This is a genomic window from Frigoribacterium sp. CFBP 8751 (assembly GCF_014841545.1).
Taxonomy (GTDB): domain Bacteria; phylum Actinomycetota; class Actinomycetes; order Actinomycetales; family Microbacteriaceae; genus Frigoribacterium.
This window is the reverse complement of record NZ_JACYUB010000003.1, coordinates 1-56,617: the sequence shown is the minus strand read 5'-3', so window position 1 is coordinate 56,617 and position 56,617 is coordinate 1. Positions and strand designations below refer to the sequence as shown.

Annotated in this window: 55 protein-coding genes and 1 tRNA gene (1 of these 56 cut by a window edge); 31 read left to right on the top strand and 25 right to left on the bottom strand. The window is 67.6% G+C overall.

Annotation, left to right across the window (positions count from 1 at the left end):
• The 6 genes from IFT88_RS09520 to IFT88_RS17640 all read right to left on the bottom strand — a co-directional run.
• Positions 1–853, bottom strand: the 5' portion of a protein-coding gene (locus IFT88_RS09520; RefSeq protein WP_192120312.1) for a hypothetical protein. Its footprint begins 8 nt before the window's first position; 853 of the gene's 861 nt are visible here — the first part of the coding sequence; the start codon lies at positions 851–853; the stop codon falls past the left edge of the window.
• Between the two features lie 178 nt (positions 854–1,031).
• A complete protein-coding gene (locus tag IFT88_RS09515; RefSeq protein WP_192120305.1) occupies positions 1,032–2,237 on the bottom strand; it encodes a hypothetical protein in 1,206 nt (401 codons plus the stop codon).
• 89 nt (positions 2,238–2,326) lie between these two features.
• Positions 2,327–2,394 (bottom strand) — tRNA-Val (locus IFT88_RS09510).
• A gap of 229 nt (positions 2,395–2,623) precedes the next feature.
• A complete protein-coding gene (locus IFT88_RS09505) occupies positions 2,624–4,312 on the bottom strand; it encodes a hypothetical protein (protein ID WP_192120303.1) in 1,689 nt (562 codons plus the stop codon).
• A 978-nt stretch (positions 4,313–5,290) separates the two neighbouring features.
• A complete protein-coding gene (gene rmuC / locus IFT88_RS09500) occupies positions 5,291–6,970 on the bottom strand; it encodes a DNA recombination protein RmuC (RefSeq protein WP_249408953.1) in 1,680 nt (559 codons plus the stop codon).
• A gap of 115 nt (positions 6,971–7,085) precedes the next feature.
• Positions 7,086–8,276, bottom strand: a complete 1,191-nt coding sequence (locus IFT88_RS17640; RefSeq protein WP_199859131.1) for a TetR family transcriptional regulator — start codon at positions 8,274–8,276, stop codon at positions 7,086–7,088.
• A gap of 111 nt (positions 8,277–8,387) precedes the next feature.
• Here IFT88_RS17640 and IFT88_RS09490 point away from each other — a divergent pair, with 111 nt between their 5' ends.
• Genes IFT88_RS09490 through IFT88_RS09480 form a run of 3 tightly spaced genes read left to right on the top strand, consistent with a single transcriptional unit; the run spans position 8,388 to position 12,903 of the window.
• The gene (locus IFT88_RS09490) at positions 8,388–9,686 is read left to right on the top strand and encodes an MFS transporter (protein WP_192120298.1); all 1,299 of its coding nucleotides are present in this window, start codon (positions 8,388–8,390) and stop codon (positions 9,684–9,686) included.
• Positions 9,683–11,530, top strand: a complete 1,848-nt coding sequence (locus IFT88_RS09485) for a glycoside hydrolase family 3 protein (RefSeq protein ID WP_192120296.1) — start codon at positions 9,683–9,685, stop codon at positions 11,528–11,530. The genes IFT88_RS09490 and IFT88_RS09485 overlap by 4 nt, the downstream gene beginning before the upstream one ends.
• A gap of 32 nt (positions 11,531–11,562) precedes the next feature.
• Positions 11,563–12,903 (top strand): aspartate aminotransferase family protein, encoded by a 1,341-nt coding sequence (locus IFT88_RS09480; RefSeq protein ID WP_192120294.1) that lies wholly within the window; start codon positions 11,563–11,565, stop codon positions 12,901–12,903.
• Positions 12,904–12,946: 43 nt separating this feature from the next.
• Here IFT88_RS09480 and IFT88_RS09475 read toward each other — a convergent pair whose 3' ends face one another.
• The 7 genes from IFT88_RS09475 to IFT88_RS09445 all read right to left on the bottom strand — a co-directional run bounded on the left by IFT88_RS09475 (position 12,947) and on the right by IFT88_RS09445 (position 19,541).
• Positions 12,947–13,717: an ABC transporter ATP-binding protein gene (locus tag IFT88_RS09475; protein WP_192120292.1), complete on the bottom strand. Its 771-nt coding sequence runs from the start codon at positions 13,715–13,717 to the stop codon at positions 12,947–12,949.
• Complete coding sequence (locus IFT88_RS09470) at positions 13,714–14,754, bottom strand: FecCD family ABC transporter permease (protein ID WP_267658545.1); 1,041 nt, start codon at positions 14,752–14,754, stop codon at positions 13,714–13,716. The genes IFT88_RS09475 and IFT88_RS09470 overlap by 4 nt, the downstream gene beginning before the upstream one ends.
• Positions 14,755–14,767: 13 nt before the next feature.
• Entirely contained in the window at positions 14,768–15,862 is a 1,095-nt protein-coding gene (locus IFT88_RS09465; protein WP_192120290.1) for an ABC transporter substrate-binding protein, read from the bottom strand.
• Between the two features lie 118 nt (positions 15,863–15,980).
• On the bottom strand, positions 15,981–16,826 hold the full coding sequence (locus IFT88_RS09460) for a DJ-1/PfpI family protein (protein WP_192120288.1): 846 nt from the start codon (positions 16,824–16,826) through the stop codon (positions 15,981–15,983).
• A 47-nt stretch (positions 16,827–16,873) separates the two neighbouring features.
• Positions 16,874–17,653: an ABC transporter ATP-binding protein gene (locus IFT88_RS09455; RefSeq protein WP_192120286.1), complete on the bottom strand. Its 780-nt coding sequence runs from the start codon at positions 17,651–17,653 to the stop codon at positions 16,874–16,876.
• On the bottom strand, positions 17,650–18,693 hold the full coding sequence (locus IFT88_RS09450) for a FecCD family ABC transporter permease (RefSeq protein WP_267658547.1): 1,044 nt from the start codon (positions 18,691–18,693) through the stop codon (positions 17,650–17,652). The genes IFT88_RS09455 and IFT88_RS09450 overlap by 4 nt, the downstream gene beginning before the upstream one ends.
• A 14-nt stretch (positions 18,694–18,707) precedes the next feature.
• Positions 18,708–19,541 (bottom strand): ABC transporter substrate-binding protein, encoded by an 834-nt coding sequence (locus IFT88_RS09445; protein ID WP_192042483.1) that lies wholly within the window; start codon positions 19,539–19,541, stop codon positions 18,708–18,710.
• Here IFT88_RS09445 and IFT88_RS09440 point away from each other — a divergent pair.
• Both IFT88_RS09440 and IFT88_RS09435 read left to right on the top strand, forming a co-directional pair.
• Positions 19,519–20,121, top strand: a complete 603-nt coding sequence (locus IFT88_RS09440) for a hypothetical protein (protein ID WP_192120284.1) — start codon at positions 19,519–19,521, stop codon at positions 20,119–20,121. The genes IFT88_RS09445 and IFT88_RS09440 overlap by 23 nt on opposite strands.
• Positions 20,122–20,210: 89 nt before the next feature.
• Entirely contained in the window at positions 20,211–21,155 is a 945-nt protein-coding gene (locus tag IFT88_RS09435; RefSeq protein ID WP_192120282.1) for a 2Fe-2S iron-sulfur cluster-binding protein, read from the top strand.
• A gap of 49 nt (positions 21,156–21,204) precedes the next feature.
• Here IFT88_RS09435 and IFT88_RS09430 read toward each other — a convergent pair whose 3' ends face one another.
• Positions 21,205–21,816: a DUF5134 domain-containing protein gene (locus tag IFT88_RS09430; protein ID WP_192042480.1), complete on the bottom strand. Its 612-nt coding sequence runs from the start codon at positions 21,814–21,816 to the stop codon at positions 21,205–21,207.
• 77 nt (positions 21,817–21,893) lie between these two features.
• Between IFT88_RS09430 and IFT88_RS09425 the strand changes: the two genes are divergently transcribed.
• The 5 genes from IFT88_RS09425 (at position 21,894) to IFT88_RS09405 (ending at position 28,323) form a co-directional block, all read left to right on the top strand.
• On the top strand, positions 21,894–23,345 hold the full coding sequence (locus IFT88_RS09425; RefSeq protein ID WP_192120280.1) for a PepSY-associated TM helix domain-containing protein: 1,452 nt from the start codon (positions 21,894–21,896) through the stop codon (positions 23,343–23,345).
• Between the two features lie 91 nt (positions 23,346–23,436).
• Positions 23,437–23,655: a heavy-metal-associated domain-containing protein gene (locus tag IFT88_RS09420; protein WP_244637981.1), complete on the top strand. Its 219-nt coding sequence runs from the start codon at positions 23,437–23,439 to the stop codon at positions 23,653–23,655.
• A gap of 108 nt (positions 23,656–23,763) precedes the next feature.
• Complete coding sequence (locus IFT88_RS09415; protein WP_342212123.1) at positions 23,764–23,970, top strand: heavy-metal-associated domain-containing protein; 207 nt, start codon at positions 23,764–23,766, stop codon at positions 23,968–23,970.
• The gene (locus IFT88_RS09410) at positions 23,963–26,026 is read left to right on the top strand and encodes a cytochrome c oxidase assembly protein (protein WP_192120278.1); all 2,064 of its coding nucleotides are present in this window, start codon (positions 23,963–23,965) and stop codon (positions 26,024–26,026) included. The genes IFT88_RS09415 and IFT88_RS09410 overlap by 8 nt, the downstream gene beginning before the upstream one ends.
• Positions 26,023–28,323: a heavy metal translocating P-type ATPase gene (locus IFT88_RS09405; RefSeq protein ID WP_342212122.1), complete on the top strand. Its 2,301-nt coding sequence runs from the start codon at positions 26,023–26,025 to the stop codon at positions 28,321–28,323. Before IFT88_RS09410 ends, IFT88_RS09405 begins: the two co-directional genes overlap by 4 nt.
• A gap of 20 nt (positions 28,324–28,343) precedes the next feature.
• Here IFT88_RS09405 and IFT88_RS17635 read toward each other — a convergent pair whose 3' ends face one another.
• The 5 genes from IFT88_RS17635 to IFT88_RS09380 form a co-directional block, all read right to left on the bottom strand.
• Positions 28,344–29,186: a M48 family metalloprotease gene (locus IFT88_RS17635; RefSeq protein ID WP_192120277.1), complete on the bottom strand. Its 843-nt coding sequence runs from the start codon at positions 29,184–29,186 to the stop codon at positions 28,344–28,346.
• 35 nt (positions 29,187–29,221) lie between these two features.
• Entirely contained in the window at positions 29,222–29,602 is a 381-nt protein-coding gene (locus IFT88_RS09395) for a BlaI/MecI/CopY family transcriptional regulator (RefSeq protein WP_192120275.1), read from the bottom strand.
• A gap of 63 nt (positions 29,603–29,665) precedes the next feature.
• Entirely contained in the window at positions 29,666–30,547 is an 882-nt protein-coding gene (locus IFT88_RS09390; RefSeq protein ID WP_192120273.1) for a DsbA family protein, read from the bottom strand.
• A gap of 189 nt (positions 30,548–30,736) precedes the next feature.
• Positions 30,737–31,354, bottom strand: coding sequence for a hypothetical protein (locus tag IFT88_RS09385; protein ID WP_192120271.1), 618 nt, complete (start codon positions 31,352–31,354; stop codon positions 30,737–30,739).
• Between the two features lie 33 nt (positions 31,355–31,387).
• Positions 31,388–31,771 (bottom strand): winged helix-turn-helix transcriptional regulator, encoded by a 384-nt coding sequence (locus IFT88_RS09380; protein ID WP_192120270.1) that lies wholly within the window; start codon positions 31,769–31,771, stop codon positions 31,388–31,390.
• A gap of 65 nt (positions 31,772–31,836) precedes the next feature.
• On the opposite strand from IFT88_RS09380, the gene IFT88_RS09375 reads away from it, so the two are divergent.
• Together IFT88_RS09375 and IFT88_RS09370 are read left to right on the top strand one after the other, a co-directional pair.
• Complete coding sequence (locus IFT88_RS09375) at positions 31,837–32,685, top strand: SDR family oxidoreductase (protein WP_192120267.1); 849 nt, start codon at positions 31,837–31,839, stop codon at positions 32,683–32,685.
• Positions 32,686–32,731: 46 nt separating this feature from the next.
• On the top strand, positions 32,732–33,244 hold the full coding sequence (locus tag IFT88_RS09370; protein ID WP_244637980.1) for a GNAT family N-acetyltransferase: 513 nt from the start codon (positions 32,732–32,734) through the stop codon (positions 33,242–33,244).
• 78 nt (positions 33,245–33,322) lie between these two features.
• Here IFT88_RS09370 and IFT88_RS09365 read toward each other — a convergent pair whose 3' ends face one another.
• Both IFT88_RS09365 and IFT88_RS09360 read right to left on the bottom strand, forming a co-directional pair.
• Positions 33,323–33,991, bottom strand: a complete 669-nt coding sequence (locus IFT88_RS09365; protein ID WP_192120265.1) for an HAD hydrolase-like protein — start codon at positions 33,989–33,991, stop codon at positions 33,323–33,325.
• 69 nt (positions 33,992–34,060) lie between these two features.
• Positions 34,061–35,080, bottom strand: a complete 1,020-nt coding sequence (locus IFT88_RS09360; protein WP_342212121.1) for a GlxA family transcriptional regulator — start codon at positions 35,078–35,080, stop codon at positions 34,061–34,063.
• A 47-nt stretch (positions 35,081–35,127) separates the two neighbouring features.
• On the opposite strand from IFT88_RS09360, the gene IFT88_RS09355 reads away from it, so the two are divergent.
• Positions 35,128–35,763 carry an isochorismatase family protein gene (locus IFT88_RS09355; RefSeq protein ID WP_192120263.1) on the top strand — a complete coding sequence of 212 codons (636 nt, stop codon included), beginning with the start codon at positions 35,128–35,130 and terminating at the stop codon, positions 35,761–35,763.
• 225 nt (positions 35,764–35,988) lie between these two features.
• Complete coding sequence (locus IFT88_RS09350; protein WP_192120261.1) at positions 35,989–36,708, top strand: hypothetical protein; 720 nt, start codon at positions 35,989–35,991, stop codon at positions 36,706–36,708.
• Positions 36,709–36,842: 134 nt separating this feature from the next.
• Here the strand turns inward: IFT88_RS09350 and IFT88_RS17400 are convergent, their stop codons facing one another.
• A complete protein-coding gene (locus tag IFT88_RS17400) occupies positions 36,843–37,244 on the bottom strand; it encodes a MerR family transcriptional regulator (protein WP_192120259.1) in 402 nt (133 codons plus the stop codon).
• A 95-nt stretch (positions 37,245–37,339) separates the two neighbouring features.
• Here IFT88_RS17400 and IFT88_RS09340 point away from each other — a divergent pair, with 95 nt between their 5' ends.
• Entirely contained in the window at positions 37,340–38,473 is a 1,134-nt protein-coding gene (locus tag IFT88_RS09340) for an arsenic resistance protein (protein ID WP_192120257.1), read from the top strand.
• A gap of 2,412 nt (positions 38,474–40,885) precedes the next feature.
• Here IFT88_RS09340 and IFT88_RS09335 read toward each other — a convergent pair.
• A complete protein-coding gene (locus IFT88_RS09335) occupies positions 40,886–43,921 on the bottom strand; it encodes a hypothetical protein (RefSeq protein WP_192120255.1) in 3,036 nt (1,011 codons plus the stop codon).
• Between the two features lie 1,062 nt (positions 43,922–44,983).
• On the opposite strand from IFT88_RS09335, the gene IFT88_RS09330 reads away from it, so the two are divergent.
• Together IFT88_RS09330 and IFT88_RS09325 are read left to right on the top strand one after the other, a co-directional pair.
• Positions 44,984–45,535, top strand: a complete 552-nt coding sequence (locus IFT88_RS09330) for a Panacea domain-containing protein (protein ID WP_192120253.1) — start codon at positions 44,984–44,986, stop codon at positions 45,533–45,535.
• The gene (locus IFT88_RS09325; RefSeq protein WP_192120251.1) at positions 45,532–45,906 is read left to right on the top strand and encodes a type II toxin-antitoxin system death-on-curing family toxin; all 375 of its coding nucleotides are present in this window, start codon (positions 45,532–45,534) and stop codon (positions 45,904–45,906) included. Before IFT88_RS09330 ends, IFT88_RS09325 begins: the two co-directional genes overlap by 4 nt.
• A gap of 159 nt (positions 45,907–46,065) precedes the next feature.
• Here the strand turns inward: IFT88_RS09325 and IFT88_RS09320 are convergent, their stop codons facing one another.
• Positions 46,066–46,770 (bottom strand): hypothetical protein, encoded by a 705-nt coding sequence (locus IFT88_RS09320; protein ID WP_192120249.1) that lies wholly within the window; start codon positions 46,768–46,770, stop codon positions 46,066–46,068.
• A 251-nt stretch (positions 46,771–47,021) separates the two neighbouring features.
• Here IFT88_RS09320 and IFT88_RS09315 point away from each other — a divergent pair, with 251 nt between their 5' ends.
• The 7 genes from IFT88_RS09315 (at position 47,022) to IFT88_RS09285 (ending at position 49,393) form a co-directional block, all read left to right on the top strand.
• Positions 47,022–47,255, top strand: coding sequence for a hypothetical protein (locus IFT88_RS09315; protein ID WP_192120248.1), 234 nt, complete (start codon positions 47,022–47,024; stop codon positions 47,253–47,255).
• A 34-nt stretch (positions 47,256–47,289) separates the two neighbouring features.
• Positions 47,290–47,607: a hypothetical protein gene (locus IFT88_RS09310; RefSeq protein ID WP_192120246.1), complete on the top strand. Its 318-nt coding sequence runs from the start codon at positions 47,290–47,292 to the stop codon at positions 47,605–47,607.
• Positions 47,608–47,691: 84 nt separating this feature from the next.
• Positions 47,692–47,871 carry a hypothetical protein gene (locus IFT88_RS09305; protein ID WP_192120244.1) on the top strand — a complete coding sequence of 60 codons (180 nt, stop codon included), beginning with the start codon at positions 47,692–47,694 and terminating at the stop codon, positions 47,869–47,871.
• A 399-nt stretch (positions 47,872–48,270) separates the two neighbouring features.
• The gene (locus tag IFT88_RS09300; protein ID WP_192120242.1) at positions 48,271–48,441 is read left to right on the top strand and encodes a hypothetical protein; all 171 of its coding nucleotides are present in this window, start codon (positions 48,271–48,273) and stop codon (positions 48,439–48,441) included.
• A gap of 77 nt (positions 48,442–48,518) precedes the next feature.
• Positions 48,519–48,914, top strand: coding sequence for a hypothetical protein (locus IFT88_RS09295; RefSeq protein WP_192120240.1), 396 nt, complete (start codon positions 48,519–48,521; stop codon positions 48,912–48,914).
• 67 nt (positions 48,915–48,981) lie between these two features.
• Positions 48,982–49,182, top strand: a complete 201-nt coding sequence (locus tag IFT88_RS09290; protein ID WP_192120238.1) for a hypothetical protein — start codon at positions 48,982–48,984, stop codon at positions 49,180–49,182.
• Positions 49,183–49,210: 28 nt separating this feature from the next.
• On the top strand, positions 49,211–49,393 hold the full coding sequence (locus tag IFT88_RS09285) for a hypothetical protein (RefSeq protein ID WP_192120237.1): 183 nt from the start codon (positions 49,211–49,213) through the stop codon (positions 49,391–49,393).
• 18 nt (positions 49,394–49,411) lie between these two features.
• Here IFT88_RS09285 and IFT88_RS09280 read toward each other — a convergent pair whose 3' ends face one another.
• Positions 49,412–49,978, bottom strand: a complete 567-nt coding sequence (locus tag IFT88_RS09280; protein WP_192120235.1) for a hypothetical protein — start codon at positions 49,976–49,978, stop codon at positions 49,412–49,414.
• Positions 49,979–50,461: 483 nt separating this feature from the next.
• Between IFT88_RS09280 and IFT88_RS09275 the strand changes: the two genes are divergently transcribed.
• The 7 genes from IFT88_RS09275 to IFT88_RS09245 all read left to right on the top strand — a co-directional run bounded on the left by IFT88_RS09275 (position 50,462) and on the right by IFT88_RS09245 (position 56,118).
• Positions 50,462–50,662, top strand: coding sequence for a hypothetical protein (locus IFT88_RS09275; protein WP_192120233.1), 201 nt, complete (start codon positions 50,462–50,464; stop codon positions 50,660–50,662).
• Positions 50,663–50,902: 240 nt separating this feature from the next.
• Positions 50,903–51,466 (top strand): hypothetical protein, encoded by a 564-nt coding sequence (locus IFT88_RS09270; protein WP_192120231.1) that lies wholly within the window; start codon positions 50,903–50,905, stop codon positions 51,464–51,466.
• A complete protein-coding gene (locus IFT88_RS09265; protein WP_192120229.1) occupies positions 51,463–52,095 on the top strand; it encodes an RES domain-containing protein in 633 nt (210 codons plus the stop codon). Before IFT88_RS09270 ends, IFT88_RS09265 begins: the two co-directional genes overlap by 4 nt.
• A 24-nt stretch (positions 52,096–52,119) precedes the next feature.
• Positions 52,120–52,512, top strand: a complete 393-nt coding sequence (locus IFT88_RS09260; RefSeq protein ID WP_192120227.1) for a hypothetical protein — start codon at positions 52,120–52,122, stop codon at positions 52,510–52,512.
• 1,678 nt (positions 52,513–54,190) lie between these two features.
• Positions 54,191–54,418 (top strand): helix-turn-helix transcriptional regulator, encoded by a 228-nt coding sequence (locus tag IFT88_RS09255; RefSeq protein WP_199859130.1) that lies wholly within the window; start codon positions 54,191–54,193, stop codon positions 54,416–54,418.
• A complete protein-coding gene (locus IFT88_RS09250; protein WP_192120225.1) occupies positions 54,418–55,485 on the top strand; it encodes a tyrosine-type recombinase/integrase in 1,068 nt (355 codons plus the stop codon). The genes IFT88_RS09255 and IFT88_RS09250 overlap by 1 nt, the downstream gene beginning before the upstream one ends.
• A gap of 15 nt (positions 55,486–55,500) precedes the next feature.
• Positions 55,501–56,118, top strand: a complete 618-nt coding sequence (locus IFT88_RS09245; RefSeq protein WP_192120223.1) for a hypothetical protein — start codon at positions 55,501–55,503, stop codon at positions 56,116–56,118.
• Positions 56,119–56,617: the final 499 nt, after the last annotated feature.

Genomic DNA, 56,617 nt, shown 5'->3' with positions numbered 1-56,617 from the left:
CCAGGCAGATCGTCGTGATGTCGACCGTCGGCCCGGCCCGTACATACGACCACCGCTCGAGCCAGTCGGCTTCGGGGACGATCTGGTCGAAGTCGACCAGGTCCTGCTCGGCCCCGATCCCCTCGCTCGACCAGAGCTCGCGCACGCCGTCGAGGTCGGTGCGGGTGCCCGGCAGCACGTGGACCCCGTCGGGCAGCAGTGGTTCGCCGGACGCGTCGACGAGGCCGTCCGCGGAGTACGAGTAGCTCCACACGACCCCGGGATCGTCGTTGTCGAGGAGGCACTCCTCGCTGTACGCCCGGACGGTCGAGCCGTCGGCGCGCAAGCCCTCGGTCGGATCGCCGCCGAGGGCTCGGACGGTGTCGTCACCGAGCGCGCGTAGCTCGTCGCCGGCCTCCTCGCCCGTGTACCGCTGCTCGGCCACGGACGGCGGCTGCGCCGTCCGGTACCGGTCCGCCGCCACCGAGGAGAACTGCAGGACGACGGCGAGTCCACAGGTCACGAGTCCGACCACGAGCACGAGGGTGGCCACGACGAAGGCCACGCCCGAGAGCGACGGGTCGCGGCGCCGGGCGCGCACCTGCCCGACGAACGCGACCAGCGGCACGCCGACGCCGATCGCGGCACCGACGACGAGCCACCCGGTGAGGCCGAAGCCGCCCGTCGGATCGTCGGTCGGCTCGAGGAGGCGCGACAGGACGGCCGTCAGCTGCACGATCCAGCCCACGACGAGGGCCACCGGCAACGTCAGGGCGACCGCGACGCCGCTGCCCCGACCGGTCGTCGTCGTGTGCTCGGTCGCTGCGCCCTCGACCTGCGCCCCGTCGACCGGCTCCTGTGGTCGTCCGTCCATCCCAGCCCCCTGTCGACGTCCTCAGCCCATCCTGGTCCATCGAGACGAAGGACTGCGGGACACTCCTCCTGACCGGCGTGGGTCGCGACGACCACGTCGACGTGGCCCGGCGACAACCGGTCGGACACCCGGCGACCGCCGCGACGACGACCCCCGACAGGTCACCTGACGTGCGGTGTCACTCCTCGACGTCGACGCCGTCGGTGACGGACTCGACGTCGTGGCCGCTCCATTCCTGCAGCCGCGCGGCGACGATCTCCCGTCTCCCACGAAGGAACCGTGGGACATTCGCGTCCCACAGCTCGGGCCGGGGCAGGAGCACAGCAGGCCTCCGGCCGGTCCACCGGGTCGGGAACACGTGACGGCCGCGGAACGGCACCAGGTAGGCGACGCCGTCGCTCGCCTCGGCGATGGAGTAACCGACACCGATGTGGAGGTCTCTGTCGGCCCCGGGACGGGTGCCGGCCAGCCTCGGACGCGACGGCGGTACAGGCACCGGAAGCACGCCCGGGGAGACTTTCGCGTCGGGGTTCAGCGTCGGCCGGTCGGGTGCGTTGTCCACGCGCGGGTAGCCGTCTTCCCAGCGCCGGACGAACGGCGCCATGGGCAGGACGTGCTGGTAGATGGGGGTGCCTCGGATGGCGAGGCCCCACAGGATGGTCTCGTTCGACACGGTGCAGCGCAGGTACGTGATGATGGTGTACTTCGTGTCGCTGATCAGCAAGTCGACGATCTCGTCGACAGGGACGTCGGCGCGGATGACCTCGAACCGGCCATCGAACAGACGCTCTTCGATGGCACGTTGCGTCGGTCCGACTTCGAGGGCGACCTGCCCGGATGGGTACGTCTGCTCGACCGTCATGGCCTCCGCGTCGCAGCACGGGCATGGTTGCCGGGTGCCGCCGGTCTCCATGCCGACTAACTGCAGCGTCTCGTCGTACCAGGAGTCATCGTCGAACACGACCGTGTGACCCGAATGCTCGATGAGCCGGCTGGTGACGATGTCGTACCGGCCGCGAAGCCACGGCGGGACGACCGCGTCCCACACCTCGGGACGTGGGACACGGACTTCCGGAGGCGACACACCCCACGCCGCCAGCAGCGACCAGCGCCGGTCGCCCTCCGAGTAAACGATGGTCTCCCGCTCCGGATTCGACAGGGTGAACCCGTCACCGGTGAAGAACCGGTGCGCCGCCGGGACAGCCGTGTGACGGGAAGTCTCCAGCGAGACGGCCGGGACCGCTCCCTCGTCGCTCGTCTTCCTCCACCACATGAATCGACTATGCCAGGCCAGAAAGTCCTCGAGCTCCGCCCCGATTCGGCCGAGGTACTCGTCGAGAACACCACCGTGGCTGTGTGTGACGACGTCACGTTCGTCAGCCACTTCCTGAAGCGCGATGCCAGTGGCCGCTTCCCGAACGTGCTCACGGTCGTCTTGCTCAGAGGGTCATTGCTGACCAGCACGTCTCAGGGTGGGCCCTACCGGGCTCGAACCGATGACATCCACGGTGTAAACGTGGCGTGGGGCCCAGCTCCTTACCGCTAGTTGCGCACAACTGCCGGTTTTCTGGGGCGACGAGTGCAACTGAGTGCAAGAGAAAGCAGGGGCGCGCAGCCCGTCACCAACACCGCACCAACACGAAGACGAAGCTGAGACAGTGCGCGAAGCGTCCACCGAGTGGAGACACTGACCGGTCAACCGGTGGCACTGCTGAAGGCCCGACACACCGCTGCGACCTCCGCCTTGAGACGGGTCGAGCGATCAACAGCTCACAGGTCTGAGAATTGCACCGGCAGTACCAATGTCAGCAGTGCTGCCAGGGCAGCATCACCGGCAGTTCCCCAGACGGAGTTCGAGAGCTCACTGGCCTCTGAAGTGACGATCACTGCGTCACGCCCTCCAATTCTGGCAACCACGCGGTCGTAGAAGCGTCCAAGATCACGAGAAGCAGGAGCGATACCAATAAGAATGCACGATTCGCCGCAGCGCGCGGGTGGCTCGTCCTCGCCCAGTGCGAGCGCACGGCGGAAAATCACAGGATCGATTTCGTCGATCCTGGTTCGGATTGCCTCGATCATGTCGTGACGCTCTGGCAGGGCGTGAATACACCTATCCTGGCGATCGCGCAGAAACGCTACGGCCTGCTCCACATGCGCGATCGACGACACCATCGGATTGAGCCCGAGGATCTGGGAGAAGACGACGTTCGTGAGCGCGGACAGGGGGAGGTTCTTCTTGTCCTCCGCGTAGGGCTCGCGCAACTTGAACTCGCCGTCAATGAACTTCTGGAGCAAGCGCTCGAACTGCCGAACACCATAGGTCACAGCATCGGCCTTTGACTGATGCGAATGCTTCTGGTACGACGCCGCTGCGTCACGTGCCGCCATCCAGGCGGCCGTGTAGAGATGCCCGATTGAGTACCGAGCGGCACCGCGATCCGCAATGATTCGAACGTGGTCGGCGTGTTCTTCGAGTGGATCGGGCAGGTTGTGATCCTCGAAGCGAAACGTGAGGTACCGGACAACCTCGCCCGCGACAACTTGCCGCGCCATCTCGACCAGATCGTCTACCTCGCGGTCAAGTGAGCCCAGATCCAAGGATGCGCGCACTTCGTCAACGAGGGTGGTCCAGCGTTCAGGCAGGCCTCCAGCTCCGCCTGCATAGAAGTGGACGTTGGCCGGGTACCAACGGTCCGTCAAATGAATGCCTTCGAAAACGAATCCATCTTCGGGCGAACCCGGATGGACCTGAAGTAGACGTGCTGACCGAGCCGAGCCGAGCGCCAAGCGACTAGCGAGGTCTCGCGTCGGAGCAATCGAGCCATCGTGAACGGGGATGCCCCGGACCAGCCCATCACTCGTCCCACCCGCCGTGATTACCGCGAGAGCGCCCGCTCGCGCTTCGAAGTCAGCCGCCGCGACAAGGTCTGCCGCGTCGAATTCATCGATGGGGTATCGGTCAGCAATCGCCGTTGCTCGTCGCTTCGACATGTCTTCTTGCCGAGAGCGCTGGGCCTCCGCGTTCGCTCGACGCTCTGCTGCGGCCACCGCCTGTGATTCCGCGTGCCGTCGGCGTCCATCTGCGTTGCTGGCGGCTTCGGGTCCGAGCAACTTCCCGACCTGCCTCTCAAACGCAGGGCTGCAAGTTCGACACCTGGGCTTCAGTCCTGAAGCGGCATCCGCGAGCGTCTGGCGCGACGTCAGCGTCAGCGGTTGGCCGCAGGCCGAACAGGCGTAGTCGCCGGCCGTCGCCGTGCAACCTGCTGCAGCAGCGACATGCGCGCTGCTCGCCCAAGAATCGGAGTCGATGTCCCGGGCCGCTCGAACCCAAACCGGGCGGCGAGAAACAGGGTCTACGCCGCTCGCCTCCCAGTAGAGCTGCGCGATCTCAGTCAACTCGACTGCGGCGCCCTCGTTGAGCGTGACTTGGACGCCTTCGGGGAGATCAAATTCGGCCATCGTCCTCGGCCGGTCTCAGAGGAGATCCGCCGAGTCCAGCCCCGCTCGATGGATCGTTCGCCAACCGAAGTCGCGAGCGGCCTTAGGGCCACCAATCCAGGATAGTTCCAGCCACCGACGCCTTAACGCCCATGGCCGCAAACAATCGATGCACAGTCTCACCCGGTTTCGCGCAGTTGCTCCGTTACCGCCTTATTACTGGACTTCGAGTTCGAGCCAGAAAGCAGAGCCCCGGATCTCGGTTTTTATCTCGATCCGGGGCTTTTGTTCGTGGCGGTACCGGTGGAATTCAAACCCCCACGGGAATGGCCGAGGTGCGGCGGACCGCCACACGCGTCACGGGTTCGGACTCCGAGCCGCCCCCGAGTTTTCCCGGGAGAAGCGCGGGATGAGGTCCATGCCGCAACCGTAATGAGGCCGAACCCCTGTGGTCTGGCGTCCTTGGAGGGACTCGAACCCTCAACCCTTTCTTTAGGTCCGGGCCGCGTCCTGCGGCCCCCGATCCGCCTCACTTACCCGGAAGTACGGGCCTTCCAGTGCTTTTGGGGCACATTTCCTTGTCCCTGTAGTTCCCCCAACTTCCCGGCTGCTCCCGCTCTATTCGATGGATAGCGCGGGATGCATTCACGCGGGAGTGCGTCACATCGATTGAAGCGGAACGGGCGAGTGCTCCACCGCTTAGCGGCTGAGCGGGCGAGCGACATTTTGGGCGAACCTACTTGTGTTCGCGAGGCCCCAACCTTCTGAGCCGTGGTCACGTGCTCCGAGGGAGCGACCTAGTGCAGGACGTGCGGCCCTACGGACAACGACAGCGGTTAGCGGGCGCGCCCCGTTGCCATCGAGAACCATCGGGATGCATTTGCGTGGAGCTGTTTAAGTCGACCAAAAAGGTGAGTCAGTTCGGACTGATGGATGACCGACCTCAATGAAGCGTCACTAGCACTCCGAAGTAGGTCACTAGGACTCCGAAGTAGGTCACTAGGACTTCGAAGTAGGCTCGAGGCCTGCGAGTTCGGCGACCTCCTCGCTCTCCTGCAGCCCACCTGGCAATGCCGCCGGCTGCTCGATCTCGAGCGTCTCGACATCGCGTAGCTTCCGAGCGACAGCACGGGTACGAACACCCGCCTCCGAAACAGTCTTTTGAGCAGTCGCAAGCTGCTTCTCCAACTTGTCCCACACGTCGCCGTACTTCTGGAATTCGTCCTTTGCTGCGCTCAGCACCTTCCAGACTTCCGAACTTCGTTGCTCGATCGCGAGCGTTCGGAAGCCCATCTGAAGGCTGTTGAGCAGGGACATGAGCGTCGTCGGTCCCGTGATGAGAACTCGATGGTCGTTCTGCAGTTTGCTGGCAAGTCCAGGTTGACGGACCACTTCGGCGAAGAGCCCCTCGGTCGGCAAGTACATGATCGCGAAGTCGGTTGTCTTGGGAGGAGAGATGTACTTGGACGAGATGAGCTTCGCCTGCGTGAGAATGGCCCTTTCTAGGGTCTTTGCGGCCATGTCCACGAGAGCTTTGTCCCCCGCCTCCTGGGCATTCAGCAAGCGCTCGTAGTCCTCCTGCGGCAGCTTCGAATCGATAGGCAAGTAGACGGCTTCATCGGGAGTGCGCCCAGGAAGCTTGACAGCGAACTCGACGCTCTCGGTTGTCCCCTCTTTCACGACGAGGTTCTGGACGTATTGCTCGTGCGTCAGCAAGTCTTCGAGCTGCCGAGACAACTGGACCTCCCCCCAGCTGCCGCGACTCTTCACGTTCGTGAGTACGCGCTTGAGCCCCCCGACATCCGACGCGAGTGCCTGCATCTCGCCAAGACCCCGCTGGACGAGCTCAAGACGTTCGCTCACCAACGCGAATGACTCACCGAGTCTCTTCTCCAAGGTGCCTTGCAACTTCTCGTCGACCGTCTCGCGCATCTTCTCGAGCTTGGCTTCGTTGCCGGTTCGCAGCTTGTCGAGCTCCTGACGCATCGACTCTTGAAGCTGACCTTGCTTGTCCGCATTGCTCACCTGTAGTTGCTCGATGGTGGCCTTAACCGCCTCGAGCTTCCGTTCGTTACTCGACTTCATGCTGTCGAACTCGACCCGGAGAAGATCTTGAAGTTCTTGCTGCTTGACCGCGTTCTGGTCCGTGAGCACCTGTACCCGCTCGGCATTCTTGGCCAGAGCCGCGGTGTTCGATTGCTCCAGCCTCTCAACGGCCTCTCGAATCTTCTCGAGTTTTGCCTCGTTTGCAAGGCGCAGCTCGTCGAAGTTCGTGCCGACGGACGTGCGAAGGGCGGCATCACCGGCGAGCACTGCTTGCGCATGCTCGTGGAACTTGTCACGAAGGTGGGCGAGCCCTTGGTCCAGGTTGCCGCGCAGCTCGGACTGCGTTGAGCGCTGAAGTTCGACCGCTTGGTCGGCTGCGACCTTGTGCTCGCGCAAAGTGGTCGACACCCGGGCATCCAGGGCTCGCTGCCCCTCGTTGATGGCAGCACCGAGCTCTTGCCTCTGGGCACTGAGGTCTTGACGTATGTCAGCCCCCAGGGACGAGAGGGCTCTCTCGTCGGCTGGCGACGCGGGGCCGACGCCGCCTCCTGGGCGGCGGACAGCCAGCATGATCAAGACAAGGATCGTCAGGACGAGATTGATGATGAGCACAATCGTGCTGATGTCGAGCAAAGCCGCCCCCAGGTTCCGCGCCTGACCCCCAGGCGGGCCTACTTTAGACCGACTTGGCCCAGGGCATCGCCCCCCAACGGTGGGCATTCGACGATGGAAGGTGGACCGGGGTCGATCAGTCAGGCCCGCGGCCCTCCTGAGGCAAGATGCTGTCGACGTACGCGTCCAGCTGGTCTCCGATTCCGCGGAAGTCCCCGTCGCCCAGGGCCTGGATCTGGAGCCCCTCCCACAAGCCGACCAGCTGGACGGCAGCGACGGCGGGCGGCATGAAGCCGTCGCGTCCACCTTCACCGCGAGCGTCCCCGATCAGTCGAGTGAAGTAGGCGATGGCTCGTCGATACCGCTCGGCGAGGTAGCCGTGGGCAGGGTGCCCGACGGCGACGGCCTCGGAGGCGACCCTCGTGTGCAGCTCGATCAGGCCCGGCTCGTCTCTCGCGTCGAGTCGCGCGTCGGCCCCGATCGCCGCGAGTTCCTCGGCGGGCTCGACATCCTCCTGCGCCCGGCTCGCGAGCATCTCGTCTCGACGACGCAGCACGGCCGTGAGCAGCTGCTCCTTGGAACCGAAGTGGTACAGCAAGGTCGACGGACTCACGTTCACCCCGTCCGCGACATCCCTCACACTCGTCCCGTGGTACCCGTGGCGAGCGAAGCGGCTGGTGGCGTCAGAGAGGATCTCTTCTCGCCGCTTCTCCCCCGGGGCGTAGCCGATGCCGCTGCGCTCAGCCATGTCGGCCAACGTCACGACCACCTCCGGGACGCCCACCGACTCGAGGCGGACTCCGAGACCAGCCTCGGCGTCGAGGAACCCAGCCGGCTGGATGTCCCCGGGCAGGTACTGAGCCAGCAGGCGCAGCCCGGTCCACAGCACGAGCGACTGCTCCAGACCCAATGCGGCCACCGACGGCGATCCGTCGAGCCTGCGGCTGATTTCGGCCCATCGCTTCCCGAGCCGCGCACGCGCCTCGACTGCACCGTCGGCGGTCTCCAGCATCGATGCGAGAGTGTCGAACGAGGGCACCGCAGCCGTCGCCCTGGCCACTGCGCCCAGGGACATCTCACCGGCGGCCATTCCGTCGAGCACACGACCGAGCTCGTCGTCGAGCCCCTCGAAGACAGCATCGATCAGGGACGCTTTCGAGCTGAAGTGACGCAGGAGCCCTGGGTGACTGACGCCCGCACCTGCGGCGACGTCACGCAGGGACACCGGCACCAGGCCACGTTCGACGAACGCGATCCGGGCAGCTTCCACGATGTTCCGCCGCGTCTGCCGAGCTCCCGCCGCTCGCCCCTGCACCACGTTCGCCACGCCCCATCGTCCCACCTCAAGTAGTTACCAGTTAATCAGGATTCAGTTACCAACTGTTCCAAATTGCCCTATGCTCGCGTCATCCACCACTGGACCCCGAGAAGGAACCCCATGACAGAGACGTCACCGGCCGACGCCGAGACCTCCCCGCAGCCGTCAGGAACGACAGCCAGCAAGGGCGGCACCGCCAGTCCCACCTACTTCGCCACACTCGGATTCGCGACCTTCGGCTTGTACTTGGCACTGCTGACGCCGGTCTTCGTCTCGATGGCGTTCAAGCTCCAGCACATCACCTCGTCCCCCGAGGCAGCCGTCGGCGCCCTTGGTCTCGTCACGGGTGTCGGCTCCCTGTTCGCTCTCGTCGCGAACCCGCTCGTCGGCCGCCTCTCGGACCGCACGACCTCTCGTTGGGGTCGTCGCAGGCCCTGGATCCTCGGCGGCGCACTCGTGGGCGTCTTGTCGTGCTTGCTCATCGGAGTCGCCGACGAAGTCTGGGTCGTGCTCGTCGGGTGGTGCCTCACCCAGGCCGCGATCAACGGCGCCCTGGCTGCGACGAACGCGACGGTCCCTGACCAGGTGTCGCCCGCGAGGCGCGGACTCGCCTCGGGGATCATCGGCGTCATGACCTCCGTCGCCATCCTCGGCGGCAGCTTCCTCGTCAACTTCATCGCCGGCGACGTCGGGCGGTTCCTCGCGCCCGCGCTCGTCGCACTCGTCGCTGCCGCCGTGTTCGTCATCACCCTCGACGATCGCAAGCTGACGACCGCGCCGCGCGAGCGCTACGGGATCCGCGACTTCTTCGGCTCGTTCGTGTTCGACCCCGTCCGGCACCGGGACTTCGCCCTGGCGTGGCTGACCACGTTCCTCGTGATGTTCGGCTACGCAGGCGTGGCTACCTTCCTGCCCCTCTACCTCAGCGACCGCTTCGCACTCCAGGAACAAGAAGCCATCGGGATCGTCCTGCTCTGCAACCTCGCCTCGACGATCGCCACCGCTGTCTCCGGCGCACTCGCGGGCATCGCCTCCGACCGGACAGGCCGACGGCGTGTGTTCGTCACGGCAGCCGGCGTCATCATGGCAGGAGGGCTGATCCTCATGGCCGTCGCCCCCTCAGTGCCCGTCGTCATCGTCGGACAAGGACTGATCGGCCTCGGCGCGGGCGCGTTCCTCGCCGTCTCGCTCGCCCTGGCGACCCAGGTCCTGCCCGACCCCGCCGACACGGCCAAGGACCTCGGTGTGCTCAACATCGCCAACGCCCTGCCCCAGTCCATCGCGCCGGCGATCGCACCGTTCATCATCGCCGTCGGTGCGACGACCGTCCTCGGCGGCTACACCGTCTTCTATCTCTTCGGCGCCCTCGTCGTCCTGGCTGGCGCCTTCGTGGTCTACCTCATCAAGGGAGTCCGATGACCCACCGTGCCCCGACCACCGTCCCGGACAGCTCCGACCACGAGGTCGAGCACGACATCGACCGTCGCTACCGCGACCCCGATCTCCCCACCGCGGAGCGGGTCGAGATCCTGCTGCGACAGATGACCCTGGCCGAGAAGGCCGGCCTGTTCTTCCACGACATGATCAGCATGGGCGAGGGCGGCGAGCTCTCCGAGGGCGACGAGGAGTTCCACCTGCCCTCGAACGCGACGTTCGTCCTCGAACACCAGATGTCCCACTTCAACCTGCTCACGGGCGGCGACCCCCGTCAGATGGCGGCCTGGCACAACCGCATCCAAGAGCTTGCGGCCTCCACCCGGCTCGGCATCCCCGTCACCATCTCGAGCGACCCCCGGAACTCCTACAGCGACAATCCCCTCGCGGGCCTCCTCGCGGGCAGCTTCTCGGTCTGGCCGGAAGCGCTCGGCCTCGCCGCCACGCGCGACGCGGACCTCGTCCGCCGCTTCGGGGACGTCGTGCGCCGCGAGTACAGGGCCGTGGGCATCCGCGTCGCCTTGCACCCCCAGGTGGATCTCGCGACCGAGCCGCGATGGGCTCGGCAGCTCGACACCTTCGGTGAGGACGTCGAGCTCACCTCGCGCCTCGGCACCGCCTACGTCGAGGGGCTTCAGGGCGACCGTCTCGGCACCGAATCGGTGTCCGCCATGATCAAGCACTTCCCCGGAGGAGGCGCCCAGAAGGACGGCGAGGACCCGCACTTCGGCTACGGCCGCGAGCAGGTCTACCCGGGCGGGCAGTTCGAGCTCCACCTCAAGCCGTTCGAGGCAGCGTTCGCAGCAGGCGTCAGCCAGGTCATGCCGTACTACGGCATGCCCGTGGGCACCGAGCACGAAGAAGTCGGATTCGGGTTCAACCGCTCAGTCATCACAGGTCTGTTGCGGGAGCGGTACGGCTTCGACGGCATCGTGTGCACCGACTGGGGCCTCCTCACCGACTCCGAGGTCTCGGGCGAACCGTTCCCCGCCCGCGCCTGGGGCGTCGAGCACCTCGACCAGAGCGACCGCATGCTCAAGGCGCTCGACGCCGGCGTCGACCAGTTCGGCGGCGAGAAGTGCCCCGACGTCCTGATCGGGCTGGTCACGAGCGGCAGGGTGGACGAGGCCAGGCTCGATCAGTCCGTCCGCCGCCTCCTCCGTGAGAAGTTCATCCTGGGGCTCTTCGACCAGCCTCTCGTCGACGTCGAGGCGGCAGGTCGGATCGTCGGATCACCCGAGTTCATCGCGGCGGGCGAGGAGGCGCAGCGAGCCTCCCTTACGCTCCTCACGAACCGAGCTGCCAACGGAGGCGAGGGAGCAGCCGTCCTGCCGGCCCCGCGCGGCAGCCGACTCTACGTGGAGGGCATCCCACGCGAGATGGCGGCGCTCTACGCCCAGGTGGTCGACACTCCGGAGGCAGCCGACATCGCCGTCATCCGGACGCACGCGCCGTTCGAGACCCGACCGACAGCGTTCGAGAACTACTTCCACGCGGGATCGCTCGAGTTCGCCGCGGAGACCGCCGCCCACCTCCGTGAGATCGCATCGGCCGTCCCGACGATCGTCGACGTCTTCCTTGATCGGCCCGCCGTCCTGACGCCGATAGTCGAGGACGTCGCGGCGATCATCGGCAACTGGGGAGCCGGGCCAGGAGCCCTCCTCGATCTGGTCTTCGGCGAGGCTGCGCCCCGAGGACAGCTCCCCTTCGATCTCCCGTCGAGCACTGAGGCTGTCGAGGCAAGCCGCCCCGACGTCCCGTTCGACACGGCGTCGCCGCTCTTCCGGTTCGGCCACGGACTGACCTACGACGCACCTCCGACTCCCTAATGCCCACCACGCCAGACCCCGAGAGGACAACGATGCTCACCCTCGAGTCCGCCACCCAGACTTTCACCGAACGGTTTGCCGCGTCGGCCCGCGCCACCGAACACGGCAAGGGGCTCATCCCCGGGGGCTACAGCCGTACGTCCTTCAACTTCGGTCCGCACGCCGTCTTCGTCACAGGCGGCAACGGGGCCTTCATCGACACGGTTGACGGCCATCGCCTGATGGACTTCAACAACAACTTCACCGTGAACATCCTGGGACACGGCCACGAGGCCATCTCCGATGCCCTGATCGCAGCGATCCCCAGCGGGGCCTCGTTCGGGAATCCGGTCTCGGAGGAGGCCGAACTCGCGGCGATCCTGATCGACCGCATCGCATCGGTCGAGAAGGTGCAGTTCTCGTGCTCGGCTTCCGAGTCGGTGATGACCGCGGCGCGCATCGCGCGGGCTTACACGGGCAGGACCAAGATCGCGAAGTTCGAGGGCGGTTACCACGGGTTCACCGACCCCGTCAGTGTGTCCGTGCACACGCACGAGGCACCTGAGTACGGGACGGACGGGAATCCGCGACCGGTCGCGGACGATTCCGGCGTGCCGCAGCAGACCGTCGATCTCGTTGTGGTCCTCACGCAGAACGACCTCGTCGGGACCGAGCGCATCTTGCGTGAGCACGGAGCCGACCTCGCTTGCGTCTTCGTCGAGCTGGAGTCAGGAGCCGGCGGCCACGTGATGCTCTCTGACGAGTTCGTGCACATGCTGCGCCGTGTCACCAACGAGCTCGGCATCGTCCTCGTCATCGACGAGACCGCGAACCTCAGGGCGGCTTACCACGGCCTGCAGAGCGTCTACGGCGTCGAGGGCGACCTGACGGTCATGGGCAAGATCATCGGGGGCGGCCTGCCGCTGGGCGCCGTCGGAGGGCGAGCCGACATCATGAGCGTGCTCGAGACCGGACGGGTCGCCATCTCGGGCACTCACCACGGTCATCGCCTCGCCCTGGTCGCCGGCATCGCGTGCATGCGTGCGCTCGACATGGCCGCCTACGACCGCCTCAACTCCATGGCCGGGCGCATCCTCGCCGACCTGAGCTCCTGGGCGGCAGAACGGAACAGCCCCTTCACCATCTTCGGCCGGGGTTTCTCGTCCCTCGCCTACGCCTACTGCAACGAGCCTGGCCAGCAGGTCACGACGCACCGCGACTACTGGCACAAGGTCGATGCGGAGGGGACGCAAGCGCTCTCTCTGGAGCTGGCAAACCGTGGTTTCTTCCCGGTCGCCCGTGGAGAACTGTCACTCTCCCTCGCGATGACCGACGACGACATCTCCGCGTTCATCCAGACCGTGAAGGACATCGTCACGGATCTCGAGTCCTGACCGGGTCGGGAGCTGCCGAGCAGGGGCACACCAGGCCTTCTCGTCACCGGCCCACCGGCGCCGTGACGAGGTGCGGGCGCCCGGTCAACGGGTGCTCGGTGATCGCCGAACGGCAGCCGAAGACTTCTTCCGTGAGCCCGGATGTGAGCACCTGAACGGGGTGCCCGGAGGCGCGGATGCGCCCTTCGTGCACGACGAACAGATGATCGGCGTGGGCAACGGCGTGGTCCAGGTCGTGCAGCACGACGACCCTGGTCAGGTCGACGTCCTCGAGGAGGGCGAGCAGGTCGTGCTGCGCCCGGACGTCGAGGTGGTTGGTGGGTTCATCGAGCAGCAGCACAGGCGCATCCTGGGCCAGGGCCCTGGCGAGGAGCACTCTCTGGCGCTCGCCACCGGAGAGCGTCAGGTAGCGCCGGTCGAGGAGGTGCGCGGCGCCGCATTTCTCGAGGGACAGCCGCATGATCTCGCGATCCGCCGCGGACTCCACGGCGAACCATCTCTGGTGAGCATGGCGTCCGGTCGCGATCACGTCTCGGACGAGGAGGCTGTCGTTCGTCGTCTGGTGCTGGGTGACGACTGCGCGGAGTCGTGCGGCGTGGCGAGGGGTGATCGTCGAGACGTCGGTGTCACCGATGAGGATGCTTCCCGAATCGGGCTGCAGGGCTCGATACATCGCGCGGAGGAGGGTCGACTTCCCCGAGCCGTTCGGGCCCACGATCGCGACGAACGAGCCCTGCTCCACCTCGAGGCTCAGGTCGTGGATGAACGGGCGTCCGCCCAGGCTGATGGTGACGTGGTCGAGGGAGACCCTCATGCTCGCTTCCCCTCGGAGTTCATCAGCCAGAGGAAGAAGGGGCCGCCGATGAGGGCGGTGAACACGGTGAGCGGGTACTCGTTGGGGCTGCCGACAGTGCGTGCGACGAGATCGACGAGGATGAGGAACAGCGCCCCCGCGATCGCCGAAACCGGCAGCAGGCGCCTGTGGTCTGACCCGACGAGCAGCCGCATCGCGTGCGGGATGATGAGGCCGACGAAGCCCACTCCCCCGGCCACGCTCACCGCCACCGCCGTGAGGACTGCCGAGACCAGCAGCAGCCCGAGTCGGGTGCGCCGCAGGTCGACGCCGACTGCGGTGGCGTCGTCGTCGCCGAGTGCGAGAGCGTTCAGGCCTCGCGACTGAGCGAGCAACCACGCCCCCGCGACGACGAGGACCACCGCGGGCAGGACCAAGGCCGACCACCGTGCCCCGGCGACACTTCCCATCATCCAGAACAGGATGCCTCGCAGCTCACCGGGATCCGCGTGGAGCTGGACGAAGCTCGTGCCGGCCATGGCGACGTAGCCCAGGGCGACCCCCGACAGCACGAGCCTCATGTCGGTGAACGAGCCAGACCGCTGCGCGAACGCGAAGACCAGTCCGAGCAGCCCGATCGCCCCGACGAAGGCGGCGACGGAGGTCGTGACGCCCAGCAGGGCGGCCGACCCGAAGGCCATCACCAGGACGGCCCCGAAGGAGGCGCCCGAAGACACCCCGATGATGTACGGGTCCGCCAGGGGGTTGCGGAGCAGCCCCTGGAGAGCTGCCCCCGCGAGGGCGAAGGATGCCCCGACGATCCCGGCGAGGACGACCCGGGGAGCTCGCAGCTCCCAGATGATCCTCTGGTCGAGGGGATCGATCGAGCCCCTGTCCCCGCTGAGGTTGCCGACGACGGTCCGCACGACCGCCTCGGGGCTCACGGAGACGCTGCCGATCGAGACCGCCACGACGGCGACGACGGTCGTCGCGGCGGCCAGGACGACCATCCACGCGAGCAGCGAGCCCTGTCGCGTCGGCGACGTACGAACCTCCACGAGCCCCGGCCGATCAGAAGGCGTCGGGGTGCGCAGCGCGAGCGATCTTGTCGATCGCGGCGGCGTTCGTCGGCCCGACGTACACCCCGTCCGACACGGTCACGTAGCTGTTGTTCTTGGCTGCGTCCCACTGCGGGTACTCGGCGAAGAGCGCTGCCGCCTCAGCGTCGAGGTCTTCTCCCCGAGTGAACCCGCCGACGACCAGGATGTCCACATCGGCGGAGGATAGCTGCTCTTCGTCGATGGCCGAGGTGAAGGTCAACCCGCTGTCCTTCAGTGCGCCCGAGACCCCTGCGCGGGCGAGGACGTCGTCGAAGATCCCCCCGAGGAACACGGCGGGCATCCCGTTGGGCGTCATCATCGACATGCCGGGGAACACGATCAGCCCCGTGGGCTCTTCCTTGCCCTCGACGGCTGCCGACACGGCGTCGATCTGACCGCGCAGGTCATCCACGAGGACCTGCGCCTCGTCCTGCACGTCGAAGACGTTGCCGACCAAGTTGAGGAAATCGAAGGACGACTCCACGGTGGCCTCGTCGAACGCGCCGAGTTCTTCCTCTGTCGCGTCCTCCTTGCCCATGGCGCAGTTGGCAGGGTTGACGAGGGTCTCGATGCCCGCCTCGGCGAGCTCCTCCCGTGACGACTGACCGGAACTCGGGTCGAACCCTCCCGAGGTCGTCGCGATGACGAGGTCCGGCTCGAGCGCGAGGAGCTGCTCGGCGGGGATCTCGAAACTGCCGGCCATGTCGACGTCTCCCGTCGGGAGCGCGTCGATCTGCTCGACCAGTCCCGGCATGTCGGACATGCCGTAGTTCTGGGTGTTCGCGAGGATCGTGTCCTCGAGATCGAGCATCACGAGTGATTCCACCTCGGAGACCGACGCTCCGTTCATCAGGACGACTCGGGAGGGCCGCTCGTCGAACGTCTGGGTGAGGCCGCAGTTCTCGACGCTGAGGGGATACGACGTCGGCCCGCCGGTGAGCGTCGTCCCGTCGCCGACCGGGCCGGCTGAATCGGCAGGAGACGTAGTGGCCGAGCACCCCACCAGGGCGGTGAGGGTGACGAGTGATCCGAGGGCCAGCGCGGTACGTGATCTGGCGAAGTGCATGGGAAGGCCTTTCTTTAGAGGGAATGATTGACTCTACAAGTTGTAGAACACAGCGACACGCGGATTCCTCCACGTCGACACACCGTGCGCCGCATGGCGAACGGATGCCCGTGCAGTGTCAGCGTGCGGGGGCGCGGAGCTCTTCGACGAGCGGTGCGAGGAAGTCGCGAGAGAGGTCGGTCAGTGCCGGGCCGGCCTTCTCGGGAGTGCCCGTGTCGATTGGGGGCTCGGGGGCGTACTCGGCGCCCAGAACGGCGAAGCGTGCCATCTCGTCCCCGCACAGGTACGAGACCAGCTTGATGGCGAGGTCCATCCCCGCGGTGACTCCCGCCGCGGTCAGCCGGTTGCCGTCCTCCACCACGCGCTCATTCACCTCGACGGCGCCGTAGCCGGCCAGGAGGTGCCGGACGGACCAGTGCGACGTCGCACGTCGTCCCTCGAGGAGGCCTGCGGCGGCGAGAGCGATCGAGCCGGAGCAGACGCTGGTGACGTAGGTCGCCTGGTCGCCGAGGCGTCGCAGGTCGGCCATGGCACGGGCGTCACGGAGGAGGATGCCCGTGTCGCCACCGGGCACGAGGAGGACTTCCGGGGCGACACGCATGCCGTGGAGCGCCAGCGCGGGCACCAGGGCCACACCGCTGCTGCTCAGCACCGCTTCATCCGCGGAGCCCGTCGTGACGAAGTGCACGTCCGCGCCCGTCGCTGCCAGGAAGTGGAAAGGACCGACGACGTCGAGAAGCTCGAAGCCGGGGTGCAGGACGATCAGGATCGTCTTGCCCGTGGCGAAGCGCATCCCGGGCCGCGCGGCGAGGGTGTGGTGAGCGGCGATCGAACGGTCGATGGCGTCCTGCTTGGCGGGGTCGTCGCCGACCACGCTGAACAAGGTGCTCCCGGTCGGGTCGTTCCCTGCCGTGTGTCCGGGCAGCGCCGCAGTCTCGGCGGTGTCGTTGAGTTCGTCGTTCACGTGTGGTTCTCCTTCTCGTAGTGGTCGTGACCGGTCGGGGTCGGCCGTCAGCTGTCCGCGTAGACGAGCTGGAGGCGGCCGGTGAGCGGGTTGACGAGCGTGTCGGCGCGGACGCCGAACACGCGCTGCAGCAGCTGCGGGGTGAAGACCTCGCCCGGCAGTCCCGAGGCGACGACCCGGCCGTGTTCGAGCACGACGATCTCGTCGCAGTAGGACGCCGCGAGGTTCAGGTCGTGCAGCGTGACCAGGGTCGTGACGTCGAGCGCCCGGACGAGAGCGAGCAGCTGGAGCTGGTGTCGGATGTCGAGATGATTGGTGGGCTCGTCGAGAACGAGGAGCCGCGGCTCCTGCGCGAGCGCGCGGGCGAGCTGCACGCGTTGCCGTTCTCCACCCGAGAGCGTGCTCATGCCACGGTCGGCGAAGTCCTCGACACCGGCCCTCCTCATCGCCAGCTCGACGACTCGCCCGTCCTCGGCACGGCCCGATCCGAGCAAGCTGCCGTGCGGTAGGCGTCCGGTCGTGACGCAGTCGACGACGGTGAGTTCGAGGTCGACGGGGCTGTCCTGGACGACCGCTGCGGTGATGCGCGCCGCCTCCTTGGCCGACATCGACCACACGTCACGATCCTCGGCGAGCACGGTCCCCTTGGCCGGCCGCAGCATGCGGTAGATCGTCCGCAGGAGCGTCGACTTGCCGCTCCCGTTCGGGCCCACGAGGCCGACGACGTTCCCGTGGGCACTCAGGGCCACCTCTTCGATGATCCGGCGTCCGGCGAGGTCGACGCTGACGCCTTCGACGCGGAGCGCTCCGCCTGCCCTGACGCTCATCGTCCGCTCCGCCCGGAGCGGCGCAACAGCCAGAGGAAGAACGGTGCACCGACGACGGAGGTGAGGAGGCCGACCGGCACCTCGGTCGGCGCGAGAAGCAGCCGGGCACCGATGTCCACCAGCACCAGGAGGAGCCCTCCGGCGAGAGCGGACGCAGGAAGCACCCAGCGGTGGTCGGAGCCGATCACCATGCGGACGGCGTGCGGCACGACGAGTCCGACGAACCCGATGGAGCCGCTGACCGCCACGACGACGCCGACGAGCAACGAGGTGATGACGAACAACCCCAGTCGCACCCGGCCGACGTCGACACCTAGGCTCGCGGCCGTCTCGTCACCGGTGAGGAACGCGTTGAGGACGGGAGCGAGGAGCACCAGCACGGCCGTCGACGCGACCAGCACGAGGGCCGGCACACCCAGGTCGCTCCAGGTCGCCGCGGCGAGGCTGCCGGCGAGCCACGAGAGCACCGGCCCGACGCCCTGGTTCGTGCCGCTCGACCGGAGGACGAGGTAGCTCGTGACGGAGCTCAGCAGGTACGACAACGCGACGCCCGCGAGCAGCAGCCTGTTCGGTGTGACGCGCCCTCCCTGCTGGGCGAGCACGAAGACGAGGAGTGTCGCGACGAGAGCTCCAACGAAAGCGGCCAGCGGTGTGGACACGGAGGCGAGGGCACCGGTCGTGAGGGTGAGCGCTGCGACCGCGGCGACGGAGGCGCCCGACGAGACACCGAACACGAACGGGTCTGCCAGGGGGTTCCGCACGACGGCTTGGAGGACGGCACCCGCGACCGCGAGGGCCGCTCCGACGACGAGGCCGAGCAGGGCGCGAGGAAGACGGAACACCCACACGATCTGGTCGTCGAGACCGTCGACCTGGCCGAGGGCCCACGGCGCCAGGCGCCCGCCGACGACCTCGAGGACTCGACTCGGCGCGATGCCGACGCTGCCGACAGCCACGGACAGGACGACGGCGACGAGGCAGGCGGCGACGAGCGCGCCGACCATCAGCTTCGGGCGACGGGGAGCCGGTCGCCGAGTCACGGCGGCCCCCTCGCTCACGACGAGGGAACCGGGAGCTTCAGGTCGGGGTGGATCGCGTTGGCGATCTTCGTCAGCCCGACCATGACCGAGATGGAGGAGTCAGTCTCCTGCGTGGGCACCTCGGTGATCTTGCCGGCCTGCACGGCGGGCAAGTCGGGGAAGTTCTCCTCGAGGAACGCCTTCTGGGACGCGAAGTCCTGTCCGGGGAAGGTCCCCACCAGGACGACGTCCGCGTCGGAGGCGGCGAACTCCTCCTTGCTGACGTAGACGGAGTCCGACGAGAAGACGTTCTCACCTCCCGCGGTGGTGATCAGGTCGTCGTAGATGCCACCCGCGAGGACGATCACCGGGCCGGTCCCGCCGTTGAAGTAGGCCGTCCTGGTGATCGGCTCGTCCTCGACGGCCGAGACGACGGCCGACCTGTCAGCCTCGAGCTCCGCGACGACCTCGTCGGCCCTGTCGGCGACGTCGAAGATCGTCCCGTAGTCGCGGAGCGTCTTCTCGACGGACTCGATGTTCCAGGTCTCGGTGCTCTGCGAGTCGGTCGAGCCGCAGAGGTTGGCGCCGTAGACGGCCGCCCCGGCCTGTTCGAGCTGCTCGACGGATGCGTAGCCCTGCGAGGCGTCGAACGCGAAGCCGTCGAGGACCTGACCGGTCACGAAGTCGGGCTTCTCGCTGAGGAGGACCTCCTTCGAGGGGAAGCCCATCTCGCTGCCGACGTTCTTGAGCCCGGTCGCCTGCGACGCGACCGACTCGGGATACGGCGCGTAGTTCTCCTGGACCGCGACGATCCGGTCGCCCAGGCCCAGGGCGAGGAGCGCCTCCGTGTTCGACTGCCACAGGCTCACCACACGCTCCGGCGGGGCGTCGATGGTGATCTGTCGACCGCAGTTCTCGAGGGTGAGGGGGTATGCGCTCGACGTCGCGTCAGTCGACGTCGCACCGGCAGGCGGACTCGCGGGCGTCGCCTCGTCGCCCGTGGCAGTGCACGCGGTGGTCAGGAGCAGGAGCGCGGCCGCTGCCCCGGTTCCGGAGAGGACGCGTCGGACAGTGGGCCGCATGGGACTCCTTCAGTCGGTGATGACGTCTATTCTACGTATCGTAGAAGAGACTCGGGCAACACTTCTCGACCAAGAACTACATTCTGTAGAACACCGTCGCGACGACACCGACGAACGATTCGAGGGAGCATCGATGACCACCGCCAACGAGGTCGACCACCTCCCGTGGCTCGACACGGCGACGAGCCTCACACAGGTGGTCGCCATCGCCGTCTTGATCGTGTTGGTGCTCGCTCGACCCACGCCGGACGACGACGACCCGCGGGCCGTGACCCTCGGCGACGACGTCGCCTCCCTGAGGCACCTCGCCGACCGGCTCGCCTCCCGATTCGCTCGAACGCGTCGAGCACCGAGAGACCCGTCGTGACCCCGCCGCTGTTCCGGGCCCTGCGCGCCCGCCGGACGCCCAGCTCCTCGACCTGGGGAATGACCCGGCCTGCAAGACAGTCAGTACGCGTGCACGACATCACCCGGGCGGCCCGCGACGCGCTCCTCGTCGAGCTCCGGCCCGTGCATCCGGACCAGGAGCTCGAGACCTTCGAGGCCGGGGCGCACGTCGACCTCCACCTCGACGAGCGCCTCGTGCGCCAGTACTCACTCGTCAGCCACGGCGACGACACGGCGAGGTACCTCGTCTGCGTGCGCCACGACCCGAACGGTCGCGGCGGCTCGGCGGCGGTGCACGAGCGGCTCACCGTGGGCGACGTGGTCGACGTGTCGAGGCCCCGCAACACGTTCCCCCTCGGCCGGTCGGACTCGATGGCGGTCCTCCTGGCAGGAGGTGTGGGCATCACGCCGTTCGTGACGATGGCCGAGCAACTGCACCGGTGGGGCACGCCTTTCGAGCTCCACGCCTGGTCCCGCGACGCCGACGCCCTCCCCCTCCTCGCCGTCCTCACCGCCAGCCCCTGGCGTGATCGCGTCACCCTGCACCACAGCGACGAAGGCGACTCCTTTCGGACGAGCTGGCCACGGTCGCTCGAGACGGTCGACGACGGAGGCGCGGTGTACGCCTGCGGGCCCGCGGGCTTCGTCAACGTGGCCCGGGACCGCGCCCTCGCGGCGGGCTGGCGGGCGGACCAGGTGCGATCCGAGAGCTTCGACCCACCCGCCGAGACGCCACGAGACGGCGATCGGAGCTTCACCGTCGTGGCCCGCTCGACGGGCGAGAGGATCGAGGTCGGGGCGGACGAGTCCCTTGCGGAGGCCCTGGAGCGGCGAGGCTATGAGACCTACCGTTCCTGTGGCCAGGGTCATTGCGGGTCGTGCCTGACCGCCGTGCTCGCCGGCGTCCCCGATCATCGGGACGATTTCCAGACGGAGGCGGACCACACCGCAGGGACCCACATCAACACCTGCTGCTCGCGGTCGCTCTCTTCCGTCCTCGAACTAGACGTGTGAGCCGTGGGCGGTCACGCGGGCCTGGGCCTTGGGCGGCGGGAGGTGTTCTCTACACGTTCATCAGGACGAGCATCCACGCCATGCCCGCGGCCATCACGACGTGGCAAAGCAGGTGGACGCGGTGCCCTCGGCTGATGAACATCTGCACGAGCCACCAGAGGGCCGCCACCGCTGAGACGACGACGAAGAGGACGTTGACGACGTCGGCCCAGATCGGGGTCGCCATCAGCATGTCGGCACCGGCATCCGCTCCGGCGTGCTCGGCGTGGATCGATCCGCCGGCGGCACTCATGGCACCGGCCATCAGCAACGGCATCGCGGCGAGCATCCAGATCATGGCCGCGTCCAGCGCGATGTGGCCCACGAGCTCGGTGCGCCCACGCCGGGACGACGCGCGCAGGAGGGGCGGCACGAGCGAGAGGCCGAGGATCACGAACAGGAGGACCTGCGCCCAGGTCACGACGTCCATCGCGAAGAACCAGGTCATGGCGATCATGGCGATGCTCATGACGCCGTGGTTGACGTCGACAAGCTCGCCGTCGGTGATGGCTGCTCGCCGGTCCGTGGCACGGAGCCTTCCCACCAGGGCGTCCCCCACGCAGACCACGAAGGTGAACGCGAAGGCGATGGTCAGGACGATGTTCCAGGGGTAGTCGATCACGTCGCCAGGCTAGTTCTACATCTTGTAGAGTGCCAACTCGACGACCGGACGACCCCGGTCCCGATCGAAAGGCTGGCATGACCGCGACCGAGATGGACCGCCGCACCGGAGCCGACGTCCCGAACAGACTGACAAGCCGAGTTCACCGTCCAGGCAAGCGTCCGACGAACTGGTTCGCTGCTTTCTGGCGGTGGCACTTCTACGGTTCCATCATCGTCATCCCGGTCCTGTTCATCCTCTCGATCTCGGGCCTGACCTACATGTTCCGAGCCGAGGTCGATTCGTTCACCCATCCCGGCGTCCTCACCGTCACCGCCCCCGAGGGCGCAGAGCGCGCCTCCCTGTCGAGCCAGGAGGCCGCTGTCCGGGAGGCCTTCCCGGACAGGGAGATTCTCTCCGTCGTGGACGCGACCGGCGACCGTTCGACCGTCTTCGTCACGGAAAGCGCCGACGGTGTCGGGAGCAACGTCTACGTCGACCCGTACTCGACCACCGTGACGGGGGACCTGAACGAGAACGAGCTCGTGTCGAACTGGGCTGAGCGCATCCACGGCGACCTGCTGCTGGGCGACGAGCAGATCGGCGACCGGATCGTCGAGCTCGGGGCCAGCTGGGCGATCGTCCTGACCATCACGGGGTTCATCATCTTCTTCCTGGGTCGCCGCCCCCGAGGCGCCGCTCGGGCGAAGAAGGTGCCGGGCTCCAGGCTGCGCGGAATGCACGCGATCGCCGGCCTGCCGGTCGGGCTGGGCATCCTGATGTTGGTCGTCTCTGGCCTACCGTGGACGGGCGTCTGGGGTTCCCTTGCCGAGCAGGTCGCGGCGGGCGACGGAGAATCCCTGTGGGGCGCAGACCCCGGCGCCGAGTCGACCCTCGGCGACCTGATCGAGGACACCAACGGCACGACGGCGCCGGCCGGCTGGGCGATCGCAGGCGGCCCCCTGGGGACGAGCCAGGGCGCCGGCCCGATGATCTCGATCGACGAAGCCGTCGCGGCCGCTCGCAACGAAGGCGCGCCCGAGCCGTACTCGATCGTCTACCCAGAGGGGGACGACGGCGTCTTCAGCGTGATGGGCAGCCAGTGGAACGACAACGGCAACCCCTCCGAGTCCGACGTGGCCCTGGAGAAGACCGTCCACGTCGACCAGTACACCGGCGACGTCGCCGGCACCTATGGTTACGACGACTTCAGCGCCACCGCCAAGACGGTGTCACAGGGCGTCGCGCTGCACGAGGGACGTCGCTTCGGCACTGTCAACACGGTCCTCACGGTGCTCTTCTGCCTCGCCGTGATGTTCCTCTGCATCTCGGGGCCGCTCATGTGGTGGACCCGTCGAGGACGCGCCTCGGGACTCTCAGCCCCCCGGGCAGCGCTCCCCGTCTGGAGCAGCAGGGTCCTGCTCGTCGCGATGGTGGCCTTAGGGCTCTTCCTACCGGTCTTCGGACTCTCCCTGATCCTCGTGCTGGCACTGGACCAGCTGCTCATCCGCAGAGTCCCGCGCCTGCGCAAGTTCTTCGGCTCGGTCTGATCACACAGCCGAGTCGCGAGATGTCGGACGAGACTGCCGACGACCGCTCGGGCATCACGCCCGCGCGGCCCACGATGGAAAGGAATGCATGATGACCACTTGGACAGGGCCCGTGAACGGCCTCACCTGCAACGGCTGCGTGACGACGGTCACCGAGACTCTCACCGGCCTCGACGGCGTCGACTCGGTCGACGTCGACCTCGCCCCCGGGAAGACCTCGACGGTCACCGCGCACGGCACGCGCGAGCTGAGCGACGCCGAGGTCGGCGCCAGCCTCTCGGCGGTCGGAGCATTCTCGATCGCTCGCTGAGGAACCGGTCGACGTCGAGAGAACACGCTCCCCACGGCGTTCTACAGCACGTAGAGTAGGGGGTGCGTGAGGCGTCGACCGGGAGGCCTCCATTTGAGAGGACCCCCTGTGCAGACCACGTTCACCGTCGCCGGCATGACCTGCGAGCACTGCGAGAAGCGAGTCGCCGGGGAGGTGGGCGATGTCTTCGGTGTCGAGTCCGTGACCGCCGACCACGTGACGGGCCTGATCTCAGTGACCAGCGCCTCTGCGCCCGATCCCGAGGCTGTCCGCGAGGCGGTCGAGGAGGCGGGCTACACCGTCGTCGATGGCTGAGACGGTCTCGCCACAACCGGCAGCCGATCCCGCCCAGCGAACTCGCGATCGGCGCACGGCCCTCGGCTCCGTTTTCGTCGGCGTCCCGCTGCTCGCCGTCGTCGTGACCGTCGTCGTGATGGGCCCGTCCGGGTACGAGTCCCTGCACCGACCTGTGCCCGACCTCGTCACGTCCCTGACGAGCGGCCTGCTCCGGGTCGTGGCCGAGTGCGCCAGCTCCGTGACGGTGGGCGCCTTGTTCTTCGCCGCCTTCGTCCGAGCGCGTTCGGGCGCACGCCGGCTGGTCGTCGACAACGGTCGTGACCTCGGCACCATCCGGTGGGCCTCACTCCTCTGGGCCCTCAGCGCGACGAGCCTCGCAGCCGTCGACGCCGCCGACGCCAGCGGCCAATCGCTCGACCGCCTGCTGGAGCCTGGCTCGCTCTCGTACCTGATGTCCGCCTCCTACTTGCCCGGCGCGTGGGTGGTGGCAGCTGTAGTCGCGTGGACCATCTACCTGATGGCGAACTTCCTGGGCACATGGCAGCCGCTTCTCGTCATGCTCGCCCTCAGCCTCATCGCCGTCCTCGCCCCTGTCGTCGTCGGGCAGGTCCTAGTCGGACCGCAACACGACTTCGGCGGCGACGCTGCCATCATTGGCACACCCGCCATGACCATCCTCACGGGGCTCGTGTTCCTGGTGGCCTGGGCTGCTGCGCGGGGGGATGCCCTCGGCGCCGTCGAGTCCCGCCGCCTGCGGTGGACGGCGGTCGTGACCGGCGCGATCGCCGCGGGCACCCAGGTGATCATCGCCGCGTTCATGTTGGCGGGCTCGGCTCCGTGGGAGACAGCGACGGGGTGGCTGTTCCTGGTGCGGTTCGCCCTCCTCGGCGCCCTCGGCGTGCTCGGTTGGCGGGCGACACGACCAGATGCCGCTGCGAAGCACTCGACCTGGACGATCACGTCACTCACTGCCCTGCTGCTCTCTGCACACCTGGGGATCGCCAGCGCCATGACACGCATCCCGCCTCCTCAGTACTTCGTCCCCACCTCGGTGGACCAGGTGTTCCTCGGCTACGACGTCGACAGCGAGCCGAGCCCGCTCGTGCTCCTCCTGGAATGGCGGCCCAACATTCTCTTCGCCGTCCTGACCGCCGCCGGGATAGGCCTGTACCTTTGGGGTGTCCGACGGCTCCGACAGCGAGGCGACGCCTGGCCCGTGGGACGCACGGTCGCATGGGTGCTCGGCTGGGCCACGGTGTTCCTCACGACGTCCTCCGGCCTCGGCAAGTACTCCAGCGTGTCCTTCAGCCTGCACATGATCCTGCACATGTCCCTCAACATGCTCGGGCCGCTGCTGCTCGTGATGGGCGGCGTCGTGACGCTCGCCCTGCGAGCCAGCACCGCGCACCGGAGGAACGAGCCCGCAGGCGTGCACGAGTGGATCACCGCGGTGCTGAACTGGCGCCTGACCCACGCGTTCTACCACCCAGTCCACGTCTTCGTCTCGTTCGTCGGCACCTACTACCTGCTCTACCTGACGCCGATCTTCGGGGAGGCACTGAGGTACCACTGGTCACACCAGCTGATGAACCTCGACTTCCTCGTCATCGGCTACGTCTTCTACAGCCTCGTCATCGGCGTCGACCACCCGCCACGTCCGCTGCCCCACATCGGCAAGCTCGGCCTCGTCCTCGCCGCGATGCCGTTCCACGCCTTCTTCGGCGTCGTCATCATGTCGAGCGAGACCGTGATCGCACAGAACTACTACGAGTACATCGGCAAGTGGTGGATGACCGATCTCGCCCACGACCAGTACGTCGGCGGCGGCATCGCCTGGGCCGCCGGCGAGCTTCCCCTGATCGCAGTCGTCATCGCCCTCGTCACCCAGTGGTCGAGACAGGACTCCCGACGCGCGAAGCGGGTCGACCGCCACCTCGACAGCGGCATCGACGACAGCTTCGAGGCCTACAACGACATGCTCCACCGGCTCTCCGGCCGGAGCACCACCCCCTCGGGACCGCCCGAGACGACGGCGACCGCCGAGCGGGTGCCCGAGATGAAGGACCAGACGTGACCACCACCTCCCAGCCCACGGCAGCCGTCGACACGACCACCGGCCCGTCGGAGGCGTACTTCGAGCTCGACGTCGGCGGCATGACCTGCGCTTCGTGCGCGAACGCCGTGGAGCGGAAGCTCAACAAGCTCCCCGGGGTGACCGCCTCGGTAAACTACGCCACCGAGCGCGCGCTCGTCTCGGGGCTGGCCCCCGCGCAGGTCGACACGGCCATCGCCGCGGTCGAGAAGGCGGGCTACGCCGCCGCGATGCGACAGGGCGACGACGACAGCTGGACCGCAAGGGCCACCGAGACCACGATCACGTCGCTGCGTCGCCGACTCGCCGTGGCGGCGCTGCTCACCATCCCGCTCTGCGACCTGACGATCCTGCTCGCGCTCGTGCCTGGTTTCCGCTTCCCGGGCTGGCAGCTCGTCTGCGTCCTGCTGGCCGTGCCCATCGTCACGTGGGCGGCGTGGCCGTTCCACAAGGCGACCTGGCGCAGCCTTCGTCGAGGCACGTTCGGCATGGACAGCCTGGTCTCGCTGGGCAGCATCGTGTCCTTCGGGTGGGCTGTCTACACGCTCGTCTTCGCCCCGAGCACAGAGCCGGGCTACTGGCTCGGCTTCGGCGTGACCCCCGCCGGCGCCGACGCCATCTACCTCGACGTCGCCGCCGGCATGGTCACGTTCCAGCTCGGCGGGCGCTACTTCGAGACCCGCTCGCGCCGCCGCGCCGGTGACGTGCTGAACGCCATCGGGAACCTCGCCGTCCGGCAGGCCCGCATCCGAGACGCCGACGGCGCCGAGCGTGTCGTGCCGTCGACCGAGCTCCGTGTCGGAGACACGGTCGTCGTCCTCCCTGGCGAGCGGATCGCCGTTGACGGGACCGTCTCGTCCGGGACATCCACCGTCGACACCAGCGCCATGACCGGTGAGTCCGTCCCCGCAGACCTGGCACCGGGAGACGACGCCATCGGCGGCACGGTCAACGTCACCGGACGTCTGGAGATCACCGCAGTCACCGTCGGCGCCCGCACCCGCCTGGCGCAGATGGCGGCCCTCACCGAGGACGCCCAAAGGCGCAAGGCCGGGGTGCAGACCTTCGCCGACAAGGTCTCGTCCGTCTTCGTGCCCTGCGTGATCGCCCTCGCGGCCATCGTGACCGCCATCTGGCTCCTGATCGGCGCCGAACCCTCGACGGCCGTCGGCAACGGCATCGCCGTCCTGATCATCGCGTGCCCCTGCGCTCTCGGCCTCGCCACCCCGACCGCGCTCATGGTCGGCATCGGCCGTGGCGGCCAGCTCGGCGTGCTCATCAAGGGACAGGACGCCCTTGAGGCGAGCGGTGTCATCGACACCGTCGTCCTCGACAAGACCGGGACCGTCACCACCGGCGGCATGCGTGTCGTCGACGTCGTCGTCACCGGGACGCTCGATCGCGAGACCGTGCTGCGCCTCGCCGGCAGCGTCGAGACCGCCTCGGAACACGCTGTGGCCCGCGCCGTCACGGCGGCCGCATCCGCCGAGGTCGGTGCCCTGTCCACGCCCGAGGGCTTCACGGCGCTGACCGGCCTCGGTGCCCGCGCCGTCGTCGACGGCCACCAGATCCTCATCGGCAACGCTCGCCTCCTTCGCGAGAACGGGATCGAGCTCGACGCCGTGCTCACCGGGGCGGTCGAACGGCTCGGCTCGACCGGCGCCTCCGCGGTCCTGCTGGCTATCGACGGTATCGCCTCGGCAGTATTCGGGGTGCATGACGACATCAAGCTGTCCGCGCCCGCCGCGGTCGCGGGACTCCGGGCACTCGGCCTGCGCACGGTGCTCCTGACCGGGGACACGAACGGCGTGGCACAGACGGTCGGAGCAGCCATCGGAGTCGATGAGGTCATCTCAGGCGTCCTGCCGACCGACAAGGCCGCCGCGATCTCCGCCCTCCAGTCCGACGGGCACAGGGTCGCGATGGTGGGCGACGGCGTGAACGACTCCGCTGCCCTCGCGACCGCCAACCTGGGGCTCGCGATGGTGCAGGGCACCGACATCGCGATGAAGGCCGCCGACATCATCCTGGTCAGGGACGACCTCCGTGTAGTCGTGGACGCCGTCCAGCTGTCGCGCCAGACGCTCCGGACGATCAGGCTCAACCTGGTCTGGGCGTTCGGGTACAACGTCCTCGCCATCCCGCTGGCTGCGGTCGGCTTGCTCAACCCGCTGATCGCGGCGGCGACGATGGCCCTGTCGTCGGTGCTGGTCGTGTCGAACAGCCTGCGACTGCGCTCGTTCGAGCCGAACCGCAGCGGAGGCGCACCTCGCGGGTGATGTGCCTCCGCTGACGTCGGTCAGCCCTGCACGCGTACCGCCAGCGGAGACCGCCGGCGGGAAGGGGCGTGCCGGTTGCTGGCGTCCACGAGGCGACGAGCGCGGAGCGTCAACGACTCGTCCCCGGCCAGGTGCGCCATCTTGACCAGCGCGTTGGCGGTGTGCACGGCTCCCAGGCGCCGCGCGGCCGCGTCGTCGGCGATGAGCTCGACGAGCATCCTGGTGGTGCGCTCGAGGTGTCGGGCTCCGGCCAGGCCCGGAGTGCACGCCCTGTTGAGCTGAGCGAGCTGCGCGATCACGCCGTGGTGTTGCCGCAGGTGCGTCCGCTCGTGCTCGACGACCGCCGCCAGCTCGACAGCGCTCAGAGCCCGCTCGAGCGCCGTCGTGACGAGCACGCGGTTGCTCGGGGCCGGGATGCTCATCGCGAAGGCGCGGTCGAAGGGCACCACGGTCATGTCCACCCCTCGCACCCGTGTGCTCGGGTGGCAGGCAGCCACCAGCGCCATCTGCTGGTGCAGGGCCCGGTCCGTCGCCGCGAGCGGCTCGAACCGCGTCGTGACGAGCGCCACCAGCCCCCCGACGGCGACGAGGCCGCCCCAGCCGACCACCACGAGGACCGTCGATGCGAACCAACCGCCCAACGGGTCCGCCGGGGCATCGCGAGAGAACGCGACCGCGGCCATTGAGTTGACGAGCCCGAGAGCAGCCGCGGCGATGCCGCCGAGGAACGCGGTGTACCAGGAGGCGAGCGCCAGCCGCGGGAAGCGGAACCGCCAACGGCCATGGGCCAGTACGAAAGGTGCACCCACGATCAGAACGAGCGACGCCCCGATGCAGACGAGCACGGTGACGGCGACCGCCACCTAGATCACCCCGCCCGAGATGAGCAGACCAGGGGTCAGTCGGCCTCGAGCGCCGCCCGTAGCGCCTCGACGTCGCGAGGGTCGAGCTGCCCGGCGAAGCGCAGCAGCGCAGCGCTGCGGTCGCTGCTCGCGACGAGTGCGGAGACCATCGTGCTCGCCGCAGAGTCCGACTCCGACTGTGCCGCCGAGAAGACGAATCCACCGCCCGCAGCGGGTGCCTTGTTGACGGACCCCTTCTTGTGGAGCCGATCGAGGATCGTGAGCACGGTCGTGATGGCCGGCGTCGCGTCGAGCTCGAAGGTCGCCTGAACCTCTTTTGCCGAGGCGGGCACGCCCGCACGCCAGAGGGCTCGCATGACCTCGTTCTCGAGCTCGCCGCGAGAACGCTTGGCGGGAGTGTCGGACTTGTCGGTCATCGCTCGATCTTATCCGGGCGAGAGCCCCATCGATGGTCACGACGGCTCGGGGTTCCGCGGAACTCACGGCGCCTCCGTGCCCGTCGCCCCACCCGACACCTGCGCCACGAATTGCGCGAACGCGGCGGCGTCGGTCGGCGAGCCCTGGTACTGCTGCCCGTTGACCAGCACGGTCGGTGTCGCGGACACCGCCGCGAGGCTGGAGTTCGGTACCGGTTCGTTCAGTGCGCGCTCGGTCGCGGACGCGACCCAGTCGGTGAACTCGCCGTCGGTGATGCAGGAGGCGACGGCAGGGTCGTCGGCACCGGCGCCCTGGACCAGCGTCACCAGCTCGTCGTTCGTCAGGCCGGTCGTGTTCTCGGCCGGCTGCTGGGCGAACAGGGCGGTGTTGACGTCGAGCGCCGTGTCGGGCTGGTAGTTCGCGACGCAGGCCAGGGCGTTCGCCGACCGGGTCGAGTACTTCGACCCGAGGCTCGCGTTGTCGAGGAACCCGAGCGGGTGGATCTCGAGGTCGGCCGCGCCCTGGGTCACCCAAGTCTCGAGCTGCTCGGCGTTGGTCGTGTCAAACTGGCCGCAGAACGGGCACATGTAGTCGAGATAGACGACGATGCTCGGCTTCTCGGCCGTGCCCGGCGCCGACGGCGTGGGCGAGCCGTCCGCCGGCGTCGCGTCCGTGTCGACGGCGGAGACGGTCGCGCCGTCGCCCGACAGGACGATGCCGTCGCTGGCCATGTTCAGGGGGCCAGGGCCCGCCGGGGTGAGGGACCGCGTGATCACCAGGGCCACGACGGCCAGCACCGCGAGCACGCCCACGACGAGGCCGCCCTGCAGTGCCCACTTGTTGCGGCGTCGTCGCTTGGCTTCTTCCTCCCGGGTGACGCGGGCCTTCTCGCGGGCCGACTCCCGTCGTTCGCGCTTGGTCTCAGAATTCTGTGTTGTCGACAAGATGACTCGTCTCGTTCTCGTCGGCACGGGGTGCCGGAGTGTCCATGAGGTCTCGTCCGGTCGCGGGGACGCAGACGGGCGCAGGCCGGGACGTCGTCCACGGCGAGGATGCGCGGGGAGCTTCGCCTGCGCGGTCGCTTCGGCGAAGCACACGAGGCGCCTTCTCGGCGCATCGTGCATCAATTCGGATCAGGCGGGGAGCGGCGGCCCTCGGAGGGGTTGGGCGGGCGCCGCGGTTCGGAGCGCATGGGGGACGATCCGAGCGACTCGCGGCACGAGGTGCCGCACGATCTGCGGTGCTGTGGTCGCCGCGATCCCCGAGACCGTGATCACGGTCAGGAGTACCTGGTCCGCCAGTCCGACGGCAGCGCGGACAGCCCTCTCGCCACGCCAGAGACCGACTACGGTGACGAGCGCAGCCGCGGCATGCGCGATCCACATGGCGCCGCCGTGGTGCATGGCCGGCATCGTGCCCGACGACGTCGATGTGTCGGCTGCGAGCACGAGGGCCTCGTGCGCGTGGTGCCCGCCACCTGAGACGACGACGCGAGCGGCGCCTCCTCCGCCCAGGGAGAAGAGCAGGTGGAAAGCTGCCTGCGAGACGGCGACGACGATCGAGAGCCGGACGAGCGACGGCCCTCGTCCCGCCAAGGCGACCCCCAGCGGCAGCGAGAGTCCGATCGCGAGGACGACACCGAGCACACCAGGAGAGGAACCCCCACCCGCGACGTGCGAGAACGCCGCCAGGGTCACCGCCGCCAGGGTCGCCGATGAGCCACGCGCCAGGCGTCCCCATCTCGACTGCACTGTGGCCGCCTCCCGCTCGTTCCGGCTCTCAGCCTAGATGGCCGACACCGCGCGCGGGTGGGCGTTCGTCGTCGGGGGGTCGTCCTCGGTGTCCGCGACGGCAGGGACGGCCAGGGCCCAGGCGTTCATCGACTCGAGCACGGGCCGGAGACCCAGGCCCGTCGGGGTCAGCTCGTAGACGACCCTCGGGGGGATCTCGGCGTACACCGTCCTGGTGACGAGGCCCGACGTCTCGAACTTGCGGAGGCGGTTCGTCAGGGTGTGAGCGCTGATGCCCGGCAGCGACTCCTTCAGCTCGGAGAACCGCGCCGGCCCCTCGAGCAAGTTCCGGACGATGAGGGTCGCCCAGGGGCCGTCGAGCAGGGTCAGGAACTTCGCGATGCCGCACTCGGGCCAGATATCCCCACAGAAAGCCATGAAAAGCGAGCTTAGGCTATTAGTGCAGTTGACGTAACCGATGCACCAGATGCACTAATGGTTTCATGACCTATCTCATCCACGGCGCCACGGGCGCCCAGGGCTCCCCCGTCGTTGCCGCGCTCACCAAGTCCGGCGCCTCCGTTGCCGCGGCTGTCCGCGACCCCTCCACCTACTCGGGAGACGGCACCGCCGTCGCCGTCGACCTCACCTCCGTCGCATCGCTGGCGGCCGCCTACGAGGGCGTGGACGGCGTCTTCGTCCACCTACCGATCGGCACTGGTGAGCAGCAGCTCGCTCACGCCCGCAACATCGTCGCCGCGGTCGACAAGGCACGGCCCGCACGGGTGGTCGTCTCCACCAGCGGCTACTCGGCCGAGGACGACGGCTCGGGTGAGAACCCCGTGGCCGCGCTGGCGGCGGGGCTGACGGCGACGGGCGTCTCGGTCGCGATCGTCGCGCCTCGCCTCTTCCTCGAGAACCTCCTGCTTCCTCCCGTCACGTCTGTCGTCGAGAGGGACGGCGTGCTCCGCTACCCGATCCGAGAGGACTACGCCGTGTCGTGGAGCTCGCACCTCGACGTCGCGGATGTGGTCGCACGACTGCTCGCCGACACGTCGGTCACCGGCATCGTCGGAGTCGGCGCGCTTCCGGGACTGCGGGGAGCGGACCTCGCGGCCGGCTTCGCAGCGCAGCTCGGGCGCGAAGTGCACTTCGAGTCCCAGGAGCCCGACGACTTCGGGAGCCTGATCGAGCCGCTCTTCGGTAAGGCCGGCTCCGACCCGGTCGTCGACTCGTACCGCTGGCGCGCCACCCAGGAGTCCGAGCTGATCGACCCGGCGACGAGCGCTCAGGAACGCCTCGGTCTCAGCCCTCGCTCCGTCGAGAAGTGGCTGGTCGACCTGCAGGGCTGACGCTCAGTACGGTTGAGCGCCGGGCCTGCTGAACGACGGGATCACGATGGACGACACGTATGCACTCCGCGCGATGAGCGAGGCGGACCTCCCCGCCGTGCTCTCGATCTACCAGCAAGGGATCGACGGAGGCGACGCGACGTTCGAGTCAGCACCCCCGACTCCCGGCGAGTTCGACGCCTCTCGGCTCGCCGAGCACCGGATCGTCGCGGCCTCAGCCTCCGGCCGCGTCGTCGGCTGGGCTGCTGTCTCTCCCGTGTCTCGCCGGGCCGTCTACGGCGGCGTCGTCGAGCACTCGGTGTACGTCGACGCTGTCGCGCGAGGCAAGGGAGTCGGGCGAGCTCTGCTCCTGGCCCTCGTGGAGTCGACCGAAGCGTCCGGCATCTGGACCCTGCAGGGCGTGGTGTTCCCCGAGAACACGGCCAGCCTCGCGCTCCACGCCGAGCTGGGGTTCCGGGTGGTGGGTCGGCGAGAGCGGATCGCCGCACCCCTGTCCGGGCCTCAGGCGGGGCGCTGGCGCGACACGATCCTCATCGAACGTCGATCTCCGCTCGTCTGACGAGGTCGTTGCCAGCTCCGGGGCGAGTCGCGACAGGTGCCCCGCGGGCTTGCACGCAAGCCCGCGGGGCACGTGTCGTCACTGTGGGACGGACCCGCCCAGGACGAGGTCTCCTACTCGTCGAGGCGCGGCCGCCGTCATCCGTGCGCCCGCGCGGTGGAGCTCATCGGCAGTCCCGAAGCCGTAGAGCACGCCGATCACGTCGACGCCGTTCTCCAGGGCGGCTTCCACGTCGTGCTCGCGATCGCCGATCATCACTACCTGTTCCGGCGCAGCGCGTCTCGATTGCATCGCGCGGCGGAGCGTGACGACCTTGGCGACCACGTCGTCGGGAGCACGACCGTGCACCGTCGTGAAGGAGGAACGGAGTCCTGCCGTCTGCAAGGCACCCTCGGCGAATTCCTGGATCTTGGCCGTCACCACGCCGAGTTCGACCCCGGCAGCGAGCAGGCGCTCGAGGAGTTCGCCGACGCCCGGGTACGGACGGTACTGGGAGATCCCCACGTCTGCGTAGTGCTCGCGGTAGTGCCCGACAGCTTCGGTCACAGCCGCCGCGTCGAACCCGTAGAGATCACGGAACGAGTGCTCCAGGGGCGGGCCGACGAATCGACGCAGAGCAAGGGGGTCGTCCTCGACGAAGCCCATCTGGGCCAGGGCGTGAGCTGCAGCGTCCGTGATGCCCGAGCCCGGGTCGCAGAGCGTTCCGTCGATGTCGAAGAGGGCTACGTCGTACCGCCGGTGTTGCATGTGGTCTCCTGACCTCGCGACGGGAAAGCACCTGTCATCCCCTTTCTCGAGAAAGAGAGAAGCGGAACGTCAGAGGACCGTCGCGAAGCGCTTGCGATAGCTCGACGGGGTGCTGCCGAAGGTGCTGACGAAATTCTGCCTCAAGGTCACGGCGTTGCCGAAGCCACATACTGCGGCGACTTGTTCGATGGGAAGCTCCGATGCCTCCAGGAGGCGTCGCGCCTCGTCGAGTCGGCGCGATCTGACCCACGCGGCGGGTGTGGACCCGGTGGCCGCCCGGAAGGCACGGATGAAGGTCCGTCGACCCTGGTGAGCGGCGGCAGCGAGCTTGTCGACCCCCAGATCGTCGCCGAGGTTCTGCAGTGCCCAGGCAGTCGCTCGCGCGATCGGATCGTCCGCCCCGTCCTGAGGAACCGGGCGCTCGATGAACTGCGCCTGGCCACCTTCGCGGTGAGGGGCGACGACCAGGCTCCTGGCGACCTTGTTCGCGGCCTCGGCGCCCAGGTGGGTCCGGACGATGTGCAGGCACGCGTCGATGCCCGAGGCTGTTCCTGCCGAAGTAATGACGTCCCCGTGATCGAGGTAGAGGACGTCGGGGTCAACATCGACCCGCGGGTGCTTTCGGTCGAGGGCGTCGATCGCATGCCAGTGCGTAACGGCGCGGCGACCGTCGAGGAGGCCGAGGTCCGCCACGGCGATGGCCCCGAGGCAAAGGCCTGCGATGGTGGCGCCGCGGTCGTGGGCTGCGAGCAGAGCTTGCCGGAGGATCGGTCTGGGTTCCCGGCCGTCCGCGATCCAGGAGGGCACGACGACGACGTCGGCGTCCGACGTGGCGTCGACTCCTTGCACGCCACTGAGGGCGTAGCCCTCGGCCGTCCGGACCGACCCCGCTCGGTCGGCGAAGAGCACCGTTTCCCAGTCGGCGAGGCCCTGCCTCCTCACTTCGTCGAAAACCATCTGGGGAACGGCGAGATGGAACATCGTTACACCGTCGAACGCATGGATGGCGATCCTCACGATGCCCCTTCCTGTTGGCCTGGAATCATCGTAAGTGTGCACGCGTGCCAATGGCAGACGTTCTGTGAACACCGCAGGATCGTTGTCATCCCCCGAAAGTGATCTGTTAGGAGCACACCATGACCACGCCCGCTCGCGCCCTCGTCCTCGTCGACATCCAACAGGAGTACTTCACCGGCCCCCTGGAGATCCAGTACCCCGCGCCCACGGACTCGCTCCCGCGGATCATCGCCGCCATCGATGCCGCCGAAGCGAACGGCATCCCCGTCGTCGTCGTCCAGCACACAGCCGGCGACGACGCCCCGGTGTTCAACCCCACCCTTCCCGGGTTCGCACTGCACCCCGAGATCGAGCAGCGCCGCACCCCCGCCTGGAAGGCCATCACGAAGCAGTACGGCTCCGTCTTCGCCGGGACCGACCTCGTCGACTGGCTTCGGGAGAACGGCGTCGACACTGTCACCCTCGTCGGCTACATGACCAACAACTGCATCATCGCCTCCGCTGCCCAGGCAGAGACCATCGGCATCGCCGCTGAGGTCCTCTCCGACGCGACCGGAGCCATCAGCATCAGCAACGACGCCGGCCACGTCGACGCGGAGACCGTCCACACGACCCTCATGGCCTTGTTGAACTCGAACTTCGCCGCCGTCGAGTCGACAAACGCCTGGATCACCGCACTGGCCGAGGGAGAAACGCTCCCGAAGGACAACCTGCCCACCTCCGCGATGTCCGGTGCCGAGCGCTTTCCGCGGTAACCCGATAGGCCCTGCTCGACTGAGCCGCGTGCCCCGACCGGTCCAAGAAGTGTTCGACCGAATGCGTGTTCCGAACGACTGCCTAGCTCGACGGACTCGTCCGCGAAACGGCTTCAGGTGGCCACTGCGCAGGGAGGGATGCGTGCGTGCCGCGGCGAGGTGCCCGCGCGCACGGCGGGGTGCCGCACCCCGAAGTGGACGATGCACCCCGGAACGACGGGGTGCATGGTGCCCGACCTGGTCTTCGACCGAGCAGACGAAGTGCTCGAGAAGATCCGGGCTGCGATCTCCCGGCGAGACCCCCAGCAGTCACCGGCCGATGCGATGCGCTCCCTCGTCCTCGAGGACATCGACAGGTACGTCGAGGACGACGAGGGATTGACCAAGGGCGAGTTCTCCGCGCAGTGTCGGCTCAGTGCGCTGCTCCGACGTCGGGCCCTGGAGTTCTACGACGACGTCACGACCGCGGTGGCAGCTGAACTCGAAGGCACGGGACCGAACGCGATGTCCGAGCGGGCGTACGCGGCCGCGCTCGTCTCGGTGGTCAGCAAACCACCGCGAGCATCGGCGATGCGGTCCTGTCGGATGCTCATCGGGGAGACACTCGCGAGCGTCTGGACGGCGCAGCCACGGCGACCCTTGACCACTTGTCGGCCTGGTGGCACAGGGAGTACGCCACCTGAACGCATCGCTAGGGACCATCCCCTACTGGGACGATATTCGATGCCGGATCATGTCGTGGGGCATGCTCGTCCTATGAGCGACGATGAAGGACTATCGCGTGCTCGCTCCGTCGATGCGACCGCCGTGACTGAGCGCCCGACGCCGTGGCTGCCGGCAAGAACCGTCCTCCTCAACCTCGCCTTGATCTTCGTCGGCGGTGGCCTCTTCTGGTTTCTCATCGACCGCGCGCAACCGCCCGTCTGGGTCGCCTTCCTCGCCTAAGCCGCCGTCTATACAGCCGGATCACTCGCCATGCGCTTCATTCGAAACGCCCGAGCCGATCGCACTCATAAGTGACGGTGGTGGCCAAGCCACGCGATCCGGTGAGCGACCTTTCTCCGGGCGCAGGCAGCCACCTAGGCGCTGCAACGGAAGACGCACTCGGTCGAGCACCGCTCAGACCGATCTGGGCACTCGGCCAGATCGTGCTCCGCACGAGCGAGACGCGACCGAAGCCGGTCGAGGCGCGCCTGCTTCGCCTCGATCTGACGCACCTGCTCTGCCAAGAGCGGCCGTAGCGCCTCTCGGACATCGGTACAGGACGTCGACTCCATGGTGCTGAGGTGTGCGCCTATCTGATCGAGGGGCAGGCCGAGTTCCTTGCTGGCTTCGATCAGGTCGAGGCGGCTGAGCACGTCCGGGCTGTAGTCGCGATACCCGTTGTGGGCCCTGGCTGGGGTCAAAAGCCCGATGTACTCGTAGTACCGGAGCGCCGTGGTGGAGACGCCGCTGCGCTTACTGACCTCGGAGATTCGCACACCGCGACCCTAGAGCCGCCGACGCCGCTTGACCTTCAAGCGCCTCGAACCTCTACGGTCACTGACGTGCCTACCTCCTCCACACCGGTCCTGCCGTGAACGCGATCGCCTCCTGGCTCGAACACCGGCAGATCGGCCTCTACCTGGTGGCGATCGCGGTTGCCGGCATCGTCGGCCTCACCGTGCCGGGAGCACACCACCTAGAGGCAACGATCGAGCCTGTGCTCGCGCTGCTGCTGTTCGCGACGTTCCTCGGCGTCCCGTTCGCCGCGATCGGGAAGTCCCTCCGAGACGGACCATTCCTCGCCGCGGTCGGGGTGCTGAACTTCAGCGTCGTCCCCCTCGTTGCCTACGGGCTGTCCCGGTTCGTTGCGGCCGAGCCGGCACTGCTGTTCGGGGTGCTGCTGGTGCTGCTGACCCCGTGCATCGACTACGTGATCGTCTTCGCCGGCCTTGCTGGCGGCGCGTCAGAACGGCTCCTCGCTGCGGCACCGCAGCTCATGCTGGCGCAGATCCTGCTCCTGCCGCTGTACCTGCTGCTGTTCATCGGCCTAGAGGGCGTCGCGGTAGTCGAGGTCGGCCCCTTCGCCCGGGCCTTCCTCCTCCTGATCGTCGTCCCGCTCACCGCGGCCGCGCTCGTGCAGGCACTCGCCCGGCGACACCGATCCGGTGTCGTGATCGAGCGGACGATGCTGGGCCTGATGGTGCCGCTGATGATGGCGACCCTGTTCACCGTCGTGGCCTCGCAAGCGGGAGCCGTCGGGGACTCCCTGGGGCAGCTGCTCGTGCTGGTGCCGATCTACGCCGGGTTCCTCGTCGTTATGGCAGCGCTCGGCGTTGGTGCCGGCCGCATCTTCCGGCTCGACGTGCCAGCGACCCGTGCTTTCGTGTTCAGCGGTGCGACCAGGAACTCGCTCGTGGTTTTGCCGCTCGCGCTGGCCTTGCCGTCATCGCTGTCGCTTGCTCCGGTGGTTGTCGTGACCCAGACGCTCGTCGAACTCATCGGCATGGTGATCTTCGTCCGGCTCATCCCTCGCCTAGTCCCGAGCCAGGGCCGCGAGACTAGACCCGAGCCAGCCAGCCAGCCAGCCAGCCAGAGAAGCGTCTCGATAGACGGTTTAAGACGACCAACTCCCGACGGTAAGCGTCCATGTCCCGACTGCCCTAGGACTGCGCCGCGTGCGAGCGAATGCGTGAGGCGAGCTTCGTGTCCCGAGCCAGCGCAGTAACCGGGGATCCCCAACGGCCCTGCCCCCACCGCTCCTCGGTTACGGCCACAGCCAGTCGTGCCCGCCCCCCACACTCTGACTCAGCATTCGGCGGTCGCCGAACCATGACGTCAGAGCCTTATGACAGGAGGATATTCCGGCTGAACGTCGTGAGTCCGAGCCTGCACTCATCGTGCAGAACGCGCGAACCCGCTTTTCGCGAGTCGCATTGCCGCGCATGAACCGAGATGCAGTTCGCTACCGATTGCTCTCAACGAGACCCAGAACTTATAGAACTGTCGCAGGCAGCCGAAGCCGAGGTCCGATGGCGATTCCCAGAGTCTTCTGGAATGACCCCGTGGGCAACCGTGCGTCACTTCGTCGACCGGGTCGGTTCAGCGCGAGCGGGATTCCTCATCGTGGAGCCCGCCGTCAAGACGGGCGACACGTACCGATGGGCTCAGTGCACCGGCGGCAGCCGCACTCCACTACTCGTTGAGGTGGGCTTCGACAGCGGCGTAGGGATCGTCGCCCCGGCTGGCTCACCGTCTGCCGAACCGGTTGTCGCGACATACGCGAGTGGCGTCAAGCCGCGCGGCTCGGTTGCCCAGCCTGAGATGGCGACTGGCCAGCCCAATGCGCAAATATGCGCATGTTCCGCGGGGAGCAGGTGCGGTCTACAGCAGCACGCACCAGGCGTCTGCTCGGAAAGATCTTCGACCTAACCGCCGGATTCGAGTGCCGTTCGAGAGATGGAAACAGAAGCCGGCAAAAGCCCCGCGGCTTCGAAGATGTCGGTGCGAGACATCTCGCTTGACGCGAATCGCCACCCCAGTTCGGCACTGACGCGTAAGAGGGCTCCGATACGGGCCCGTGCGTCGCGCTCGAGAATATTCCGCTCGCTTTGGGCCCTTGCACGGTTAGTTACTGAACACTGCAGCTGGTCGTGAACGTGATCCCAACGAACAGCCACGTCGATGCGCCTACCACTCGCCTCCTCCACGTAGGTGAGACTACCGAGAGGTGCCCCACCCTTTAAACCTACGTTGACTGTCTGCAAGCGCCACCCCGGTGCCACCCACATGGTGTCCATGCCCCAGACGACTACGCCGTCGCCGTTTCCATAGACGCCGCGCACCCGGTGCTGCCCATCCTGTAACGCTTCACTGCCCATGTGCTCCCCCTGGTTGCTGGCGGTTGACCTTGCAGCCGATGTTCTTGGACCTCGTCGGCTTCGCACGCTTACGCGCCTTGCCACACGAAAATGCTGGACGCGTCAGCCAAGGCCTCAAAGACGCCAGGCCCGCCGTCCGCTGCGCGCCGGTACGCGTCGTAGGAACGGTGTGTTCTGGGGCCAGCGTAGTCATCCGGTTGGGTCCGCCCCAGACGAACTTCCGGCCGGGTCGGGGTGTGTCCGTCGAAGCGTCCGTTGGTGGTCCTGGGCTGCTCGTCATTGTTCATGGTTCCTATGTGTGCGGCGAGTGATTCTTCTAGGCGCTGTGGCATGCGGAGGCCTTATACCGGAGTCGCGCTCGGGCCTGCGGAAACGAAGCAATGGGCACTAGTCCGTGGCTATGCCGGGATCGCTCTCCCTCAATACGTGGTGCGGCGGACCTCTGCGTATCCCTCCTTGCAGGCCCTTCGGTGGAGCGTTCGGTCCCCTAGGGGACTTTGGTCGCGCCAGACCCTGGGGCGCCCGGTCGCGCCCCGGAACACAGAGGGGACTTTGGTCGCGCCACGCCCTGCGACTCTTGCCGCGCACCCGGAAACAGAGGGGACTTTGGTCGCGCCAGACCCTGGGGCGCCCGGTCGCACCCCCAGAACCAAAAGGGGACTTTCGTCGCACCACACCCTGGGGCACCCGGTCGCACCCCCAGAACCAAAGGGGACTTTGGTCGCACCACACGCTGGGGACTCTTGCCGCGCACCCGGAAACAGAGGGGACTTTGGTCGCACCACACCCTGGGGCGCCCGGTCGCACCCCCAGAACCAAAAGGGGACTTTCGTCGCACCACACCCTGGGGCACCCGGTCGCACCCCCAGAACCAAAGGGGACTTTGGTCGCACCACACGCTGGGGACTCTTGTCGCGCCCCCGGAAACAGAGGGGACTTTGGTCGCGCCACACCCTGGGGCGCCCGGTCGCACCCCCAGAAACACGGGACGATTTGGGTCGCGTCACCCAGTGGGGCGTTGGGTCGCGCCCCTCAGAAGTACGAGGGGACTTTGGTCGCGCCACACCCTGGGGCGTCCGGTCGCGCGAGGTGGGGCGCTGGGTCGCGCCCCACCCGAGCAAGAGGCGGCACCCGCACCTGACGGTGCCCGGAGAACTTCAAGGGCCGGTTTCGGTGGAGATCACCCCTTGCCCAGTCCCCCGCGCCGTACCTCTGGGGCATCACCTGTAGTGAAGCGATGCCCCAGCCTCGCGTCGGTGTTAGGCGGTCAGATCACCCAGGAGCACGTTGAGGTTCACGGGGACGCCCCGCGTCTGACCTCCCTGCCCGGGCAACCGGTAGACGAAGTCGGCGCGGTTCTCCTTAGTGCCCTGGTTGGCGTAGTGCTCGTGGAGCAGTCCCTCGTCCTTGAGGTTGCGCCACGTGCTGCGGGCCTCCTGCCCGGCCGGCAGCAGCTTCGAGTTGTGCCTCTGGGCCGTCTCGAACGCGAGCGTCCGGTTGAACATGACGACGTCGAGGTTGTCACCCTTGGGGCGACGGATGAGGTGCCCGATGGGGACGGCCCCGGGTCGCGTCACGAACTCGCCGTTCTTGTCCACGAACCATCCCAGCTGCGCGTTCGCGTTCACGTTGACCCCCGTGCCCGCCGAGGGGACCGGCGCATCGCCGAGACCATAAGAGCCTGCGATGTACGCGCGCCCTGCGGCGAGGTCGGACCGGATGGCGCGGAGCAGCGCACGTGCCGGTGTGGTGTTGGCCTGGGAGGCGTAGGCCTCCTTGAGGACGGTGGCGACACGTTCGGGGAGGGTCGTGCCGTTGTCGGCGTTGAAGAGGTCAAGGAACGGGGTGTAGCCGACCATCTCGCAGAGGATGTGGATGGGAGCCAGGCCGAGCATGAGGTCGACCGCCATCTGCGCGTGACGAGCGGGAGACTTGGCGGGGTTCTCGCCCGAGTCGATGACTGTCTTTGCGGTCTCCGAGAACCTGTGCGACAGGCCCTCGAGCTGGTGCATCATCGCGTTCCAGCCGTTCAGCACGGCGAGGTGCTGCATGGCCTGGACGGAGGCGTGCATGATGCGTCCGGGGACACGGCTGTTGTCCCGGAAGTGGTCGAAACCGTCGATGACCGGGCTGTTCAAGCTCTCCTTACCGATGTCGAGGATGACCGTGCGGTCGCGGACGGAGTTGATGGTGTGCTCGTTCTCCGCGGTCACGATGAGGAGTGCCCGTGGGGTGAAGACCTCGCGGGCCTTGAGGTCCGAGCCGGAGCGGCGCCTCGACGACTTGTTGTGGACGTTCCGGATGGTGTCGCCGAGCTTGGCCTGCTCGGACTCGCTCTGCCGGCGGTCGGCGGAGGGTGCGAGGTCGTCCATCACCCAGACGTTGCTCTGCGCGAGGGCCTGCTCGGTGGAAGTAGCGGTGTCTTTCATGGAGCCAGGGAGGGACTTGTTCGTCCAGGTCTTCTTCTCCTGGTGGAAGGACAGGACGTGGGACACCGTCCAGCTCTTGCCACCGCCGGGAGGACCCTGGACGTAGAGGACGGTGGTGCTCCTCACCGGGACCGACGGGCGGAGGCCGGCGGCGAGGACGGCGGCTGCGATGTTGGGGTCGGTCCAGGGGCCGAGCGTGATGTAGTGCTCGTACAGGTCGTGGAGGTCGCTGCGGACCTGGGCCTTCCACTCTTCGGAGAGCACAGCTCCTCGGAGGGGCGGGAGGCTGAACTTCGAGGCGCCGGGCAGCATCTCCTCCGTGACGCCAGGCACCGTCGCTTTGGCCCCGGCGGTCGTGCTGGCGAGGACAGTGCGACCGGAGATGAACGCGCAGACCGGAGACCCGTCGACTGGGACCCATCCCATGCTCGACCACGCGGTCTCGCGTCGGACCGGGGTGGTCTTGTTGCTCTTGATGGCCTGCAGCCAGTCCTGTCCCTTCCGGGGCGGCCACTCCGGGTGCAGGAGCACATCTTCAGGGACGTCGGCTCCCTTCTTGCTCCACTCGGACGGCGGGTTCTCGAGGATTTCCGGGGGTCCAGTGACCGTTGCCTCGACCGTGTCGCCGTCGTCGTCGAGCCAGGCCAGCCGGATGCGGACGCTCTCCACGCGAGGGCTGTCCTCCTTGACATACCCGCGGCCGAAGATGCCGGTCTCGACCTCCTCCTCCATCGGAGGACGCCGCGTGACGTACGCCTCGACGCGCCCCCCGATGTTGCTGCGAAGAACCCACCTGTTGAGCGACTCTTCGCCCAGCAGGCCCTCCCGCCCGGCGACGAACTCCTGCACGGTTGTGCCGTCCTCGGCGACAGCCCACGTCCCGACCTTGACGTCACCTTGGGGCCTAGGCGGAGCGTCGGGGAGGTCCGTCTCGATGGTGGCCAGGACGTCGTCCCAGTTGCCGTGCTTCGTGAGGAAGTCGTCGAGGCCGACCTTTCCCTGCTCGAGCATCTCGAGGTCACCGGCCGGGCGACCGGGGGTGTTGTTGAGGTTCAGCAGGTTGACGGTGGCGCCCTCGTTGCGGGCGTATGTCCAGAGCTTGTGAGCCTGGTTCCACACGTTCCAGTTGGTGCTGAGGTCTCCGTCGAAGGCGAGGAGCATCGTCCGGTTCTTCAGGCTGAGGCTCACCCAGACGTCGTTGTGCTTCCAGTTGGCCACCCCGACGAAGGAGAGGATGAGCACCCGGTTGTACTCGGGGACGGTGAGCATGAGCTCGCGGAGGGCAACGTAGGCGGCGTCGCCGCCCTGGTTGCGGGCGATGTGCAGCTGGTCGTCGGTGATGCCGTTGGCGCGGAGCAGGGCGGTGAGGGCGGCATCTCCCTTGAGGATTCCCTCCGTGATGAGCACACGCCGGGCGTTGGTGAACCACTCTCGCGGGGTCGAGGGGTGGGCGTCGATGACGGACTCGCTGCCCGTGAGGTTCTCGTACTTGACGAGCTTGCCGGTCTTGGGGTTCTCCCTAGGGCTCGCCGGGCGCAGCTGCAACGTGGTCGCGGCCGGTCGGCGGCCGTCGCCGGAGTCCTGGACGGCGACGTCAGCGCGGAACCAGGGCAGGACGAGGGTTCCGTTGCGCTTAGCGGCTGCCCTGACCTGAGACGTGGGCTTGCTGTTGGCGTTCCCGAGGCCGTTCTTCTTGGCGAAGTCGGCGACCTGTCCGAAGTCGAGGTGCTCGTACCCGCGGGCGGCGGCGACGAGCGGTGAGACGCCGCTGTCGGCGAGCTTGTACGCGCCGCTGTAGTAGACGTGGGGCGCGTAGTCGTCGCGGGTCCAGGGGGTGAGGGGCGAGGGGAATGAGTTGGAGGTCATGTCTCCTCTGTGCGAGGAGTCAGAGGACGGCTGGGAGGGCTGCACGTCGAGTGCGGAGACAGGGTTCGTGGTGTGGGTCATACCTGCTCTGTGCGCAGCCAAACGGGACGGCTGGGACTTGCGGTGGTGACGTTGAGTGGCGAGCGCTTCCTGACTGCATCGGCGACCCGTGTGATCCCGGCTGATCCAGGCTCTGGATCGGCCTACTCCCCCGGAAACTAGGGGCTGGAGGGGCATAGAGAGAGAAGAGATCCAAGATCCAATTTCTTTTTCTTCTTCTAGGGCCGCACTCACTGCTTCTTTCCGCCCGTCCTCGCCTGAGGCTGCTTGGTCACCTGTCACGAGGTCGTGGATCTTGGATCACACCGCCCAGAAGAGCCTCCTGGTCAGGCATTTCTTTTGATCCAGCTGTCGGCTCTGGACACGGAACAGCGGGTGTATCCTGCGCAGCTTCGAAAGGCAGGCATCAGAGGAACCGGCCGCCAGGTCAGCAGGCTGCCCCCGCCTCAGGCCCCTGCGTCACTTCAGCGCGTGGCGTTTTACCGGTGATTTCCCGTTTATCACCACAATCAAGTAACGCGCAGGTTGCCTCGACAACGTGGAGTGCAGACTGCCGACACCGCCAGTTCCCCAGCCCTCGGGTACACCGCGGTCGTGGGGTGAACAAATTAATCACAGTTGCAAGCACTAAGCGAAAGGACTCGCTCATGCAAGAGGACCGAGCACCACAGGCCGGCGGCCCGCCGCCGATGATAGAGCAGCAAGTCATACCGGCCGCCAGGCACTGGGTAGCCCTCCGAGTCCGGGCTGGCGTCAGCCAAAAGCCTTGGCTCGAAATGACCGAGCAAGAACGCCACCAAGTCGAAAGCATCGTCAGCCAAGTCTTTTACGCTCAATCGCTGGCGCTTGCGGATACATTCGACAACCCGGATCCGGCCGGCACTAACCGTCACTCCGCATAGGCACAATGGCCGCGCCTAGCGCCTCGCCCACCACCCCGGAACAGCCCAGTGTCGTACGCTGTTGCCACAATCACACCAGCACGAGTGCAGGAGGTACATCATGACGAACGCCGTCGACGTGGCTGCCTTCATCACCGGTGCCCTCAAGCTGCCCCTCTACGACACGAAGAAGCTGCAGAAGCTCGTCTACTTCTCCCAGGCGTGGGCACTGGCGTGGACGGGCAAGCCTCTCTTCGCAGACGACTTCGAAGCGTGGCCTGACGGGCCTGTTGCGCCGGCGGTCTACCGCGTCCAGAAGTACGAGGCTGCCCGCCTTCACGAGCCGTCCAACCTGTCGGCGGACGAGGCGGACATCGTCACGTCGGTCGTCGACTTCTACGGCCAGTTGAGCTACACAGACCTCGTGGACTTGACGCATGAGCACAGTCCCTGGCTGGACGCACGCGCTGGTCGCGCCGCCGATGCCCCGTCGCATGTCAAGGTCCCTCGGGACGCCATCCGCACGTTCTACACGCGTCAGGCGATCATGTCGGCGGACGGGCCTGTCCGTCGCGGCAGGGTGAGCCAGGTCTCCGATGTGGACGCGCACCGTCTCGGCCGGCGAGCTTCGTCTGACTGGGCTGAGGGGCTGGCGCTGCTCGCTGACGCGTGACCGCGTTTCTCTCCGTCGAGCAGGTGATCGCCTTCCACGACGAGCACAGCGATGCGCCGCTCCGCGACAGAGGTCGTCTCGAGGCAGCCGTCATGCGCCCACAAGCTGAGTTCGGCGGTGTGTTCGCGCACCCGACTCTGTGGGCGCAGGCGGCTGCTCTTCTGCACGGCATCGACAGAGCTCAGGCCTTCGCGGACGGCAACAAGCGGACAGCGTGGACCTCGGTGGTGGTGTTCCTCGCTGCCAACGGATTTGCGCTGCGGCTGTCTCAGCAAGAGATGTTCGCGTTCATGAAAGATGTGGGCAGCGGAGCGGCCGGGGACGTACCTGAGATCGCGCTATGGCTCTTCGAACATGCAGTACCTGCCTGACGAAACGTTAGCCGCCCCGCGCCTTCACCTCACGCCCATCGCGGTTCGACCAGAGTGTCGAGCGCCACGGTGAGCGTGCCGGGAGACGAGCCGGCCCGAGCCCTGGCGCGCAGCGAGGGCAGCCCGGAGGTAGCCCCAAGGCCCTCCGTCGACGTCTCTCTACCCGCCGGGGCAGTCGCCGTTTGTGCCGAAGCAGGGCGATGAGCCGCTGCGCGGTTCTCGGTTCACGGCGCGATCCTCGCTGTTGTAGTACTCGCGGCTGTACTGGATCTCTAGCACGTACGTGGTCCCCGTGGCTCGAGTTGCCCGGGCCAGGTCGTCGCCTTCAAGGCCGGTAGTGGACGAGACGATCACGTCGTACGGCTCGGACACCACCCGGTCGAGAAACCTGTCAACGGTGGCGAGTGTGATGGCTGTCTCGTCGGTGCCGTACGCCTTTGAGGCCGGGTGCGTGGTCGTGAGGCCAAGCGCGGGGTCTGCGAGGGCGCCCGGGTCGAGGGCTGCGTCAAAGGGGTCAACGGGTGAGATGTTGGAGTCTCGTAGGGCCGCGGCTGCCTGCTCGAGTGCCATCTCGGCTGTGGCGGCTTCGGGGAGCGCGTAGGCGGCCCGACCGACCTGCGAGCATCGGGTGCCGCTGGCCTCTACGAACCAGTCAGAAGGCACAGCGGAGGTGCATGAGTCACCGCGAGAGAGGGTGATGAGGGGCGCGGTGTCGGAGCCAGGCCACGCCAGTGCGGCGTCGGCGAGCTCGAGCGCTTCCGGTCGTGCCCGGTCGCCCTTCGAGGGGTCTACGGCGCCCGTCGCACATCCGGTGAGCGCCAGAACGGCGGTCATCGCGAGCAGGCCGATAGCTGTGCGTTTCATGGAGCCCTCCCCGCTCGTTGGGAGCCTAGCGCCCGCCTACACACCGGCGCGCTCGAAGCAGCACCGGTACCGACCTGGCCATGCGCGGCGGGTGGAGAAGGAGAGCCGTGCTTGTCCGGCGGCCATCGAGCCCACCGCCCCGCTCCCCGTGCCGCGCATGACTCCCGCATGGACCCGCTGCTCTTCTGGCTAGTCGTCGTGCCTGTGGCATGCGGCTGCGCCTTCGGGAGTGCGTTCCTGCGACGTCGTCGATGACGTCTTCGCTGCTCGCCACCCTCGATCCTGCTTCGGAAGGCCCCACCATGCTCGTGCCGTACATCCTCATGGGCTTCGGGATCTGCCTATGCGCGATCACCCTGCTCAGCCTCATGCACGGCTGGAGGACGTTGCCGATCGTCACGATGGTCCTTGGGCTCGCTCTTGGCATCGCCGGCGGCGCCCTCCTCTTCCTCTCCAACGTCCAGGCCGCTGGCGTCAGCGCGTAGCCGCCCCGCTCCTCCTGCCGCGCATGGCCTGCCCATGACCGAACCCAGCAGAACTCCCTCCGAGGCCCAGCTCTTCATCTGGCGTCTCGCCACCAGCCCCTGCGTCTGGGCCGTGGAAATGACCCCGGGCGCCGTCGAGCGATCGCACGGCGCGCAGGTGGAGAAGGGGAGCTTCTTCCTCGACGCCGAGACCCCTCACGCCCACTACCTCTGCAGCCTCGCCGATGTGCTGTTCGGTACAACGACGGGCGGCCTCGCGGAGGCCCCTGCGTCGCTGCTCGAGGCCGTGCGCAAGGTGTGCGCCGAGTCGGAGTGGTCGATCGATCTGCAGGCCGGCCCGTCGGCGCAGTAGCGGCCGTCGCCCAACCTCTCGCCTCGCCACCCGTCCCGACCGCCAATCCGGCACCCTTTCCCCACCTTCTTGAACGGACCTCTCGTGTCACCGCTCGTCATCCTCGTCGCGCAGGTCTTCGTCGTGGTCCTGTTCACCGGCCTCTGCCTGGTCTTCGACCGAAGGTCTGTGCCGGCCGGCGTCGGCCTGATTGTGACCGCGTTCACGCTGATGCCGCTGCTGATGGTGAAGGCACTGCTCATGTCCGGTGCCTTGGGCGGCTAGCCGGTGCAACGCTCCCTGGCGGCGGCCCTCATGGACCTGCCATGATCAGCCCGTGCCTGACGAATCGACCTACCTCAGGGCCGCTGACGTCCCAGCGGTCAAGATCCCGCACTATGCGCGTCCCGCCGGCGCCTCGGACGATCGCGTCCGTTTCGTGTTGCCGAAGTCGCCCGCTCGTGCGCCCGCACTCCCGCTGCCTGTCGATCCGGCTCTGCCCGTGGATGGACGTCGCTACCTCGACTTCCTCGTCGACGACGCCGACGACACGTCTGAGACGACCGCCTCAGCTTGACCGGCTCGCCACCCGCACCGACCGACGCCTGTTCAAACGGCCCCAATCGGAGACGACTGTGACATCTACCCGTTGCCGCCCGTCCCGCACCACGGTCGTCTGACGACGTGGGCATCTCCGTCGTCATGATGGTCCTGGCGTTCGTCGGGATCGTCGTCAGCATCAGGCACATGCGGGACCTCAAGGCCGGCAGCATCGCGCTGGGGCTCGTCTCCGCGGTTGTGTGCTTGGCGATGCTGCTCATCGGTGCCGCCTTCTTCGCCTGGGCGAGCTCGTAGCCTGCTCGCCACTCGCACCGCTCGGCGTCCTACCCAGTGCTGATGTCCGCGCAGCTTCCGCCCGAGATGATGGACCTATGACCAGCGGACGTCGAGAAGGACCCGCACGCCCTTGGCTGCGCATCACCGTGGCCGCGAGCGTGATCGTGGCGGTCTTCATCGTCGCGTGGTTCCTGGGCGGATTGCCTCGCGACATCCTCGGCATTGGCCTGCACACAGCCGGAGGCAAGCTCGGCTGGTGGATTGGGGACCCGAACTCGAACGACGGCGAGGAGTCGTGGGGCACCGTGGCGGGTCTCATCGGCGTCGGTGTCCTCGGCGCCGCCGCCGTCCTCGGAAGCGGTGTTGTCCTCGCGGTCGAGAGGCGTGCCTGGCCGGCGCTGCCCGTGGCTGCGGCCGCCTACGCGACGCTCACCGCGGTCGACACCATCGTCGGCCTCATCGACAGCGTGCGATGGTTCGGTACAGCCTGATGCTCGATAACTGTGCCGCTCCCCAGCCGCACGGCCTCGTCCCCACCACCTCGAGAGGATCTGCAGCATGACCTTCGGCGTCGTCTGCCTGGCCATCGGGCTCCTCGGCCTCGCCGGTGGCATCTTCCTCATCCGGAACCGCGAGGTCGTCAGCCCGAAGTTCAGCGTCACCGCCGGTGCGGTCATCGTCGCGGGGTCGCTGGTGCCGCTTCTACTCGGTGCTGTCGTGCTGCTGGTGACGGTGGCGCCGGGCATCTCCGTCACGTGACCGGCGCCGCCGGCTGGAAAGGATCCCCATGGTGTTCTCGTGGACTTGCATCATCCTCGGCGCCCTCGGCGCCCTCGGCGTTGTCGGAGGCATCTGGCTAGCCAGGGACAAGCGCGCCGCGAGCGTGGCCGGCGGCGTGGTCATTGCCCTGCTGTCTCTCGTGCCGATCCTCTTTGGGGCAGTCCTCCTCGCGTACATGGCCTCCCCGTAGCTGTTCACACGCGACAGGTCAGATCGACAGGGACACAAGGGCGATCGCAGCTGCTCCGGGAGCCGCAGTGCCAGCGGCAAGGACGACGAGACTGGTCAGGCTTGACGCTGATGCTCCTCGGTCGATGAGTGCCCAGCTCAGACCGAGGAGGAAAGTCGCGAAGGAGGCCAGCGGCACCCAGAGGAATACCGCCGCAGCAGCTGCCTGAAGGGGTGTCTGCAGGCCCTGCGAGACGGGCTGCAACACGACGAGAAGTCCGCCGAGGACGACCGTCAGGAGACCGACGGCCACCAGCGCGCCGATCGGACCCCAGAGGGCACAGACACGGCGCCGATCGCCAGGAAACCTGGCTCTCACCAGCACGGCCACGAGCGCACCGACGAAGCACGTGAGCACGGCGAAGAGCAGGAGCTGGTCTCGGACGCCGTCAAGATCTGAGCTCAGGAGCGCGTTGCGCAGAGGCGATGCGACAGCAGCGCCGAAGTAGGCAGACGTGACAGACCCCACGAGGACCAGGGCCGCGACGAGGTGGGATGCCACCACCTCATGTCGAGAACCGAGCGGAGGAAGAGACACGAGAGCCATGCCCACAGCCTGTCGCTCCAAGATCTCTTCGGCATCGCCCAGGAGGCGGAGAGAACGCTGCGAGGGCGACCCCAGGCCCTTGAGAGCCGCCTCGCCTCGACGTACGGTGGAAGGGCCAACGAGTACGAAGGGGTGACCGTGGACGAGAAGACATCGCGTGACCAGGGCCGGCTTCGGCTGCAGCGGCCGACGTTCAGAGGCTCATCCGTCGGCTGGGGTCTTGCCGCTGTTCTCTGGCTGTCCTGCGCCGTCCCAGCGCTGATCCGTGTCGTGCACTTTGGGGGCACGTCGGTCGGCGGGTTTGTCCTCCTGGCGGCTCTCGTCGTCGCATCAGCTGTCTGCGTCATCGGGACGGTAGCGACGATCCGTCACCCGCGACCAGCACCGCCAGCCATCGACTCGTGACCGCCGCACGGACGGGTCGACTCTCACTCTCGGTCACTGGCTCGACGACCCGGCGCACGATCGTGACAGGGTGGGGCCATGTCTGAACCTGGTGGCGGCAACCGTTCGAAGCCGGCGCTCTGGGTTCTGCTGGTCGGGGCAGCGGCGGTGGTCGTCGCCTCAGCAGTCCTGCTGATCGGTGATCCGTCGCGTGTACCGACGTGGTTCACGCTGGCCGGTGGGCTCGTCAGCGCGTATCTCGCGGTGACGTACCTCCGGCAGGCATCAGACCGCCGCTGAGGTCAGTTCTGCGACAGGAGGTGGGGCCGGCCGATGCCGTCCTGGCGGGGCTAATTGTCGAGCTCGAGCTGTCTAGGAACCGCGCCCCAACCTTCTGCATGCCACGGGTCCAGCCGTCACTCACGTTGCTCAAGTGGGCGTGAGCGCCGGGGCTTCGGATGCACTCGCGGTCAGAGCAGGCTGTCGCAACTGTGCCCTACCGACGTATTTTTGACTGATGCAACTGGCGTTGGAGGAACGATGAGAGGCCCAGCCCCTGAGGCCCGCCGCGACACCGAGCACCTGGTCGCGCCCGTTGCCGGAATCGCCGAGCGTGAGGAGCTCCTCGCTGCCCTCCGCGACCACCTCGAGGGCGTGGACCTCCGCCCCGTCATGGACGTCCTCGGCGGAGTCGATGCCATGGCCAGACGGATGCTCGCCAGCGTCCCCGGCGCGAACGTCTACGACGATGCGCTCGGCCCGTTCTACGACACCACCAGCCTCGGACGCTGGAAGAGCATCCGCCGCCAGTCGATCGACGGCCAGGTCCGCCGAGGCGACGTGCTCTGCGTGACGACGCCCGAGGGCCATCGCCTCTACCCGTCGTTCCAGTTCGACGGCCCCGACGGCACCCCGCTGCCGAACCTTGCCCGTGTCCTCGCCGTCCTCGACCCGCGTCGCGCAGACGTGTGGGGTGACGCCATCTGGGTGCGTGAGCCGCGCCCCGAGCTTGGCGACCGCTCCCCCGCGCAAGCCCTGCGGGACGGTGACGCCGACGACGTCATCGCGCTCGCTCGCCAGGCCGGCGCGCTGCTGTCGTCGTGACGTCCCGCAACGACCACTTGCAGCAGCCACCGCAGCCGGGTCAGGACCTCACCAGCTTCCCGGCCGCCGACGGCCTCGCTGCACGACAGTGGCGGGCGCACTCCATCAGCTTCGGGCCGTGGTCCTTCGGCACCACCGGCGCCGTCCGCTTCGACTTGCCCGACAGCAGCGACGACGGCACCTGCTACTTCGTCGACGAGGTCGAGACCGCCGTGCGCGAGCGCCTCGGCCCCCGCCTGTCCACCGACCAGACCCTCACGCCCGACCTGGCCGCCGCGTTCACAGTGTCCGCCACCGTGCCTCCTGCGCCGCGGCGGTGCGCCCACGTCAACGACAAGGCAGCCGTCCGCCACGGCGTCACGCGAGAGCTGACGGCGACCGTCCGCTACGACGTCACGAACGCCTGGGCGGACGCTCTCCACCAGGCCGGCTTCGACGGCGTGCGGTACGCGTCGCGGTTCACGACCGAGGCAGCCGCGAACTCCTGGGCGCTGTTCGGACCGAAGGGCCCCGACGCGTCGCTCGCTGTCGTCGGCGCCGAGCAGCTGACAGGCTCGGACGCGTGCGCGGCCGCGGGCATCACCGTCCTCGCGCCGCCGCCGGCGGAGCGCGCGCTGCGGATCATCTGACCTGGCATCGACAGGAGTGAAAGCATGACGACTGAGCCGGTCCAACGAGGAGGGCATTCCCGGACCGAGGTCTACTTCTTATACGGAGCGAACTACAAGCAGAAGCGCAATCAGTTCCGCGGCATGATCCCCGACGAGCTGCGCCTGCGACTCCCGCTTGCCGAGTCGATGGACGGGACCTACAGAGTGGCCGTCGACGAGAACCACGGCTTCGACCGGGCGAAGTTCGTCGAGCTGTACGCCAAGCTTCGGGCCCAAGGAGTGCTGCGTCCCTTCAGCGCAAGCGAGATCGACGCCGTCCGCGAGCTCGAAGCTCTCGGCCACAAGCTGACTACGTCCAGCACCGAACTTGAAGCCATCGACCTCGGACGGCTGCGAGAGGTCTACCCCCAGGCCGTCACCGACCCGATCGTCTGACCGGCTTCGGTCTCAGTCAGTCGCGGTGCACGCTCCGGTGCGCGGTCGCGCGCCACCCGACGGCGGTCGCCGACCCCCAGCCCCACCCCCGCGAGCACGACCCGTGCGAGCCCGGCGGTCGCCGAACCTGACGACCAACTGGCGACACCGATCTGACGAGTGGAGGCCATTAGATGAGAGGGCAGCCCGATTAGAAGAGAGGGTCGGTCGCTGGCGCTCCCTCCCCCGTTCCCCTTCACGAACAACCACACGTCAACCGCGATGAGACACCCTTCTCGTCTGACCTCCTGACGCCACCACCTCGACACCGCAGCCCACCTCACCCGGCCATCTCGAGAACGCGACCCGCACGCACGACTCAGCCAACTCGATAACGACGCGGCACGCGTGGCGCTCCGCGCCGGCGCCTCACACTGCGCGCGCTCTCCTTACATGTCCCGTCCGGGTCGGTTCGCGACCCCCTCCTTGCATCAGCTCTACCCCCGCACTGTCACGATGACCTGCTCGTCCACCGCGTGCACGGCACGCGTGGCAGCGGCTCGGTCCTCTGCTCGTCACCCCGTTCGTCTCCCCAGGGCGGATGCCTGATTGCAGGTGCTGACACACCTTGCCTGCCGGCGGCCTCACACGGGTGGGGTGTCGCAATTAGTCTCTCGGTCCGTGCACCCGGACGTCTGGCATCTCGTCTCCCTGAGGCGTCCACCGGTGCGCCTCCCGGTGCGTCATCCGGGGCGTCTGGCCTGTGCACGCCGGTGCCGCACCTGCCGAGGCTTCGTGTCGTTCCGGACACCGGGACGGTGGCGCGGTTCGGGTATCGATCCGGTGTCGAGGTGGCTCCCTGCCGAGGGCTTCCTCATGGCCGGGTGAGTGCGGACAGGCTGCGGGTCGTCTGACGGGGCGGTCGAGCGTGACGGGTGACGGACCGGTCCCGGAAGAAGCAGACCCGGTGCGCTTGAATCAGCCATCGGAGAGGCCCCCGGCAGGCGTGACGAGCACGCAGACTGCGCGCACGAGGAGGGCGGTTCCCGACGCATCACGAAGTGGTGTGGCGTGCCAGGCGAGGCAGACGCTCACAGCGTCAACCAGCCCCTGAGCTGCACACGGCAGCGAAGTCCCCGCCCACCGGCAGGTGAGTTCCCGCAGCGAACGAGTGAGCTGAGGGAATCGCAGCCGTGACGGACGCGCCAGCGTTCGGCGGGGCCGAGACGCTTCTCGCGCAGCGGGAAGTCTGACGGGGAGCGGAGTGGACCGGAAGAGGGCGCCGGAACGAGGGTCAAGTGCGAAGCAGTTGAAAGTGCAGGTGGAACGGCGCCAGGGATGAGCGGCGCTGTGGGCGATACTCGCCTCGCTCAGCTCACTGAGCGTGACCAAGGAACGTGCGCGAATCTCGTCCGGTGGAACTGCGCGCGGGAACGTGCCGTGAACCCGAGGCTGCGGCCAGCTAAGAGCCCATCTCAGCGCGCCTGGCTGAACCGATCAGAGCCACCTCTACAGCCACCGAGTGACCCGACATTGGTGCGCGTCCCCAGACTTGGCACGCGCAAATAGGTCGGTAGGGAGCCCCACCTATGGGCGCGCGCGAGTTGACGCCACTCTATTTATGACGCGCTTGCGACCAGGCCACAGGTCGCGCAGGCCAGCCAGTTCTGTTCACCGAGGTGCCGCGCATGGGTCGTGCATGACCATCACGATGACCGAAGAACCGCTCGACTCGATGCTGCACAACGAGTACTTGACGCTGCAGCAGTTGAGCGCGTACATCCAGATACCAGTGCGCACCATCCACTACCTGCGGAAGAAGGGTGACGGGCCGGTCGGCCGCAAGGTCGGGCGCTCGGTGCGCTTCAGCCGGGCAGCAGTCGATGCCTGGTTCGACGGCTTGCCGACCAGCGGAACGCACCTCTGATGCTGAAGAAAGACGCTAAGTCGAACAAGTGGCGGGCCCGCATCTACTTCAAGGGCAAGCAGATATCCATGGCGACCTTCGACAAGAGGGACGACGCCCAGAAGTGGGAGGCAAAGCAGAAGCTGGCCTTGGTCACGAACGAGTGGCAGGACGACAAGGCTGGGAACATCACTGTTGCCGCCGTCATCCTGGAGTTCAACGAGTCGCGGGCTGGAACCATCTCCGCGAAGACCGTCGACACGGACGAGGCCAACCTGCGGCTGCACATCCCGCAGAAGCTTGCACGCAGACCCATCCGCTCCGTTCAGTCATCTGAGCTCTTGGCCCTGTACTCCTCCCTGTCCAAGCGCCGCTCTCACGCCACCGTGAAGCGCATCCGGGACAGCACCATGTCGCTCTTCAACTACGCGGTCGCTATGGGCTACGCCCCCCACAACCCAGTGAAGAACGCGCGCCTGCCCCGAGGCGACGGGCGCGTCGATAAAGCCGTTCGACCCTTTACACCTGATGAGTTCGAGTCGATGCTCGCCGTCCAGCGAGACATGCACCCGAGATACGCCGACTACGTCGAGTTTCTCCGCGAGACGGGCCTTCGATGGGGAGAACTCGTGGCCCTCCGAGTTGGTGACGTGGTCACGGAACCCTTCGACGCCATCATCGTCCGCCGCTCACAGTCCGACGGTTACGCAGAGAAGCAGACGAAGAGCGGGAGAATCCGACGCGTTCCTCTACTGGGGAACGCTCCGGCCATCGCCGCGCGGTATAGCGATGGTCGCAAGCGGAACGAGCGGCTGTTCACCACCCCGACCGGCGCCCAGCTGAACAACGGCAATTTCAAACGAGCCCTCGACTGGGCGGGAACAGCCCACGGGCACCGCGAGTACGACTTGCGCCACACCGCTGCAACTTCCTGGCTGCAAAACAACGTGGACATCAAGACGGTGTCTGCCTGGCTCGGTCACGCAACGACGCAGCTCACCCTTGACACCTACGGCCACCACATGGGCTCGGACGCCGACACAGCTGCCATCGAGCGAGTTCGGAAGGCTCGGGAACTCGGTGCTTAGGAACCGAGTGCTTCGATGGACTCCGGCACCTCGACCGACACGTCCTCCTCGTCGAGCTCGTCGTCATCCGAGCCCAGTGCCGCGTCGACGCCCGCCGCGTCGATCGCCGACCTCAGCAACGGCGTCGACACCCAGGTCGCCGTCGACCAGTCCTTCGTCGACGCGATCACCAGCCTCGGCCTGACCCCCGGCGTCGTGGGCACCGCGACCTTCACCGACGGCACGTTCGCGTTCCCGATCACGGGCGGCAACGTCGACTACTACGGCCCCGACAGCGACGTGCGACCTTACGTCCAGGGCGAGATCGACCACGACGGCTCCGGCCTGTCGCTGACCGCCGCCGACGGCACCGTCGTCGAACTCACCGACTTCCGCATCGACCCGGGCGAGAGCAAGCTCTACGGCACCGTGACCGCCAACGGCACCGTCGCCGCCGAGGACGCCTACCTCTTCAACCTCTGGGGTGGCACGCTGAAGCCGATCCAGATGGAAGGCTCGAACGCCGTCCTCGAAGGCACCACCGTCCACATCAGCCCCGACGCCGCGTCGCTGCTGAACCAGACCTTCAAGACCGACGCCGTCCAGGACGAGATGCTCGTCGGCGTCGCGAAGATCACCGCCGCCACGGAGTAGTACCTGTCTGGCCGGCTACCCGCCGGCCCGGCCCCAGGGCCGCACCCCGCCTCGCGAGGTGCGGCCTGGAACCCGGGTCGTCTCCGTGACGACGCACCGACCCTCGCCCTGCTCGACGGGGTCGGCGATCCCGGTGGACCCCGCCTCGTGCTCACGCACGGGGCGGGGTTTTTCCGTTGCCGCCCGGGGTCCGGCCCGAGGTCTGGCGGCCGTGAACCCGGTTTCGAACGATGCACCCAGTAGAATCAGGGTGCATCGTTCGGAACCGGGTTCTTCGCGCACTGACGGCCGGGGGTCAGGAGGCGCGGCGGGGGTGACGAGCGCCGTGCTCACCGCGCCGGTCACCTCCGCGTCTGCCCGGCAGCTGACGACCACCGCAGACACGACTCGTGACCCTCGGTCTGGGGTCACCGCTTTCAATTCAAGCGCATAGAGTTCGAGGGGTGCCGTCGGTGGCACGAAACCTCGATCCCGAGCCCCCGAACTGGATGCCATGTCT

What these genes read in the sequence shown, in the direction of transcription:
- IFT88_RS09370 (WP_244637980.1), top strand. Translation starts at nt 32,732, where the DNA reads ATGGACGACACGTATGCACTCCGCGCGATGAGCGAGGCGGACCTCCCC.
- IFT88_RS09260 (WP_192120227.1), top strand. Translation starts at nt 52,120, where the DNA reads ATGACGACTGAGCCGGTCCAACGAGGAGGGCATTCCCGGACCGAGGTC.
- IFT88_RS09295 (WP_192120240.1), top strand. Translation starts at nt 48,519, where the DNA reads ATGACCAGCGGACGTCGAGAAGGACCCGCACGCCCTTGGCTGCGCATC.
- IFT88_RS09290 (WP_192120238.1), top strand. Translation starts at nt 48,982, where the DNA reads ATGACCTTCGGCGTCGTCTGCCTGGCCATCGGGCTCCTCGGCCTCGCC.
- IFT88_RS09335 (WP_192120255.1), bottom strand. Translation starts at nt 43,921, where the DNA reads ATGACCTCCAACTCATTCCCCTCGCCCCTCACCCCCTGGACCCGCGAC.
- IFT88_RS09490 (WP_192120298.1), top strand. Translation starts at nt 8,388, where the DNA reads ATGACAGAGACGTCACCGGCCGACGCCGAGACCTCCCCGCAGCCGTCA.
- IFT88_RS09255 (WP_199859130.1), top strand. Translation starts at nt 54,191, where the DNA reads ATGACCATCACGATGACCGAAGAACCGCTCGACTCGATGCTGCACAAC.
- IFT88_RS09350 (WP_192120261.1), top strand. Translation starts at nt 35,989, where the DNA reads ATGGTGCCCGACCTGGTCTTCGACCGAGCAGACGAAGTGCTCGAGAAG.
- IFT88_RS09330 (WP_192120253.1), top strand. Translation starts at nt 44,984, where the DNA reads ATGACGAACGCCGTCGACGTGGCTGCCTTCATCACCGGTGCCCTCAAG.
- IFT88_RS09275 (WP_192120233.1), top strand. Translation starts at nt 50,462, where the DNA reads ATGTCTGAACCTGGTGGCGGCAACCGTTCGAAGCCGGCGCTCTGGGTT.
- IFT88_RS09425 (WP_192120280.1), top strand. Translation starts at nt 21,894, where the DNA reads ATGACCGCGACCGAGATGGACCGCCGCACCGGAGCCGACGTCCCGAAC.
- IFT88_RS09480 (WP_192120294.1), top strand. Translation starts at nt 11,563, where the DNA reads ATGCTCACCCTCGAGTCCGCCACCCAGACTTTCACCGAACGGTTTGCC.
- IFT88_RS09315 (WP_192120248.1), top strand. Translation starts at nt 47,022, where the DNA reads ATGACGTCTTCGCTGCTCGCCACCCTCGATCCTGCTTCGGAAGGCCCC.
- IFT88_RS09280 (WP_192120235.1), bottom strand. Translation starts at nt 49,978, where the DNA reads ATGGCTCTCGTGTCTCTTCCTCCGCTCGGTTCTCGACATGAGGTGGTG.
- IFT88_RS09320 (WP_192120249.1), bottom strand. Translation starts at nt 46,770, where the DNA reads ATGAAACGCACAGCTATCGGCCTGCTCGCGATGACCGCCGTTCTGGCG.
- IFT88_RS09380 (WP_192120270.1), bottom strand. Translation starts at nt 31,771, where the DNA reads ATGGCTTTCTGTGGGGATATCTGGCCCGAGTGCGGCATCGCGAAGTTC.
- IFT88_RS09245 (WP_192120223.1), top strand. Translation starts at nt 55,501, where the DNA reads ATGGACTCCGGCACCTCGACCGACACGTCCTCCTCGTCGAGCTCGTCG.
- IFT88_RS09285 (WP_192120237.1), top strand. Translation starts at nt 49,211, where the DNA reads ATGGTGTTCTCGTGGACTTGCATCATCCTCGGCGCCCTCGGCGCCCTC.
- IFT88_RS09485 (WP_192120296.1), top strand. Translation starts at nt 9,683, where the DNA reads ATGACCCACCGTGCCCCGACCACCGTCCCGGACAGCTCCGACCACGAG.
- IFT88_RS09310 (WP_192120246.1), top strand. Translation starts at nt 47,290, where the DNA reads ATGACCGAACCCAGCAGAACTCCCTCCGAGGCCCAGCTCTTCATCTGG.
- IFT88_RS09465 (WP_192120290.1), bottom strand. Translation starts at nt 15,862, where the DNA reads ATGCACTTCGCCAGATCACGTACCGCGCTGGCCCTCGGATCACTCGTC.
- IFT88_RS09455 (WP_192120286.1), bottom strand. Translation starts at nt 17,653, where the DNA reads ATGAGCGTCAGGGCAGGCGGAGCGCTCCGCGTCGAAGGCGTCAGCGTC.
- IFT88_RS09365 (WP_192120265.1), bottom strand. Translation starts at nt 33,991, where the DNA reads ATGCAACACCGGCGGTACGACGTAGCCCTCTTCGACATCGACGGAACG.
- IFT88_RS09505 (WP_192120303.1), bottom strand. Translation starts at nt 4,312, where the DNA reads ATGGCCGAATTTGATCTCCCCGAAGGCGTCCAAGTCACGCTCAACGAG.
- IFT88_RS09475 (WP_192120292.1), bottom strand. Translation starts at nt 13,717, where the DNA reads ATGAGGGTCTCCCTCGACCACGTCACCATCAGCCTGGGCGGACGCCCG.
- IFT88_RS09420 (WP_244637981.1), top strand. Translation starts at nt 23,437, where the DNA reads ATGACCACTTGGACAGGGCCCGTGAACGGCCTCACCTGCAACGGCTGC.
- IFT88_RS09355 (WP_192120263.1), top strand. Translation starts at nt 35,128, where the DNA reads ATGACCACGCCCGCTCGCGCCCTCGTCCTCGTCGACATCCAACAGGAG.
- IFT88_RS09270 (WP_192120231.1), top strand. Translation starts at nt 50,903, where the DNA reads ATGAGAGGCCCAGCCCCTGAGGCCCGCCGCGACACCGAGCACCTGGTC.
- IFT88_RS09375 (WP_192120267.1), top strand. Translation starts at nt 31,837, where the DNA reads ATGACCTATCTCATCCACGGCGCCACGGGCGCCCAGGGCTCCCCCGTC.
- IFT88_RS09250 (WP_192120225.1), top strand. Translation starts at nt 54,418, where the DNA reads ATGCTGAAGAAAGACGCTAAGTCGAACAAGTGGCGGGCCCGCATCTAC.
- IFT88_RS09410 (WP_192120278.1), top strand. Translation starts at nt 23,963, where the DNA reads ATGGCTGAGACGGTCTCGCCACAACCGGCAGCCGATCCCGCCCAGCGA.
- IFT88_RS09395 (WP_192120275.1), bottom strand. Translation starts at nt 29,602, where the DNA reads ATGACCGACAAGTCCGACACTCCCGCCAAGCGTTCTCGCGGCGAGCTC.